Source organism: Pantoea sp. UBA4549, assembly GCF_002387285.1.
In the GTDB taxonomy this organism is placed as follows: domain Bacteria; phylum Pseudomonadota; class Gammaproteobacteria; order Enterobacterales; family Enterobacteriaceae; genus Pantoea; species Pantoea borealis.
In genome coordinates this window covers 290-56917 of record NZ_DGLH01000010.1, presented here as the reverse complement: position 1 = coordinate 56917, position 56628 = coordinate 290, and the positions used below count along the sequence as shown (strand labels likewise).

The following is a 56628-nucleotide window of genomic DNA, read 5'->3' as shown; positions in this document are numbered from 1 at the left end:
CGCGTCCTTCACCGCTGTTATAGGCTGCTACGGTCAGTAGCCAGTCGCCATCAAACATTTGGTTCAAACGCTGCATCATATCCAGTGCTACTTTGGTTGAGGCCACCACATCACGGCGTCCGTCATACCAGCGGTTCTGTTTCAGACCATAATTTTTGCCCGTTTGCGCAACAATCTGCCAGATGCCTGCGGCGTTGGCGGAGGAGGTTGCGTGAGGGTCAAAAGCGCTCTCCACTATGGGTAGCAGTACCAGTTCCATCGGCATTTTACGTTTCTGTATCTGCTCGACAATCCAGTACATGTACGGCTCTGCCCGTAATGTTACATCGTGGAGATAGCTCTTATTTTTTAAAAACTTTGTTTTCTGTTCGCGGATCCGGGCATTTTCCGGGATCCCCATCTTCAACTCGTCACTAATGAGATTCCAGAGATCGGTGTCTTCTGCGAGGCTGGTTCCATCATCTTGCCAGCGCGGCGACAACAAGCGATTTCCGTACTTTCCATTTTCACCTTGACCAGCTGAAGACAGGCTCTGTGCATGCTGAGCGGGGATATTGGCATCATTCCGTGAGGCCTGACATCCGACCAGCAAGACTGAGGCGAGTAATAATATCGCTTTAGCCTTCATGTGTGTGTCAGTAGTTCGCTTAAAAGACGAGCAACTATACGTGACGTACCGGCACAACACAACCCAAAAAATTAAAATTGGTCTTTCTTATTACGCAATTCAGCAAAAGTCTGCCATAACGGGGCAGATTCCACATTAATTGCTAAAGCTTTTTGTAAATCAGCATCTTGTGTACGTAAAAATAAATTTATCTCACGTTCCAGTGCCAGTTTTGTCGGTAAAGTAGTGCGATTTTCCGCCCGTAAATCCTTAATTTCCTGATATCTGGCCAGAATTTTCGGATCATGGGGTAAAATTGCAGCAGCAAACTTCATATTAGATAAAGTATATTCATGTGCGCAGCAGATAAGCGTATCGGCAGGTAATTCATTAAGCTTTTGAAAAGAATCAAACATCTGTTCAGCTGTGCCTTCGAAAAGGCGTCCGCAGCCACCTGAAAACATTGTGTCGCCACAGAAAAGATAAGGTTCGCTGTAATATGAGATATGTCCTAAAGTGTGACCTGGCGTGGCGATGACCTGAAAAGGCATGCCCAGAAGCGTCACTGACTCACCTTCCTGCACAATATGCTGTGCACCTTTGGCTGCCGTTTCCTGTGGTCCGTAAACCTCAAGCTGCGGATAGCGTTGCAGCAGTTCAGCAACTCCGCCGGTGTGGTCCTGATGATGATGCGTCAGCAGGACAGCAACCGGCGTCCAGCGGTTGGCTTCGATTTTTTCAATCAACGGCCGGGCTTCACCAGGGTCAACAATCAGGCAGTTGCCGGCGTCATCGGTCAGCGTCCAGATGTAGTTATCCGTTAATGCGGGAATACTGGTAAGATTCATAAACACCTCTCTGGTTGTCTTAAAGGAAGATGGTAGAGCATGAAGCCAGCGAAAACACGCCAGATCCTGACCGCGCCGCGCACCTGGAACGATATGCCCTGGGGAGAGTACTTTCGCGATGCGTTAACCCAGCAGCTGCAGCCCTGGCTGACGAGGCTTTATGGCTTCCATATGCTAAAAATTGGCAGCCTGAGCGCAGAAATCAATACCAGTCAGTGTGCCATATCTCATCAGGTCAATGTTGGCAGTGAGGGCGACGCACTGCAGGTGATCGCCAGCGTCTCTCAGCTGCCGTTTGAGTCTAAATCAATTGATGCCTGCCTGCTGGCGCACACGCTGGCATGGGAACAGGATCCGCACCGCGTTTTACGCGAAGTAGACAGAGTGCTGATTGATGATGGCTGGCTGATTATCAGCGGCTTCAATCCATTCAGCCTGCTGGGGATCGGCAAAGCGGTTCCGGGTCTGAGCCGGCGAGCGCCCTGGAACAGCAGGATGTTCAGTCAGGTGCGTCTGCTGGACTGGCTGAGTCTGCTGAATTATGAAGTGGTATACCGCACGCGTTTTCAGGTCGTGCCGTGGCACCGGCAGGGCGGCAGAATGATCAGTGCGCATCTCCCGGCTCTGGGGTGTCTGAACATTGTGGTTGCCCGCAAGCGCACGTTCCCGCTTACGCCTGCTAAAATGAAAACGGCGCGCAGCAGTGCGCAGCTGCGTCCGGTGGTGAATGCTACGCGCCAGTTTCGGGAAACACAGGATCAGGATGCAACCTGATAGCCAATGTCCTCCAGCGCCGGATGACCGGCAGCGCTGCGCGCCAGTTCGTCACAGCGTTCGTTCTCAGGATGGCCGGCATGTCCTTTCACCCACTCCCACTTAATGGTATGGGTGCTGAGTGCCGTATCGAGACGCTGCCACAGATCGACATTCTTAACCGGCTTTTTATCAGCGGTTTTCCAGCCGCGCTTTTTCCAGTTATGGATCCAGCTGGTAATGCCCTGGCGGACATACTGGCTGTCTGTGCTGATGACCACGTCGCACGGCTGCGTCAGCGCCTCTAATGCGACGATGGCCGCCATCAGCTCCATGCGATTATTGGTGGTGAGTCGGTAACCCGCGCTGAATAACTTTTCATGCTCGCGATAACGTACAATAGCCCCATAGCCGCCCGGTCCCGGATTGCCGAGGCAGGAACCGTCGGTGAAAATTTCTACCTGTTTGCGCATCTCTGGTAGACTTCCCTCTGAAAAAACGCCAAGTCTGACACAAAACGAGCCCTATGATCACTGCAAATAACCGCCAGATTGTCCTTGATACTGAAACCACCGGCATGAACATGATCGGGGTACATTATGAGGGGCATCGCATCATTGAAATCGGTGCGGTTGAAGTTATCAACCGTCGCCTGACCGGCAACAACTTCCATATGTATCTCAGGCCCGACCGGCTGGTGGACCCGGAAGCGTTTGGTGTTCACGGCATCGCCGATGAGTTTCTGGCCGACAAGCCCACCTTTGCGCAGATAGCCGATGAGTTTCTCGACTATATTCGCGGAGCGGAGCTGGTGATCCATAACGCCTCGTTTGATATCGGCTTTATGGACTATGAGTTTGGCATGCTGCAGCGTGATATCGGCAAAACTGAAAGCTTTTGCAAAATCACCGACAGCCTGGCGATGGCGCGTAAAATGTTTCCGGGCAAGCGTAATAGCCTGGATGCGTTGTGCAACCGTTATGAAATCGACAACAGCAAACGTACGCTACATGGCGCACTGCTGGATGCCGAAATTCTGGCGGAAGTCTTCCTGACTATGACCGGCGGCCAGACGTCGCTGGCATTTTCCATGGAGGGCGACCAGCGTAATCAGGCTGAAGGGGAGCATATTCAGCGTATCAGCCGTCCCGGTTCAGGCCTGCGCGTGATTAATGCCAGTGATGAAGAAGTCATGGCGCACGAAAGCCGCCTCGATCTGGTTACAAAAAAAGGTGGCAGCTGTCTGTGGCGCGTCTGATGCACTGATTTTGCTGCTAAAAACAGCGGCGAGCTGAAAAAAGCGGCAAACGTGTCATTTTGATATAAAAAGCGTTGACGGGGGAGGGGGCTGCCATTAATATGCGCCTCGTTCCCGACGGGGAACAAAGCGCGGAGCGGTAGTTCAGTTGGTTAGAATACCTGCCTGTCACGCAGGGGGTCGCGGGTTCGAGCCCCGTCCGTTCCGCCAATCTATTTAAAAAAGCCGATTCAGAAATGAATCGGCTTTTTGCTGTCTGCTATTCAGCCAGCACTATACACCCTCTTTTTGCAGCGTCGCTTCCGGACGATACGAGACCGGTACGACCCGTTCTGCCCGCGCCAGCCAGCGATAGCAGCCTGCCCCCAGCGCCACGCCAATAAACCAGCTGAAGTTAGCTACCGCATGCAGCGCCGGAATAAAACTTATCGTCAGGCAGATCCCGACCGCCGGCAGCAGCGCCGCGATCGCTTTGGGATTAAAGCCGTTGCGGTACCAGTAACGTCCCTGCGGCGTGGCGTTAAACAGGTCATCAACGCTCACGCTACCGCCTTTAATCAGATAAAAATCCGCAATCAGGATACCGAACAGCGGGCCCACAAACGAGCCCAGCACATCCAGCGTATAGTGGATAAGCTCAGGTGACTGAAACAGATTCCACGGCGTCAGCAGCACAGAGCCCACTGCGGCGATCATGCCGCCGGTGCGGAAACTGATCTTCTGTGGTGAGCAGTTAGAGAAATCAAAGGCGGGTGACACAAAATTCGCCACGATATTAATACCAATGGTGGCGGTGATCATCGTCAGCAGGCCGATAGCCACGGCCAGGTCATTGCCCACCATACTCACCGTCTCAATCGGGTCGGTGATCATTCTGCCAAACAGCGACTGGGTGCCGGAGACAATCACTACCGTAACCACGGAGAACAGCAGGAAATTAAACGGTAATCCCCAGCGGTTGCCGCGACGGACTTCGCCCATGTTTTTACCGTAACGGGAAAAGTCGCCAAAATTGAGCAGCGGCCCGGAAAAGTAGGAGACGACCAGAGCGGTGGCGGTGATCATCTGCCAGGTCTGTTCGCCGGCGCTCAGTGATTTACTGGCCAGCGTAAACGAAATACCCGACAGGCCGGTTTTGTATACAATCCAGCCCGCCAGCGCCACCATGACGACGTAAACCGCCGGACCCGCCACGTCGATAAAGCGCTTAATAGCATTCATACCGTGCCAGAACACCATCGCCTGCAGCAGCCACATGATGCCAAAGCAGCACCAGCCGAGCAGCGACAGCCCCAGCCAGCTGCTTTGCGTCATGCTATTGAGCGCCGGAAAAAACTTCAGCAGCACCAGCATCAGCGCATTCGCTGCCAGATAGGTCTGAATGCCATACCAGGCAAAGGCGATAAGCCCGCGGATCACGGCCGGGATATTGGCGCCGAATACGCCGAACGCCTGACGACAGATCACCGCATAGGGCACGCCCGCCATCTGGCTGGGTTTCGCTACCAGATTCGCACAGAGCTGCACGATCCCGATCCCGGCCAGCAGACACAGCAGCACCTGCCAGCTTGCCAGTCCCAGCGTAAAAAAGCTGGCGGCGACCACATAGCCGCCCATGCTGTGCACATCCGACATCCAGAAAGAAAAGATGTTGTACCACGTCCAGTTCTGCTGGCGCGTTGGTGCCAGATCTTCATTACACAGACGCGGGCTATAGGCCGCGCGGGCATCAGCCTGCGCCGGCGTCACTTCAGTATGAATTGGCATGAAACCTGCTCCTCTCACCATGATGGGGAAAATATTCACCGTTTAGAGAGGTACTGCAGGATCCAGGCCAGAAGTGATTTTTTGTATACAAAAAATGATAGCAATGTATACGATATCTGGCAGTCAGCTATTTTCCGGAGCAGGTAATGAAGCATGAATCCGGGGTGAAGCCCCGCGCTGTGCCCTTTGAAAAAGATGAAGCGATCTTCCAGGCATTACTGAATGCCATCGTTGAGCACCAGCTTCCGCCCGGCAGCAAGCTGCCTGAAGAGGCGCTGGCAGAGGTGTTTGGCGTCAGCCGTACCGGCATTCGCAAAGTGCTGCAGCGCCTCGCGGCGGTGCAGATGATCACGCTGTCGCCCGGACGTGGTGCACAGGTCAGTACGCCGGATGTGGCGGAGTCACGCGATATCTTTGCCACGCGCAGTATGCTGGAGTGTGCCAATCTGCCCGGGGTACTGGCGCATCTGCAATCGCCACACCTCGCGGCGCTGGAGGCAATTATTACGCAGGAGCAGCAGGCGCATGAGCAGAATGATGGCGCGGCCGCCATTCGCCTTTCCGCTGCATTTCACATCCAGCTGCAGGCGATATCCGGCAATCAGGTTCTGACCGATATCCTTACGCGCCTGACTCAGCGCTCATCGCTGGTCATCGCCGCCTGGGGGGCTCCGTGGCAGCACGGCTGTCGCTGCGATCATCACGACAGGCTGGTCAGTCTGCTGCGCCAGCGGGCGCTGCCGGCGCTGACTGAGGCGCTGTCACACCACTTCGACCATATTGTTTCCAGCCTGCACTTTGAGCGCAGCGGTGAAACGCTGCCCGATTTCAGCCGGTTATTTGCCGGTCATAAAGGAGCCGTATCATGAGCCTGATTCAGGTAATCAACCCCAATACCAGTCTGGCAATGACCGAAACCATGGGGGCCGCCGCCCGCGCTGTGGCGGCACCGGGCACGGACATTCTGGCGGTCTGTCCGCAGCAGGGCGTGCCCTCAATAGAGGGGCATTTTGATGAGGCGATAGCCGCGATCGGCGTGCTGGAGCAGATTAAGCGCGGCGAAGCGCAGGGGGCCAGCGGTCATGTCATTGCCTGCTTTGGCGATCCTGGCTTGCTGGCAGCGCGCGAGCTGGCCAGCGGCCCGGTGATCGGCATTGCCGAAGCCGCAATGCATACCGCCACGCTGGTGGCAACGCGCTTTACGATTGTCACCACGCTACCGCGCACGCTGGTGATCGCCCGCCATTTACTGCAGCAGTATGGCTTTACGCACCACTGTGCGGCGCTGCACGCGATTGATCTGCCGGTGCTGGCGCTGGAGGATGGCAGCGGCGTGGCCCAGGAGAAAGTCCGGGCGCGCTGCATTCAGGCAAAACGTGAAGATAACAGCGGTGCGATTGTGCTCGGTTGCGGCGGTATGGCGTCGCTGGCGCAGGATCTGACCCGCGAGCTGGGTATGCCGGTGATCGATGGCGTCAGCGCGGCGGTGAAAATGATAGAGGCGCTGGTGGCGCTTGGCTTAGGCACCAGCAAGCATGGCGATCTCGCTTATCCGCTGCAAAAACCCCTCAGCGGTGCTTTTCAGCACCTAAACTAAGGTCTGGCTGAGGTGTGACAACAGGAACTGACTGAATGAATGACGCATCTGAAAAGAAAGAGTACAGCTTCAACAAAAATTATCCGCGCGATCTGATCGGCTATGGCGGCCAGCCGCCGCATGCGCAGTGGCCCGATAACGCCCGGGTCGCGGTACAGTTTGTACTCAATTATGAAGAGGGCGCAGAGAACAACGTGCTGCACGGCGATGCCGGTTCGGAGCAGTTCCTGTCCGATATCATTGGCGCAGCCAGCTACGCCGATCGCCACATGTCGATGGATTCTCTGTATGAGTATGGATCGCGTGCCGGTTTCTGGCGCATTCATCATGAGTTTCAGAAGCGCGGTCTGCCGCTGACGGTATTTGGCGTGGCGATGGCGCTGGCGCGGCATCCGGAAATAGTCGCCGCGATCAAAGCAGCAGATTATGACGTGGTCAGCCACGGCTGGCGCTGGATCCACTATCAGGGAATGGATGCAAAAACTGAACGTCAGCATATGCAGCAGGCGGTTGACGTGCTGACAGAGCTGTTTGGCAAAACGCCGACGGGCTGGTACACCGGGCGGGATAGTCCGAACACCCGCCGGCTGGTGGTGGAGCAGGGCAGCTTCAGCTATGACAGCGACTATTACGGCGACGATCTGCCGTTCTGGACCCAGGTCACACGGCAGGATGGCACGGTCAAACCGCATCTGATCATCCCCTACACGCTGGAGTGCAACGACATGCGTTTCGCCACGGCGCAGGGGTTCAACACCGCGGAACACTTCTTCAGCTACCTGCGTGATACCTTTGATGTGCTGTATGAAGAGGGAGAGAGCGCCCCGAAAATGATGTCGGTCGGCATGCACTGCCGTCTGCTGGGGCGTCCGGGAAAATTCCGCGCGCTGCAGCGTTTTCTTGACCACATTCAGCAGCATGAGAGGGTGTGGATCTGTACCCGCCAGCAGATTGCCGATCACTGGATGGCGGTACATCCCGCGCCGTGATGACGCCCTCACCGCAGGGGGTAAGGGCGGAGGGGCTTACTCACTCATCAGGCTGACCTGCGCGGCCACAATGCGCCACCCCTGCGGCAGCCGCACCCACGTCTGCTGCTGCCGCCCGATACGCGCTGTACCTTCACGGGTAAATTCGGTGCTGCACACTGCGTAATCATCGCCAAAGGTGGTGATCACCGTATTGCGCAGCGTACGATCCAGTCCGGCCGCCGGACGGGCTGCGCGAAAAGCGCGTATGGCCTCAATACCATACAGATTCTCACCCGCACCCAGCCGGACGGTACGCGCGTCGTGCCAGAACAGCGCATCCAGCGTTGCGGTATCATTGCCCGTCAGCGCCAGCTCATAGCGATAAAACGCAGCGGTCACAGCGGCAACGGTATCCGGGTCATTAATCCTGTCCATTGTCATTATTAACTATCCATCAGAGTCGGTTGATCGTATGTCAGGCCCTGCTGCTGCAGCGCCCAGGCGGCGCGCAGCGCCAGGTGTTCATTGCCCGGCGCGGCAATCAGCTGCACACCAATTGGCAGGCCCCCGGCCGTCTCCATCGGCACGCTGCAGACCGGCAGACCGGCAAACGAGAGGGGCTGAGTCAGCATACCCATAGTGGCGCGGGCAGAGAGCGACTCACCGTTGAGCGTGATGTTTTGCTGGCCAATCAGCGTGGCGCTGCAGGGCGTGGCGGGTGCCAGCAGCACATCATAATGCGTAAACAGCGACAGCACCTGCTGCTGAAAGCCGCGGCGAAAGCGCTGGGCCTGCGTGTACCAGGCAGCAGGCAGCATTGCGCCGGCCAGCAGGCGCTCACGCGAGTGAGGTTCAAACTGCTCCGGCTGGCTGCGCAGGGCGGGCAGATAATGACTGCCGCCTTCCACTGCCGTGATGATAAATGCGGCGGCGCGCGCCAGCTCAGCATGCGGCATGACAACCTCTTCTTCTGCCTGCAGCGCCCGCGCCACGCGTGCCACCGCGCTGCGCGCCTCATCGTCACACCAGGTGGTAAAAAAACCGCCCAGCGCAGCGCAGCGCAGCCCGTCGCTGCCGGCCTGCAGGCGATCGCTGACCGGCTCCGGCGGCCGCGTCAGCTGAAACGCATCCCCGGCGTCGCGGCCCTGCAGCGCATCATACACCAGGCTGAGATCCTCAACCGAGCGGGCAAACGGGCCGATATGATCGAGACTGGCGACAAACGGCTGCGTACCGCTGCGCGACAGGCGACCAAAGGTGGGCTTGAGGCCGAAGATCCCGCACAGCGATGCCGGTACGCGGATAGAGCCGTTGGTATCGCTGCCGAGCGAAAAGTGCACCAGTCCTGCGGCCACCGCAGCGGCGGATCCACCGGATGAACCACCGGCGATGCGCGTAACATCGCGCGGGTTGCAGGTGGCGCCGTAGTGGCTGTTTTCAGTGGTAAAGCCATAGGCGTAGGCATCCATATTCAGCATACCGGAGAGCAGCGCGCCCGATTCGCGCATCCGGTTGACCGCCCAGGCGTCTGTACGCGCCGCCGCACGCGTGCTGAACAGGCTGGCGCCGGCCAGCGTGGTATGGCCGGCTACATCAAACAGATTTTTTACGGCATAAGGAATACCCGCCAGCGGCGGCAGCGTTTCGCCGCGCAGGCGCTGGCGGTCAAGCTCTTCAGCTTCGCGCAGCATGCGCTGCCCGGTGATCGCCGTCCAGGCGTTAAGCGCCGGATTATGCTGCTCAATCGCCGCCAGCGTATGGCGGGCAATCTCAGCGGCGGCGATCTCGCCCTGCTGCAGCGCACGCTGCAGCGCTGCGATCGATAAGGACGTCAGGCGCATGGCTGAAATACCCCGGCGACTTCCAGACGATCGTCCAGCGACAGCGCCATCAGCGGTGCGGCCATAGCAGCGATCCGGCTAAGCTGCAGCTGCAGCTCGCCACGACGTGCGTCATTCAGATCCAGTGCCAGGATCTGCTCCATCTGAGCAACATAATTCGCCCACTCTGCGGGTTCAGTCATCAGTATCTCCTGTTAAAAACCGGCTGCGCTGCCGTTGCTGCGCGGATCGAAAGCGCCTTCCAGCATGCCGCTGGTGTGGCGCACCACGGCGCCCGCATGACCCACTACTTCACTGAAGTCAGAGAGCAGCTCCACCTGATGGCCCAGCAGACGCAGCCGGGCCACCGTTTCCGGCGCCACGCGCGCTTCCAGTTTGAGTGAATCAGAGGCTTCGCCCCAGGTGCGGCCCAGCAGCCAGCGCGGCGCGCTGACCGCCTGCTGCAGCGGCATTCCCTGAATGACGTGACGGGTAAAAATGGCCGCCTGCGTCTGCGGCTGACCATCTCCCCCCATTGATCCATACACCATGACCCGGCCATCCTTCAGGCGGGCGGCGGCAGGATTAAGCGTGTGAAACGGCTGCTTGCCCGGCAGCAGGGCCAGCAGGTGATCGGGCTGCAGGCTGAACGCCGCGCCGCGATTCTGCCAGGTGATCCCGCTGCCAGGCAGCACCACGCCACTGCCAAATTCATGATAGATACTCTGAATAAACGAGACTGCCAGCCCGCTGCTGTCGATGGTGCCCATCCAGACGGTATCGCCCGGGCCACGGCCGGTGCCCCACGGCGCGGCGCGGTGGTCATCAATATTGGCCGCAAGGCTGGCAAGATGATCGGCATTGAGCAGCGCCTGCACGTCGGTATCGCTGTGGCGCGGATCGGTGATGTGCTGGTCACGCAGGCTGAACGCCTGTTTGGTGGCCTCCACAATCCGGTGCAGCGTCTGGGCTTCATCAGCCTGCGCCATGTTCAGGCGATCGGTAATCCCGAGGATCGCCAGCGACACCAGCCCCTGCGTCGGCGGCGTCATATTCCAGATATCGCCTTCGCTGTGCGCCAGGTGAAGCGGAGTACAGCGCCGGGCACGATGCTGCTGCAGATCGGTAAGCGTGACCGGCATACCCAGCGTGTGCATATCATCAGCCAGCGTCTGCGCCAGCCGGCCGCGATAAAAGCTCTCCAGCCCCTCTTCGCTCAGCTGGCTGAGCGTGGCCGCCAGTGCGGGCTGGGTAAAGCGGCTGCCCGGCTGTGGTGGCCGGCCCTCCGGCATAAACGTGGCGGCAAAGCCGGGCTGATGCTGCAGCTCAGGCGCTTTTGCAGCGGTGGCAGCGGCCTGCGAGGCGGTAACCGGTATGCCGTCGGCTGCATACCGGATGGCATCGCGCAGCAGGCGGTGCAGCGGCAGCGGCGCATTGCCCAGCTCCTGTGACACCGTCAGCGCCTCCTGCCAGCCGCTGACGGTGCCGGCCACGGTCAGCGCCGCTTCCGGTCCGCGATGCGGGATCGTCTGCCGGCCCTGATAAAAACTCACTGACGCCAGCGAGCCAGCTGCGCCGCTGGCATCAATCGCTATGGGTTCTCCCTCCGGCGGCACCACCAGCCAGAAGCCGTCGCCGCCCAGCCCGTTCATATGCGGATAGACCACCGCAATGGTTGCGGCAGCGGCCACCATCGCTTCGAGTGCGCTTCCGCCGTCGCGCAGCACGGCGAGAGCGCTTTCACTCGCCAGATGATGAGGGGTGACGACCATGCCCTGCGGGGCCATGTTGCTCTGAATCATAAGTGCTCTCAGCTGATATTCTGCTCACCTGAATCCGTCGCAGCAGCAAAACCCGCTGCGCGACAACATTCCCTGCTGAAACCTAAGCAAGAGCTGTTCCACTTTTTCTGTCGGCAGGCGCTGGATCGATTTATGCTAGAGCAGGGTGAAACGAAAGTTACAGGACAACGCATGAAACAACTCGATGAACGCTTGCGCAGCCAGTACGCTCAGCTGTCGCCTCAGGAGCAGCGCATTGCTGACTTTGTATTTGATCATTTTGATGATCTGATCAGCTACAACAGTGCCGAGCTGGCGCGGCTCAGCGGCGTCTCCAAGGCAACGGTAAGCCGGCTGTTCCGGCGTCTTGGCTATGAAAAATATAAAGATATGCGCGATGAGCTGCGTACCCTGCGGCAGAGCGGAATGCCACTCACTGATAACCGCGACGCGGTGCAGGGGAATACGCTGCTGGCGCGCCACTATAAGCAGGAGATGGCAAACCTGACGCAGTGGATCAACCGTATCGACAGTCAGCAGCTAAGTGACGTCATCGCCGCGCTGGGCAGCGCAAAACGCGTCTTTATCGTCGGTATGCGTAACGCGTATCCGGTGGCGCTGCACCTGCGCCAGCAGCTGCTGCAGGCGCGTGCTCATGTGGTACTGCTGCCGCAGCCGGGGCAGACGCTGGGCGAAGAGCTGGTGGATATTACCCCGGACGATATGGTGGTGGTTATGGCGTTCCGGCGACGTCCGCGCCTGCTGCGTCCGCTGATGCAGCAGCTGCAGCAGCGCGATATTCCGCTGCTGGCGCTCTCGGAGCCGCAGGCGCAGGGTATTCAGGGCGTGGCACGCTGGCAACTCTGCGCGCCGCTGGACAGCGTTTCTGCCTTTGACAGCTATGCTTCAGCCATGAGCCTGGTGAATCTGCTGGCGAATGCGCTGCTGCATGAGACCCTGGCGCAGGGACGGCAGCGTATTCATCAGATCGCCGATCTCTATCAGCATCTGGATGAGCTGGAACACCGATAACGGGCACTGAAACAGTGCGTCGCACCGTTTTGGTTCTCTGAAACGAATCGCGTTTTACCCGTTTTATCTCTGCTGTTAAGGGTTCAGCACCGGTTGTATAGCGGTTCCTTCGCGCCGCTGTGGTTGGCACATTAGTTGCACACACTGTTGATAAGAATCTTTTGTTTCATATTCAACACACCGGGGTGCACAATGAAAAATATTTTACTGGCGGTAGCGGGTGCGGCGCTTTTACTGGTTCAGGCGGGTAGTGCGCAGGCCGATCAGCTGCAGGATATTCAAAAGCGCGGAGTGCTCCGCGTCGCGGTGCCGCAGGATTTTCCGCCGTTTGGGTCAGTGGGCACCGATCTGCAGCCGCAGGGATATGATATCGATATGGCGCGCTACCTTGCTAAGCAGATGAAACTGAAGTTGCAGCTGGTGCCGGTCTCCAGTGCCAACCGCGTGCCTTATCTGCAGACGGATAAAGTCGATCTGGTGATCTCCAGCATGGGTAAAAATGCGGAACGGGAAAAAGTCATCGCTTTCAGTCGCGCCTATGCGCCCTTTTTCCTCGGGGTGTTCGGGCCGAAAGGTGAGGCGCTGAAGGATGCCGCCGCCCTGAGCGGCAAATCGATCGGCGTTACGCGCGGCGCCGTAGAAGATATGGTGCTGAGCGCAGCCGCGCCGAAAGATGCGCAGGTGAAGCGTTATGAAGATAACAACACCACGCTTTCTGCTTATCTCTCCGGCCAGGTGCAGTATGTGGCAACCGGCAATCTGGTGGTGGCGGCCATCACCCGACAGAACGCGGCAAAAGCGCCGGTGGCGCAGTTTATGCTCAAAGACTCTCCCTGCTTTATTGGCCTGAAGAAGAATGAGCCGGCGCTGAAAGCAGAAGTGGATACGCTGATTGAACAGGGGATTAAGGACGGTACGCTGAATAAGCTTTCGGAAGCGTGGCTGAAAGCGCCGCTGCCTGCCTCGCTCGGTGCCTGAATGATGGCGCAGCTTAATTTTGCTGAACTCTGGCCGTACTGGCCGGAACTGCTGGCCGGGCTGTGGGTTACCGTGCAGCTTACGGTGGTGGCTACGCTGGGTGGCGTCAGCCTCGGGATCGTCGGCGCAGCGCTGCGCAGCGGCAGGCCGGGCTGGGCCAGCCGCCTCTGGGGTGTCTATGTGGAACTGATCCGCAATACGCCGTTTGTGGTGCAGCTGTTTTTTATCGTGTTTGGCCTGCCGAACCTGGGGGTAAAACTCACCGCCGGAGAAGCGGCGCTGCTGGCGATGCTGATTAATCTCGGCGCCTACAGCACAGAGATCATCCGCGCCGGGATCCAGGTTACGCCGAAAGGACAGTGGGAGGCGGGGCGCGTGCTGGGTTTAAGCCGGATGCAGACTTTTGTGCGCGTGGTGCTGCCGCCCTCGCTGCAGCGCATCTATCCGGCCCTGGTCAGCCAGTGCATCATCGTTATGCTCGGCTCATCGGTGGTGTCGCAGGTCTCTTATGAGGAGCTGACCTTTGCGGCCAACCTGATTCAGTCACGCACGTTTCTGAGTTTTGAAGTCTACCTGGTGACCACGCTGCTCTATCTGGCGTTGTCAGTTGCGATGCGTCAGCTGCTGCTGGCGCTGGGGCGTAAGTGGTTTGGAGTAGAGCCGGCATGACGACATTTACCGACTGGGACATTCTGCGCAATTTGCTGCTGGCAGCCCGCTGGACGCTGCTGCTGTCGCTGGTGGCCTTCGCCGGCGGCACGCTGGTGACACTGCCGCTGCTGCTGCTGCGCCTGCTGAAAAAGCCATGGCTGACGCGGCTGATTCAGGGCTATACCGCGCTGTTTCAGGGTACACCGCTGCTGATGCAGCTGTTTCTCGCTTTTTTTGGCGTCGGGCTGTTTGGCGTGGATGTGGCGCCGTGGACCGCCGCCTCACTGGCGCTGACTTTTTATACCAGCGCCTTTCTGCTGGATATCTGGTACGGCAGCATACGCGCGCTGCCAAAAGGTCAGTGGGAGGCATCACGCTGTCTCGGCCTGAACTTCGGTCAGACGCTCTGCCGCGTCGTGGCGCCGCAGGCGATCCGCATCGGCATTGCGCCCACGGTGGGCTTTGCGGTGCAGGTGATCAAAGGCACCGCGCTGGCCTCCATTATCGGTTTTATCGAGCTGACGAAAGCCGGCACCATTTTAAACAACGTCACGTATCAGCCATTTAAAGTGTTTGGCCTGGTGGCGCTTGGCTACTTCCTGATGTGTTACCCGCTGTCGCGCTACAGCCAGTACCTGGAGAAAAAATTCCATGCCGCTCATCACCATTAATCAGGTTCAGAAATACTACGGCGAAAATCATGTCCTGAAAGGCGTTGATCTGGATATCGATAATGGCGAAGTGATCTCCATTATCGGCCGCAGCGGCTCTGGTAAGAGCACGCTGCTGCGCTGCATGAACGGGCTGGAGGGCTACCAGGAGGGCAGCATTAAACTGGGCGGCATGACCATTACGCATCGTGAGTCTCAGGCGCGTGAAATCAGCCGTTCGGTCGGCATGGTGTTTCAGAACTTCAATCTTTTTCCTCATATGACCGCGCTGGAGAATGTCATGCTGGCACCACGGCGCGTGCTGAAAAAAAGCGCCGCAGAGTGCCGGGTGCTGGCAACAAAGATGCTGGAAAAAGTGGGGCTGGGTGAGCGACTGGACTACTACCCGGCCAGCCTCTCCGGGGGACAGCAGCAGCGTGTGGCGATCGCCCGAGCGCTGGCGATGCAGCCAAAAGTGCTGCTCTGCGATGAGATCACCTCCGCACTCGATCCGGAGCTGGTGGGAGAGGTGCTGAAGGTACTGGAACAGCTGGCAGCAGAGGGGATGACGCTGATCCTCGTGACGCATGAAATGAATTTTGCCCGCGACGTGGGCGACCGGGTGGTATTTATGCATCAGGGGCGGGTATGGGAGCAGGGCAGCAGTAAAACGCTGTTTGCGCAGCCGCAGACCGCCGAACTGAAACAGTTTATCTCGACCGTACGCCTCTGAGCGTGGCCATTAAGGAATTCACTATGGATATTCATCAGTTTTCTCAGATCAATCCGCCGCAGCGTCTGCTGATGGGGCCGGGACCTATTAACGCTGACCCGCGCGTACTGCGCGCCATGTCGAGCCAGCTGCTCGGGCAGTACGATCCGGCGATGACGCACTACATGAATGAAGTCATGGCGCTTTATCGCGGCATTTTTTGCACCGAAAACCGCTGGACGCTGCTGATTGACGGCACCTCCCGCGCCGGCATTGAAGCGATTCTGCTCTCCGCTATCCGTCCCGGCGATCGGGTGCTGGTGCCGGTGTTTGGTCGGTTTGGTCATCTGCTGTGCGAGATCGCGCGGCGCTGCCGGGCGGAAGTGCACACCCTTGAAGTGCCCTGGGGCGAAGTGTTCTCGCCGGATCAGATCGAGGATGCGATCAAACGGGTGAAGCCGCGCCTGCTGCTGACGGTGCAGGGCGACACGTCAACCACCATGCTGCAGCCGCTGGCGGAACTGGGCGCTATCTGTCGCCGGTATGGCGTACTGTTCTACACCGATGCCACCGCCTCGCTGGCGGGCAATGCGCTGGAAACGGATGCCTGGGGGCTGGATGCGGTCTCGGCCGGCATGCAGAAATGCCTGGGCGGCCCGTCCGGTACCTCTCCCGTCACCCTGAGTCCGCAGATGGAGGAGATCATCCGCAAGCGCAAATGCGTGGAGGAGGGGATCCGCACCGCGGCGCATCAGGATGGCGATGACGAGATGATCTACTCCAACTATTTCGATCTCGGCATGATCATGGATTACTGGGGGCCGGAGCGGCTTAATCACCATACAGAAGCCACCAGCGCGCTGTTTGGCGCCCGCGAATGCGCGCGCATCATTCTGCAGGAGGGGCTGGATAACAGCATCGCCCGGCACAAACTGCACGGTGATGCGCTGCTGAAAGGTATTCAGGGCATGGGGCTGGAGACCTTTGGCGATCTGCAGCACAAGATGAACAACGTGCTGGGCGTCATCATTCCGCAGGGCGTGAACGGCGACCAGGTACGTAAACTGATGCTGGACGATTTTGGCATTGAGATTGGCACCTCATTTGGTCCGCTGCATGGCAAAGTGTGGCGCATTGGCACCATGGGCTATAACGCGCGCAAAGATTGCGTGATGCAGACCCTGAGCGCGCTCGAAGCGGTGCTGCAGCACTGCGGTTTCCGTACGCCGCAGGGCGCGGCGCTGCAGGCGGCCTGGGATCACTACGGGAGCCAGGCATGAGTGCACGCCAGATGAGCGCTGAAGAGGCGCAGTCGGCCGCCGCACGCATCATGGCGCGCTGTGATGCGCTGGCAACGATCAGTGAAGATGATGAGGCTCTGACGCGCGTTTATCTGTCGCCGGAACACCTGCGCGCTAACGCCTGCGTGGCGGAGTGGATGCAGGCGGCAGGTATGCGGACCTGGCAGGATGCGGTGGGTAACATCTGCGGCCGCTATGAGGCGGCCGAACCGGGCGCGGCGGCGCTGCTGCTCGGCTCTCACCTTGATACCGTGCGCAACGCCGGACGCTATGACGGTATGCTGGGCGTGCTGAGCGCGATTGAAACCGTGCAGTGGCTGCACGATCGCCGGCAGCGCCTGCCGCTGGCGGTAGAGGTAGCAGGCTTTGCGGATGAAGAGGGCACCCGCTTCGGCATTACGCTGCTGGGCAGCCGCGGGCTGACCGGCAGCTGGCCGGAGAGCTGGATCACGCATCCCGACGGCAACGGCATTACGGTTGCGGCGGCGATGCAGGATGCCGGACTGGATGCCGCACAGGTAAGCCTCGCGGCACGTCATGTCAGCGAGATCGCCGCCTATCTGGAGCTGCATATTGAGCAGGGCCCCTGTCTGGAGGAGGCGGATTTAGCTCTGGGCGTGGTCACCGCCATCAACGGCGCACGTCGTCTTAACTGCCGTTTCAGCGGTGAGGCGGGACACGCCGGCACGGTGCCGATGCTGTTGCGCAAAGATGCGCTGGCGGCTGCCGCCGAGTGGATATTGTTCATTGAGCAGGCCACGCAGGCGCCGCTGGTGGCGACGACCGGTACGCTCAGCTGTCAGCCCGGCGCGGTCAATGTCATTCCGGGAGAGGTGCAGCTGTCGCTCGATATCCGCGGTCCCCAGGATGAGCCGCTGGAGCGGCATCTGTCGCGACTGTTAACGCAGGCGCAGGCGATTGCGCTGCGGCGCGGCGTGAGTTTCAGCGCCAGCGAGTATTACCGTATTGCCGCCACGCCCTGCGATCAACGGCTGCAGCAGGCGCTGGGTGCGGCGGTAGAAACCGTACAGGGCCGCACGCTGGCCCTGCCAAGCGGGGCCGGTCATGATGCAATCGCCATGGCGGAGCGCTGGCCCGTTGGTATGCTGTTTGTACGTAACTACCGGGGTATCAGCCACCATCCGGCGGAGTCGGTGCAGGCGGATGATGTGGCGCTGGGCGTGCAGGCGTATCTGCAGGCCGTGACGCAGCTGGCGCAGGCATAAAGGAGCGGGCATGCAGCTGAATGAGTTTAACCAGGCGGATGAGGCTGATGCCCGTCAGGCGATCGCGCACTGCGTTGCCATTCCCGCCTGGCAGCAGGCGCTGGTGGCCGCGCGGCCCTATGCGACCCTGAGCGCGCTCGTCGGGCACGCGCAGCAGCTGGCGCAGCGGTGGCAACAGGCAGAGCTGGATCAGGCGCTTAGCGCGCATCCGCGTATTGGTGAAGCAGCACAGGGTACGGAACATGAAGCCACGCTGTCGCGCCGGGAGCAGGCTGCGATGCAGCAGGCAGATCGCGATCTGCAGCTGGCCATGCACGCGGGTAATCATGCCTATGAAGCCCGCTTTGGCCGGGTGTTTTTGATCCGGGCCAGCGGGCGCAGCGCCGCGCAGATGCTGGCAGAATTGCAGCGCAGGCTTAACAATAATAGAGAGTGCGAACAGCAGGAGACGCTGGCGCAGCTGCGGGAAATCACCCTGTTACGGCTTAAGGAGAGCATCATATGAGCACCATTACCACGCATATTCTTGATACCGCGCTGGGCACACCGGCCGCGGGTGTAGCCGTGTCACTGGAACAGAACAGTCCGGAAGGGTGGTTTCCGGTCAGCGAAGGAGAAACCGATCGTGACGGACGTATCTGCGATCTGACCCCGGACCCTCTGGCGCCCGGGCACTACCGGCTGACGGCAGAGATTGGCGACTATTTTGCCGCTGACGGGCGCGATGCACTCTATGTCAGTGCGCAGATCGACTTTGTTATCGGACGCGCGGGCAGCCACTATCATCTGCCGTTTCTGATCTCTCCCTGGTCCTGGTCCACCTATCGCGGCAGCTGATCGGCCGCGCTTCATTTTGTGCAGCCTGTCACAAAACTTCTTTTTAAAAGACAAAAGCTATCAAAGCTTTCGGTCCATCCAAATATATTCTGCTCCTGAGTGCCGCTATCTTAACCGCAAAACGTGAAGCCAATGGAGCCGAATAATGAGCACGCCAGACCATAACGATAATGCTGCAGCGTCCGGAAAATGTCCTTTTCATCATGGAGCGTCAGAAGAGAAGAGCGTGCTTGCACGCGGCGCCGGCAGCGGCACCTCTAACCGCGACTGGTGGCCTAATATGCTGCGGGTCGACCTGCTGAACCAGCACTCCAGCCGTTCTAATCCGCTGGATGAAAATTTCAGCTACCGCGAGGCGTTCAGCCAGCTTGACTACGCCGCGCTGAAAGCGGATATCCGTGCGCTGCTGACCGATTCACAATCCTGGTGGCCCGCCGACTGGGGCAGCTATATTGGCCTGTTTATTCGTATGGCGTGGCACAGTGCCGGCACCTACCGCACGATTGATGGCCGCGGCGGTTCCGGGCGCGGACAGCAGCGCTTTGCGCCGCTTAATGCCTGGCCCGATAACGTCAGCCTTGATAAAGCACGACGCCTGCTCTGGCCGGTAAAACAGAAGTATGGCCAGAAAATCTCCTGGGCCGATCTCTATATTCTGGCGGGTAACGTCTCCCTGGAGAACGCCGGTTTCCGTACCTTTGGTTTTGGTGCCGGTCGTGAGGATGTCTGGGAGCCGGATATGGATGTGGACTGGGGCCATGAAAAAGAGTGGCTGGCGCACCGTCATCCCGAGAGCCTCGCAAATGCGCCGCTGGGCGCAACCGAAATGGGCCTGATCTACGTCAACCCGGAAGGTCCGGAAGCGAGCGGCGATCCGCGCTCTGCAGCGCCGGCGATCCGCGCCACTTTCGGCAACATGGGCATGAACGACGAAGAGATCGTTGCGCTCATTGCCGGCGGCCATACGCTGGGCAAAACGCACGGGGCGGCGGCTGCCAGCCATCTGGATGTTGATCCTGAAGCCTCGCCAATTGAAGCGCAGGGCTTTGGCTGGCACAACAGCTACGGCAGCGGTGCCGGAGCGGATGCTATCACCTCCGGCCTGGAAGTGGTCTGGACGCAGACGCCAACCCAGTGGAGCAACTATTTCTTTGAGAACCTGTTCAAATATGAGTGGGTGCAGACGCACAGCCCGGCGGGTGCGATTCAGTTTGAAGCGGTGGACGCAGAAGCGATCATCCCCGATCCGTTTGATCCGGAGAAAAAGCGCAAGCCCACCATGCTGGTAACCGATCTGACGCTGCGCTTCGATCCGGAGTTTGAGAAGATCTCGCGTCGCTTCCTGAACGATCCGCAGGCGTTTAATGAAGCATTCGCCCGCGCCTGGTTTAAGCTGACTCACCGCGATATGGGACCCAAAGCGCGCTACCTCGGCCCGGAAGTGCCGAAAGAAGATCTGCTGTGGCAGGATCCGTTACCGCAGCCGGTGCATCAGCCCGGCGCTGATGATATTGCGCAGGCTAAAGCACAGATCGCCGCGTCGGGCCTGAGCGTCAGCCAGCTGGTTTCCGTGGCCTGGGCATCCGCTTCAACGTTCCGTGGCGGCGACAAGCGCGGGGGTGCTAACGGCGCGCGTCTGGCGCTGGCACCGCAGAACGGCTGGGCGGTCAATGCCGGTGTGGTAAGCGATGTGCTGCCGGTATTGCAGCAAATCCAGCAGGCATCCGGCAAACTCTCGCTGGCGGATACCCTTGTGCTGGCAGGCAGCGTCGGTATTGAACAGGCTGCTGCTGCTGCAGGCGTGGCGGTGCAGGTGCCGTTTATGCCGGGTCGCGTGGATGCGCGTCAGGATCAGACTGATAGTGAGTCGTTTAATGTGCTGCAGCCGCTGGCAGATGGCTTCCGTAACTATCGTCGCGTGCAGAGTGGCTCCTCAACGGAGACCCTGCTGCTGGATAAAGCGCAGCAGCTGACGCTGAGCGCACCGGAGCTGACGGCGCTGCTGGGCGGCCTGCGCGTGCTGGGCACCAATTATGACGGCAGCCAGCACGGTGTGTTTACCGATCGCCCGGGCGTGCTGAGCAACGACTTTTTTGTCAATCTGCTCGACATGCGCACCGCGTGGCGCGCCACCGATGAACGCGCTGAGCTGTTCGAAGGACGCGATCGCGAAAGCGGCGAAGTGAAGTATCACGCCACGCGCGCCGATCTGGTGTTCGGCTCTAACGCTATCCTGCGTGCGCTGGCTGAAGTGTATGCCAGCAGCGATGCGAAGCAGAAGTTTGTCCATGATTTCGTGGCGGCCTGGACAAAGGTGATGAACCTGGACCGTTTCGATCTCGCGTAATTACCCTGCGCTAAACCGCACCTGATAGATTTGAAAAAACAGAACCGGAAGCCTGGCGCTTCCGGTTTTTGCTTTTCTTCCCCGGCGTTACCGGTGCCGGCCCGCGGTTTATTCCAGCGTCCACGTATCTGCGTCGCGCCATGCCGGAAAGCGCTCGCGATACGTCTGCAGCGCGTCCAGCGACAGATCTGCATCCAGGCGTGCCGGGGTAAAGGGTTCAGCGGCTGCAAGGATCTCCCCCTGCGGTGAGATAATCTGGCTGTCGCCGCGGTAGCGGTGATGATTGCCGTCGCTGCCCACCCGGTTACAGCCGGCGACATACGCCTGATTTTCGATGGCACGTGCCATCAGCAGCGCCTGCCAGTGATGAGCGCGCGGTGCCGGCCAGTTGGCGACATAAAGCGCCAGATCGTAATCATTGCGGTTGCGGGAAAACACCGGAAAGCGCAGGTCGTAGCAAATCTGCGGCAGAATACGCCAGCCGCGCCAGTGAAAGAGTTCACGGCGTTCTCCCGGCAGATAGTGCTGATGCTCTTCCGCCATGCGAAACAGATGGCGCTTGTCATACTGATGCAGCGTACCGTCTGGCTCCACCAGCAGAAAGCGGTTTACCGCACCCGCTTCTGTCTGAATGGCCGCGCTGCCGCCGACCAGCGCATGGGTGGCCCGCGCGTGATGCTGCAGCCAGGTCACTACCTCCTGCTGCGGCAATGAAGCCTGCGCCGCTTCCATGGCAAAACCAGTGGTAAACATCTCTGGCAGCACAATCACATCGCGTCCGCTCAGGTTTTCCAGCAGCCGATCAAAATGACGCAGGTTAGCGGCGCCGTTCATCCAGCTCAGCGGCTGCTGCAGCAGGGTAATCTTTAAAGTTTGCACAGGCGCTCCGCGGCGGCGTCGAGCGTCGCCTCTTGTTTGGCAAAGCACAGGCGGATCAGCCGGTGCGGGAAAGGGTCAGCGCAGAACACCGACAGCGGGATAGCAGCGACGCCTGCTTCTTTGGTCAGCCACTCACAGAAGCTGACGTCATCCAGATCGGCGATCGCACTGTAGTCCAGCAGTAAAAAATAGGTGCCTTCACAGGGTAATACCTGAAAACGACTGGCCGCCAGCGCCTGTGTCAGACGATCGCGCCGGGCGCGGTAAAACGCAGAAAGCGTTCGGTAGTGTTCAGGCTGCTGACGCAGCATATCCGCCAGCGCCAGCTGGGCCGGGGTGTTGACGGAAAAAGTCAGGTACTGATGTACCTTGCGCAGCTCGGCGCTGATAGCGGGCGGCGCTACGGCGTAGCCCACTTTCCAGCCGGTCATATGATACGTCTTGCCAAATGAGGAGACGGTGACCGCGCGCTGGCGCAGCCCGGCATGTGCCAGCACGCTGGCGTGACCCGCCGCGCTGAAACAGATGTGCTCATACACCTCATCGCTCAGCACGTATATTTCCCGATCCGCAATCGCCTGCCACAGCGCCTCCAGATCGCTCTGCTGCCAGACGGTGGCAGAGGGATTGTGCGGCGTATTCAGGATCACCAGCCGGGTACGTGCGCTAAGCCGATCGCGAAACGCGGGCCACGCCACGCGAAACGCAGGCGGCTGCAGGGCGATACGCTGCATTACGCCGCCCGCCAGCGTCACCGCGGGCGCGTAGCTGTCGTAGCTGGGATCAAAGCAGATCACTTCGTCGCCCGGTCGCACCAGTGCGGTAATAGCCGCGTAGAGCGCTTCCGTCGCCCCGCTGGTCACGGTAATGTCGCTGCCGGCATCAGGCCGGTAGCCATATAGCTCTGCGGTTTTATCCGCTATCGCTTCGCGCAGTTCCGGCGTGCCGATCATCGGCGCATACTGATTGGCCCCCTGACTGACGTGATGCGCCAGCCGCGTCTGCAGCAGGGAGGGGCCGCTGAAATCAGGAAAGCCCTGGGAAAGATTGATGGCGCCGTGCCGGGCGGCAAGCGCGCTCATCTGCGTAAAGATCGTGGTGCCGGTCGCGGGAAGCTTGCTGTCAGGAATAAGATCAAGTGGCGTCATAGTAAGCTGGCCTTGCGCGTAAGCGGCGTGATAAGAAACCCTGTATTGCTGACACTATAATCAGGATGCTACTCTTTGGCAATCGAGACGCTTAGATGGCTAAACGCAGCTTTTACAGGAGCAGGTAATGGCACAACCTCATGACAACAGCGCTGCCGGCGAGGCGCTGGCGCAGACTTTGCTGGCGGCATCAACCGGGATAAATGACGGAGCGGCACGCCGCCTGACGGAACGGCTGTTCAACTGGCAGCCCGCGTCGGTGCCGGTTACACTGCAGGCGCTGGCGGCGGAACTGCAGCAGGATGAGGCGCTGCAGCAAATCCTCGGCGTACTGCGCTGGCGTTTTCTTACCCGCCCTGAAACACAGCTGCCTGAGCACGGCTGCGCTGCACCTGTCGGTTTCGCCGTCAGCGGGGCGTTAAGCGATCTGCTGATCCACTACTGCGCTGCCCCCGGCCAGCTGCCGCTGCGTGAAGCGGCCGATGCGCGTGAGCAGCACCTGCAGGCGGTGCAGCAGCTGTGGCGCGGTTTTACCACCGGCTTTCGTCGTCTGGCGGAGAGCGATGCGCTGTTCCGCTGGCCCGGATGCGACCAGCTGCTGCTGCAGTCAATCTGGCATGACGCCCTCGGCTACAGCGGTGCTGCGCTGATCCGGCGCAGCCTCAGCGCCACAACGCTCAGTGATTTCTCCGGTATCGATGATGAAGAGATGCGTAACGCCTGTCTGCACAGCGCGCTGGCGCTGGGGCGCACCCTGATGCTGGCCGCTGACCATATTGCGGATGAAGAGGCGCTGGTTGCCCGCATTCGCCAGGCCGCATAGGCGTCTGACAGAGGCAAAAAAAACGCCTCCGCAAGGAGGCGTCGGGCACCTGGTGTCGGGATTATGCCGCTTCGCTGGATCGCGCCTGCGGCCGGGGTTGTGGCTTCGGTGCGGCCAGCGCTTCCGGCACGAACTCATCCACATTAATGGCTTTCAGCCGGCTGGCTTCTGCGCGGATCAGCACCTGCGCTTCGCTCTCGTCGATCAGACCCTCCTTCAGCGCCCGCTGCGCCAGCGCATCAAGACGGGTAAAGGAGAGGTGCTTTTTCTGCTGCTGACAGAGGCGATCGTGGATCACTTCCGCCGCCATGACATCCTGCAGCGCCTGCTCCAGCTGACCTGCCGGGTTATGCTCAGCTGGCGTCAGATACTGACCGCGGCCAAGGCGGGAGCGGGTAGCAGAAGGCAGCTGCAGCAGCCTCGCCAGTTTATGGTCAAGTTTGTCTGACGGCGGCAGGCAGCGTTTGCCACCGGCGAAGATGGCCAGGCGCAGCGCTCCGGCAGTCAGCCGGTTCGGGAAGTTACGCAGCAGATCGTCCATCGCCACTTCGGCCTGGTGCAGCGCATCCTGCACGCCCCAGTGCACCAGCGGCAGATCGGCCTCATGGCGTCCCTCTTCGTCATAGCGTTTCAGCGTGGCGGACGCAAGGTACATCTGGCTCAGCACATCACCGAGGCGGGCAGAGATGCGTTCGCGTCGCTTCAGGCTGCCGCCGAGCACGGCCATGGAGATATCAGAGAGCAGCGCCAGGTTCGCGCTCAGACGATTAAGCTGCTGATAGTAGTGGCGCGTCGCGTCACGCGTCGGTGCGGCGCTGGTGCGGCCGTTGGTCAGGCCGAGCCAGAGGCTGCGTACTGCACTGCTGCCGACATGACCGATATGGCTGAACAGTGCATGGTCAAAACGGGAAAGATCGTTTTTCGCCGCTGCGTCCATCTCTTTCAGCACCCACGGATGGCAGCGGATAGCACCCTGACCAAAGATAATCATGCTGCGCGTCAGGATATTGGCGCCCTCAACCGTAATAGCGATAGGCGCTCCCTGATAGGCGCGGGCGAGGAAATTGTTATCCCCCAGCATGATGCCTTTGCCGCCCGCAATATCCATGGCGTCGATAATGGCGCGCTGACCGCGGTGGGTACAGTGATACTTCACAATCGCAGAGAGCACGGCCGGCTTTTCACCCTGCATAATGCCGGTGGTGATCAGCGTGGCGGCCGCGTCCATGACGTAAGCATTACCGGCAATGCGCGCCAGCGGCTCTTCAATACCTTCCATTTTGCCAATCGCCACTTTGAACTGACGGCGGATGTGCGCATAAGCGCCGGTGGCCAGCGCCACGCTTTTCAGGCTGCCGGTGGAGTTAGAAGGCAGCGTGATGCCGCGCCCGACCGAGAGGCACTCTACCAGCATGCGCCAGCCCTGGCCGGCCATCGCCGGACCGCCGATGATATAGTCAATCGGTACAAATATGTTGTTGCCGCGCGTCGGGCCATTCTGGAACGGCACGTTCAGCGGGAAGTGGCGATTACCAATCTCCACGCCCGGCGTATGGGTCGGGATCAGCGCACAGGTAATTCCCGGCTCCGGGTTATCGCCCAGCAGACCATCGGGATCGGAGAGTTTAAACGCCAGGCCCAGCACGGTAGCGACCGGGGCCAGCGTAATATAACGCTTGTTCCAGGTCAGACGCATACCCAGCACCTGCTGACCCTGCCACTCGCCCATACAGACCACACCGGTATCAGGAATGGCACCGGCATCGGAGCCCGCTTCCGGGCTGGTCAGGGCAAAGCAGGGGATCTCATCGCCGCGCGCCAGACGCGGCAGATAGTGATCTTTCTGCTCCTCAGTACCGTAGTGCTGCAGCAGCTCGCCCGGCCCCAGGGAGTTCGGGACGCCGACGGTAATCGCCAGAATACCGGAGACGCCAGCCAGTTTCTGCAATACGCGCGCCTGCGCATAAGCGGAAAACTCCAGTCCGCCATACTCTTTTTTAATGATCATGGCGAAAAAGCGGTGCTGCTTCAGATAGGCCCACAGCTCCGGTGGTAAATCGGCCAGCTCATGGGTAATCGCGAAGTCGTTTGCCATACGGCACGCTTCCTCAACCGGACCATCCAGAAACGCCTGCTCCTCTGCGGTGAGCTGCGGACGCGGGTAGTTGTGCAGCTTTTGCCAGTCCGGCTTGCCCTGAAACAGATCGCCTTCCCACCAGGTTGTGCCGGCATCGATCGCTTCCTGTTCGGTGCGCGACATCGGCGGCATAACCTTGCGAAAGCCCTGCAGAGCCGGTTTTGAAAACAGGCGCTGGCGCAGCGACGGCAGGTTAAATGGCAGCAGGATCAGCGCCAGCGGCAGCAGCAGCCAGCCGGTCCAGAGGCCGGTTAAGGCCATGGCAGCGGTCCAGAGCAGCAGGATGGCGCTGCTCAGACGCAGAGATATCTGATGATAAAAGAGGGCGCTAACCAGCAGTAGCGTCGCCACGATGGAAACCAGCAGCATAGTGAATCGCTCCGTAAGTAGTAAGAGGTCTGACCTGTTAGTGACAGGTTTAGAGCAGCCGGTCTTAATAAGCAATTCCTTTACATCACAATTACAACCAGGCTCACAAAATCATCGTAGCTGGCGCATTTATCGTCTGGTCGCGCAGTGAGAGAGGCGTTTTCCCTGCTGCCAGCGCTTTGCGCCCCTGTGGCATTCCGTTAAACTTGCCGGGTTAACCTCTCCTCTAAAGGACATCTCCTATGTATCAGGACATCATTCGCTCGGAACTCAACGAAGCTGCCGACACCCTGACCCGGTTTTTGAGTGACGACGCCAATATCCACGCCATTCAGCGTGCAGCGGTGCTGCTGGCGGACAGTTTCAAAGCGGGCGGAAAAGTGCTCTCTTGTGGTAACGGGGGATCACACTGTGACGCAATGCATTTTGCAGAAGAGCTGACCGGCCGCTATCGCGAAAACCGTCCCGGCTATCCGGCCATTGCAATTTCTGATGTCAGCCATCTCTCCTGCGTCAGCAACGATTTCGGCTATGACCATGTGTTTTCACGCTACGTGGAAGCGGTAGGGCGCGAAGGCGATGTGCTGCTGGGGCTCTCCACTTCCGGCAACTCCGCCAATATCATCAAAGCGATTGAGGCAGCGCGCGCGCAGGGAATGAAAGTCATTACCCTGACCGGCAAAGATGGCGGCAAAATGGCAGGCAGTGCGGATATTGAGATCCGGGTACCGCATTTCGGCTATGCCGATCGCATACAGGAGATCCATATCAAAGTGATCCACATCCTGATGCTGCTGATTGAAAAAGAGATGGTTAAGTAATTCACGCTGCCTTCCCGCATGCCGGGAGGGGTGAGAAGGGGGTAGCTATGTGCGAACTGCTCGGGATGAGCGCCAATGTCCCTACCGATATCTGCTTCAGTTTTACCGGGCTGGTACAGCGCGGCGGCGGTACCGGACCGCATAAAGATGGCTGGGGTATCGCCTTTTATGAAGGCAAAGGATGCCGCACATTCAAAGATCCGCTGCCGAGCGTAAACTCGCCGGTCGCCCGCCTGGTGCAGGAGTATCCGATCAAATCGCACTCGGTGGTTGCGCATATCCGCCAGGCAAACCGGGGCGAGGTCTCCCTGGAGAACACCCATCCTTTTACCCGTGAGCTGTGGGGCCGCAACTGGACTTACGCGCACAATGGACAGCTTAAAGGCTATCGCCAGCTCGACAGCGGCCACTTTCGCCCGGTGGGAGAGACTGACAGTGAAAAGGCGTTTTGCTGGATCCTCTCGCAGCTGCAGGCGCGCTATCCGCGGACGCCAGGAAACTGGCCCGCAGTGTTTCGCTACATTGCTGAACTTGCCGGTGAGCTGCGTGAAAAAGGCGTATTTAACATGCTGTTGTCAGATGGGCGCTATCTGATGGCGTTCTGCTCCACCAATCTTTACTGGATCACGCGGCGCGCGCCGTTTGGGAAAGCGCGTTTGCTGGATCAGGATGTGGAGATCGATTTCCAGCAGCAGACCACGCCACATGATGTGGTAACGGTTATCGCCACGCAGCCGCTGACCGGAAATGAAACCTGGCACCGGATAGCGCCAGGCGAGTGGGCGCTATTTTGCCTGGGTGAGCGCCAGGAATGATTTGGAGGCCGCGTCCGGTGTGGACAGTACCGGGGTGTTGTTCACCGCATACTGACCCGTAGCCGTGACGTTAACGCCGGGCGGCACGTGATATTTCGCAAAATAGGCGTAGCCCGGCTGCAGTTCGCGCCAGAAATCGATATAGCTTGAGTAGCGATGACGCTGCATATTGCTTTCCGTCATACGGAACGGATAGATATTCAGCTGCATCTCCTGCTGGCCGTTACGCAGGGCCGCATTAACATAGTTGAAAATCTCATCCATTGAACCGTTGGTCATGGCGTAGCAGCCCACGGAAACGCAGTCACCGTGAATCATCAGATAGTTGCCGTTATAGCCCTTGCTGCGATCGTACTGGTTAGGAAAACCGGTATTAATGGCGCGGTAAAAGCGGCTGTCGGGTTTCAGCTGATTAAGCTTAACGTTGTAAAAGCCTTCCGGACTTTTGAAGTCGCCCTGGCGGCGTTTGGGACCAAGTCCGCCGGAAAAATTACAGATGCGATAGCTGTCCAGCAGGCGATATTCATTGCCGATTTTGCCATAGAGTTCCAGCGTGCGCTCTTCTTTGAAAATCTGGATAAATACTGGCGTACCCAGCAGTTGTTTCTTTAACTCTTTGCTTACCGGAGCCAGCGGTTGTGCGGGTTCAGGTGTGATTGCCCAGCTAAGGACTGGCATAAGAATCATCGCGAACAGCAATGCGATTCTGCCCATTCTGTGTATACCTTGAAGTGAAGAAAAACTCAGACGCGCGGCGTCACTCAGTTGCATTATCGGAAATATCCGCTATCGCTGCGCAACATTAACATTGTCTGGCTTTTAATCAAGATAGCGGGCAAGAAAATGGCGCAAAGTTGTGATGTGCCGGGGAGTGAAACGCCTTTAAACGCGGCCGCGGTGCTGACGGAGATTGCTCAACGCCTTCGCTACTGTATACTTAGCCAGTGTCCGGAGGGGGTATGCGCAAAATCATTCATGTCGATATGGACTGCTTTTACGCAGCGGTTGAGATGCGTGACGATCCGTCGTTGCGGGATATCCCTATCGCCATTGGCGGCAACCGCGTTCAGCGCGGGGTCATCAGCACCGCTAACTATCCGGCGCGTAAATATGGCGTGCGCAGCGCCATGCCGACCTCGACTGCGCTGCGTCTCTGTCCGCACCTGCGTCTGCTGCCAGGGCGCTTTGACGCCTACAAAGAGGCCTCGCGGCAGATCCGCGAAATCTTCCTCCGCTACACGCCGCTGATTGAACCGCTTTCGCTGGATGAAGCCTATCTGGATGTTACCAGCAGTCCGCACTGTCAGGGATCGGCCACGCTGATGGCGCAGGCGATTCGCGCAGATATTCTGCGTGAAACCGGGCTGACCGCATCGGCAGGTATCGCGCCGATCAAATTTCTGGCAAAAATTGCCTCTGACCTCAATAAGCCTGACGGCCAGTATGTGATCACCCCGCAGGCGGTGCCGGCGTTTCTGCATGAGCTGCCGCTCAGTAAGATCCCGGGCGTGGGCAAAGTGGCGACCAAAAAGCTGGAGGAGATGGGGCTGCGTACCTGTGCTGACGTGCAGCAGGCCGACCTGTCGCTGCTGCTGAAACGCTTTGGTAAATTTGGTCGCTCGCTCTGGGAACGCAGCAACGGTGTTGATGACCGCGAAGTGATCGTCGAACGCGAACGGAAATCGCTGGGGGTTGAGCGCACGCTGCCGGAGGATATTCACCACTGGGAGCAGTGTTTGCCCATTATCGACTATCTCTATGCGGAGCTGGATCGCCGTCTGGGTACCATCCGGCCAGATAAACAGATCGCCCGGCAGGGGGTAAAATTCAAGTTCAGCGACTTCCAGCAAACCACGCAGGAGCACGTCTGGGCGGTGCTGAATAAAGAGGATATGGTAGCGGTGGCGCGTCAGGTCTGGGAGGCGCGTCGGGCAGAACGCGGGGTAAGGCTGGTGGGACTGCACGTTACGCTGGTGGACCCGCAGCTTGAGCGTCAGCTGCTGCTGGGGCTGTGAAATCTCCCCCGCCCGGTAGCGGGCAGGGGAGCGGCATAAATTACGCTTTTGCCGGGATCGCGTTCAGCAGCGCAGTGAGTAGCTTCCAGTAAAGGCCAACGCTTTCAATATGCACCTGCTCATCCGGCGAGTGCGGGCCGGTAATGGTGGGTCCGATAGAGACCATATCCATATGCGGATACGGTTTCTTGAACAGGCCACACTCCAGACCGGCATGGATCACCTGAATGTTTGGCGTTTTGCCAAACAGCGCTTCGTAGGTAGTGCGCGTCAGCGCCATTACCGGCGAATCAGCGTCGGGCTGCCAGCCCGGATAGCCGCCTTTCGGTGCGGTCTGCGCGCCCGCCAGCGCCCCCAGCGAGGTCAGCGTCTCTACTACCCACTCCCTGCCCGTATCGATCAGCGAGCGAATCAGGCAGATGATTTCAGCGTTAGCCTGATCCATGCTGACCACGCCAACGTTCAGCGAGGTTTCCACCACGCCTTTCGCCACGTCTGAATTACGGATCACGCCGTTAGGGGTACTGTTCAGCAGGTTGATAAAGCGATCGCGGCACTCAGCGCTCAGCGCCTCCGCCTGCTGCGCCACCGGCTCAGTCTGCAGCACGATATGCTTTTCCTTGCTGCCGAGTTCATTGAGCAGCACGGCCTGGAAGTGCAGCGCCGCAGATTTCAGCGCATCCACTTTGTGGCTTTCCACGGCCAGCGTGGCAAAGGCTTCACGCGGGATGGCGTTACGCAGCGTGCCGCCGGTAAAGTCGATCAGACGCAGATCCAGCTCGCGGGCATGGGCGGCGAGAAAACGCGCCAGCAGCTTGTTCGCGTTGCCGAGACCCAGATGGATATCCGCGCCGGAATGGCCGCCTTTCAATCCTTTGAGCGTCAGCTTCAGCGTTTCAAAGCCGGCCGGAACCGCTTCACGGCTCAGCGGCAGCGTGGTAATGAAGTCGATGCCACCCGCGCAGCCCATGTAGATCTCACCCTCTTCTTCAGAGTCGGTGTTGATCAGGATTTCCGCCTGCAGCCAGTCCGGCTGCAGGCCAAACGCGCCATCCATGCCCGACTCTTCGGTCATGGTCAGCAGCACTTCCAGCGGGCCGTGCGTCAGGCTGTTGTCAGCCAGTACCGCCAGCGCTGACGCCATGCCGATGCCGTTATCTGCACCCAGCGTGGTGCCGCGCGCTTTCACCCACTCACCGTCAACCCATGGCTGAATCGGATCTTTAGTGAAATCGTGAGCGGTATCGTTATTTTTTTGCGGCACCATATCCAGGTGCGCCTGCAGCGCAACCGGCGTGCGGTTTTCCATGCCTGGCGTGGCAGGTTTACGGATCAAAATATTGCCGACCCGATCGCGCTCGACCCAGAAATTCTGCTCTTTGGCCCAGCTGACCACATATTCAGCCAGCGCCTCTTCATGATAAGAAGGGTGTGGAATAGAGCAGATTTTGGCGAAGATATCCCACAGCGGCTGCGGGGAGAGTTGAGACAATTCAGACACAACGCGTCTCCTGTATCAGCGTGGCGGACAGGCCGCTCGCACGCAGTTTTCGGTTAAAGATCGCCGTCAGCTCATCTGACGTGATGAGTCAGAGAATATCACCCTTTATTCGCAGGCGCGTCATCAGGCGCGCTAAAAACCTGCAACCAGTCTCTCCGATGCTGGTTTTTAACGCGCCAGATCCTTATAATCTCGCGCAACCTTTTCCCCCTTGCATATTTTTAAGCCACTTTTGGTGGTTGGGATTCCTTTTATGAGCGAAAAATACGTCGTAACCTGGGACATGCTGCAGATTCATGCCCGTAAACTGGCCCAGCGCCTGCTTCCTGTGGAACAGTGGAAAGGTATCATCGCGGTAAGCCGCGGTGGTCTGGTTCCGGCATCACTGCTGGCGCGTGAGCTGGGTATTCGCTACGTCGATACCGTCTGCATCTCCAGTTACGATCACGATCACCAGCGCGAAATGAAAGTGCTGAAGCGCGCCGAAGGCGACGGTGAAGGCTTTATCGTTATTGACGACCTGGTCGACACCGGCGGCACCGCGCAGGCGATCCGTGATATGTATCCAAAAGCGCGTTTCTGCACTATCTTCGCCAAGCCTGCCGGCCGCGCGCTGGTGGATGACTATATTGTGGATATTCCGCAGAACACCTGGATTGAACAGCCGTGGGATATGGGCGTGGTCTATATTCCGCCCATCGTCAAAAGCTGATTGATGCAACGCAAACAACGCCCGGTTAAGCCGGGCGTTGTGCTATTCGCGCCTCGCGCAGCGGGGGCGGGTGAAGTAAACTCATAGCCATCTATGCGACTGCCGCAGGAGAAACCATCAGATGGCCGAAAAAAATCTTAGCGAAGAGCTGTTCAAGCCGCGTTTTAAACATCCCGAAACCTCCTCACTGGTACGCCGTCAGCATCACGCTACTGCCCAGGTGCATAACGCGCTGGAGGGGGATACTCAGCGCGGCTGGTATCGTATGCTGAACAAACTGCTCTGGACATGGCGCGGCCTCTCCCCGCAGGAGATCAGCGAAGTCCTGGCGCGCATCGCTGTCAGCCGCTTTGAACACACCGATGACGCGCTGCTGGACACGGTGATTGGCTATCGCGGCGGCAACTGGAATTTTGAGTGGTCAAAACAGGCGGCGCTCTGGCAGCAGCAGGCGATGCAGAGCGAGCAGCATGATGAGGCGGGCCAGCAGTGGCTGCACGCGGCAAACCTCTATAGCCTGGCGGCCTATCCCTATATTAAAGGCGACGAGCTGGCCGATCAGGCGCAGGTGCTGGCGAACCGTGCTTATGAAGAGGCGACCCGGCGGCTGCCGGGCGAGCTGAAATCACTGACGTTTCCCGTCAGTGGTGGCAGTCCGGTTACCGGGTTTCTGCATATGCCGGCGCAGGCCAGTGCACCCTATCCCACGGTGATGCTGTGCGGGGGGCTCGATTCGCTGCAAAGCGATCACTATCGTCTGTTTCATGACTATCTGGCCCCGCGCGGTATCGCTATGCTGACGCTGGACATGCCCTCTGTTGGCTACAGCAGTAAATGGACACTGAACCAGGACACCAGCCATCTGCATCAGCAGGTTCTGCGCGAGCTCAGTAACGTGCCGTGGATCGATCACACCCGCGTGGCGCTGTTCGGCTATCGCTTTGGTGCCAATATCGCGACCCGACTCGCCTGGCTTGAGGTACCGCGTATTCGTGCCGTGGCAACGCTGGGCGCGATGGTGCACGGCGTGTTTGTTGACGCGGCGCGTCAGCAGCAGCTGCCGGACATGTATATGGATATGCTGGCGAGCCGCCTGGGGATGGCCTCCACGTCCGACAGCAACCTGCGCATTGAGCTGAATCGCTATTCGCTGAAGGTGCAGGGGCTGCTGGGACGCCGTACGCCGGTGCCAATGCTGGCCGCTTACTGGCCGGACGATCTTTTCAGTCCGGAGGAGGATTCCCGCCTGATTGCCGGCTCATCCGCGCAGGGTAAAACGCTGGCTATTCCGGCATCACCGGTATTCCGCAGTTTTGAAAAAGCGCTGAATCAGATCTGTGACTGGCTCAGCAAACAGTTGCAGCGGTAACTGGCAAAATGCAAAACCTCTGCTAAAACTTAATGTCGGCATACTACGCGCTGCGCCTTTTGTGCAGCGCGCTGCTTTTTTTTACGGTTTATTTGAGGGAGAGAATTAGCATGACGTTACCGAGTGGTCACCCCCGCAGTCGCCTGCTTAAGCGCTTCACCGAATTGGGGCCGTACATCCGTGAAGGAAAATGCGAAGATACGCGTTTCTTTTTTGACTGCCTGGCCGCCTGCGTTAACGTAAAGCCTGCACCGGAGAGCCGCGAGTTCTGGGGCTGGTGGATGACACTGGATGCGCACAGCGATCACTTTACCTACGAATATCACTTCGGCCTGTTTGATAAAGAGGGCGACTGGAGTGTGACAACCATTAAAGGTAAAGAAAACAATGAGCGCGTAGAGAGTACGCTGCGTAATTTTCATGAGCGGCTGAAAGCGATGCTGCATGAGCAGAAGCTCGATCTGCGTCCTGCAGCTGGTTTTAAAGAAGAGCCGGTGAAGCTGAGCGCATAATATAAAAAAAGAGCCGGTCATGTGCCGGCTCTTGCGTAATGAGGATAGCGGTGCTGATACCGTAGCGGATAATCAGAACTGATAGGTCAGCGCCACGGCAACCACATCGTCATTGTTCAGCCCCAGCTTATTGTTGTCGTCCAGCTGATTAATTTTGTAATCCACCATGGCCGACATGTTCTTATTGAAATAGTACGTCAGGCCCAGATCAACATATTTCACCAGGTCTTCATCACCCACGCCTTCAATATCCTTGCCTTTAGTCTGTACATAGCCCAGTGACGGACGCAGGCCGGAATCGAACTGATACTGTGCCACCATTTCAATGTTCTGCGCTTTATTAGCAAAGCCGCGCGTGCCGATGGGCGTCATGTTGCGCGTCTCAGTGTAGATAGACGCCAGATAGACGCTGTTAGCATCATATTTAATACCGGCTCCCCAGGATTCTGCTTTGTCTCCGCGTCCGAGCAGCCCGGCCTGCTGCTGCTGGCTGGTGCGATCGGATGAGGTAATGGCCGACATCAGGCTGACGCCGCTGTCGCCGATGGTGTAGCCCAGGGATGCGCCGTAGCCGTCGCCGTTCTGGGTGCTGGTATCCGTTGCGCTGCCGCGGCTGTTCGCGCTGCCGGCGTCATTTTTGCCCTGATACTGCAGGGCGAAACGCAGGCCATCCACCAGACCAAAGAAATTACTGTTGCGGTAGGTCGCCACGCCAGACGTGCGCGCCGCCATAAAGTTATCGGTGCGCGCGGTGCCGTCACCGCCGAACTCAGGGAAGACGTCGGTCCAGGCTTCCACGTCATACAGCACGCCGTAGTTACGGCCATAGTCGATTGAGCCGTAGTCGCCAAATTTCAGGCCGGCAAAGCCGAGACGGGTTTTGTTGCCGTTATTTGCGTCACTGCCTTCAGAGCGGTTGCCCTGAAACTGATATTCCCACTGACCGTAACCCGTCATCAGGTCGTTAATCTGCGTCTGACCCTTAAAACCGAGACGCACATACGTTTTGTCACCGTCTGCGCCCGCATTGTCACTGAAATAGTGCATCCCTTTTACGCGACCATAGAGATCCAGTTTGTTACCGTCTTTATTATAAATTTCTGCGGCTTGTGCAGTGGTGGCCAGAGCCAGGGCGGAAACAACCAGTGCCAGTGTGCTTTTCTTCATGTGCTATCAATCCCGATGAGTAAAAAAAGTATGTACCCGCGAAAAGGGGTGTAAAACACGGGACGTTTTACCGATAGCTGATGAAAGTTTTATGACAGATTTGCGCAATCGGGGTGAATGGAGTGGTGCAGTCAGGCTGACAGGGCTGCGGAAATTCGCGCTTTTCCCGGCGTGGCTGTTGGCTTCCTTGCTGACTCCTGATAAAACGTCCGTTCGCGGATTTTTTCTCAGATGGCAGGAAAATATGAGTGGCAGTCAGACCCTGGTGGTCAAATTGGGTACCAGCGTGCTCACCGGCGGATCGCGCCGGCTGAATCGGGCGCACATGGTGGAGCTGGTTCGTCAGTGTGCGCACATGCACGCGGCGGGACATCGCATTGTCATTGTCACCTCAGGCGCCATTGCGGCCGGACGTGAACATCTTGGTTATCCCGAACTGCCACCGACCATCGCCTCAAAGCAGCTGCTGGCTGCGGTGGGGCAGAGCCGTCTGATCCAGCTGTGGGAACAGCTGTTCTCTATTTATGGCATCCATATTGGTCAGATGCTGCTGACGCGCGCGGATATGGAAGATCGCGAACGCTTCCTCTATGCGCGCGATATGCTGCGCGCGCTGCTGGATAACCACATCGTTCCGGTGATTAACGAAAACGACGCGGTCGCTACGGCGGAAATTAAAGTCGGCGATAACGACAATCTGTCGGCGCTGGCGGCGATGCTGGGCGGAGCGGACAAACTGCTGCTGCTGACCGATCAGCAGGGGCTGTTCACCGCCGATCCGCGCACCAATCCGGAGGCGCAGCTGATTGGTGACGTGCACCAGATTGATGATGCGCTGCGGACGCTGGCGGGCGGCAGCGTGTCAGGCTTAGGTACCGGCGGTATGGCAACCAAACTGCAGGCAGCAGATGTTGCCTGTCGTGCCGGTATTGATGTGATTATCGCCGCCGGCAGCCGTCCGGATGTCATCAGCGATGTACTGAACGGCAAACCGGTCGGGACGCGCTTTCACGCACAGCAGTCGCCGCTGGAGAACCGCAAGCGCTGGATCTTCGGCGCGCCCCCGGCTGGCGAAATCACCATTGATGATGGTGCGCTGTCGGCGGTGCTGGAGCGTGGCAGTTCGCTGCTGCCCAAAGGCATCCGTGAGGTGCAGGGGAATTTCTCACGCGGTGAGGTGATCCGCATCCGGAATCTGCAGGGACGCGATATCGCCCACGGCGTGACGCGTTACAACAGCGATGCGATGCGCATGATCGCCGGGCATCACAGTCAGGAGATCGGTGATATTCTCGGTTATGAATATGGTCCGGTTGCCGTGCATCGCGACGACATGGTTGTCAGCTAAGGAGCAGAAAATGTTAGAGGAAATGGGTAAGGCGGCGCGTGCGGCATCGTACGCGCTGGCAACGCTCTCCACCGCAGAAAAAAATCAGGTGTTGCTGACCCTGGCTGAAGGGCTGGAGGCGGATCACGCAGAGATTCTGGCGGCTAATGAACAGGATCTGGCCGACGCACGGCAGAGCGGCATGAGCGCGGCGCTGCTCGATCGCCTGACGCTGACGCCGCAGCGGCTGAAGAGCATCGCCGATGACGTGAGGCAGGTCTGCCAGCTGGCCGATCCGGTGGGACAGCTGATTGACGGGGGCCAGCTCGACAGCGGTCTGCGCATTGAACGGCGGCGTGTGCCGCTGGGCGTGGTCGGCGTCATTTACGAAGCGCGTCCCAACGTCACCGTTGATGTGGCGGCTCTCTGCCTGAAAACCGGCAACGCAGCCATTTTGCGCGGCGGTAAAGAGACGTGGCGTACCAACGCGGCTACGGTCCGGGTTATTCAGCGGGCGCTGATAAAACACAACCTGCCTGCCGGGGCCATACAGGCGATTGAAAATCCGGATCGCGAGCTGGTCAATCAGCTGCTCAGGCTTGATCGCTATGTCGATATGCTGATCCCGCGCGGCGGTGCCGGACTGCACAAGCTGTGCCGTGAACATTCGACTATACCGGTGATCACCGGCGGCATCGGCGTCTGCCATCTCTATCTTGATGAAAGCATGGAGTGTGAGGCGGCGCTGGAGATCATCGTTAACGCCAAGAAGCAGCGGCCGAGCGCCTGCAACTCACTGGAAACGCTGCTGATCCATCAGGATCAACGTGATCGTTTCCTGCCGGCTTTCCTGCAGCGTATGGCGCAGGAAAACATCACGCTGCACGGTGATGCCAATATTCTGGCGCAGCTGCAGGCGGGACCGGCCAGCGTGGTCGCAGTCAGCGACGCGCACTATCGCGATGAGTGGCTGTCGAACGATCTCAATGTTAAGCAGGTGGCAGACATGGATGAGGCGATTGCGCACATTCGTGAATATGGCACCCAGCACTCCGACGGCATTCTGACGCGCAGCATCCGGCATGCCAACGCGTTTGTGCAGCAGGTGGATTCTTCTGCGGTCTACGTCAACGCCAGTACCCGTTTTACCGACGGTGGCCAGTTTGGTCTGGGCGCTGAAGTTGCGGTCAGTACCCAAAAGTTGCACGCGCGCGGACCGATGGGGCTGGAAGCGCTGACCACCTACAAATGGATTGGCTGGGGCGACGATACGCTGCGTCGCTAGCCGTCTTGCCCGCCTCAGATGGGTACCTGTACAGGTACCCATTTTTTTTTGCTTTAGATCCACTCAATATCACAGCTTTCTGAAATTTATCTGTCATCTGTGGCGTGCCAGCCGCTTTTCACCCATTTTTTTGTGTAAGCGCTGGTCCGGGGTTAACAGAAGATTCCTGAAAACCCCTGTCAGAACAAGCTGTCACACATTCATTGCTGGTTTAGCTCAGGCGGGCGAGGATAATGATCCTCCAGCTTCATTGATAATATCGCGTGGGTAGTAAACTAACGGTAATATAAAATGAACTGGTAGCAAAAACCAAAATAACATTCAGTCTTTTACTGATGGCAGACAATTAACTGATGGTTAAAAAAGAGAGTACAAAACACGCTTTTACTGCCAGGCTGATTGCCGCATGCGAAAGTGCGGGAATTGTCGGACATGGACGAAATAAACAGGTTGCACAGGCGTTGCAGCAAAGAGGATGCAAAATTTCAACGCCGGGAGTATGGAAATGGTTCAACGGTCAGTCGATTCCGGATGACGGGAATTTATTAGCGCTCAGCGATCTGCTGGGCGTGCGCGTGGAGTGGCTGCAGTTCGGAATGGAGAAACCGGATGCCGCGCTCTCACAGCAGCGTCTGCTTTCAGCCGGACATATGTTCCGCGTGGAGAGTCTTGATATTGGCCAGCGCAGCGCGCAGGGTATCGCCGCACGTGATGAGCTGGTTGAGACTATTCAGGCGATAGAATATGGTCTGGACGAAGCGCGCGTGCTCTTTAATGGCCGCCCGGCAGAGAGTATCCGGCTTATTGCCCTGAACAGCGATTCGATGGCCGGTACCTTCGCACCGCGCGATCAATTGTTTGTCGATATCAGCGTGCATCGCTTTGATGGTGATGGCATCTATCTGTTCACGCTTGACGATCAGCTCTATCTCAAACGCCTGCAGCTGCAGCACAAAAAAGTGGCTGTGATCTCAGACAACAAGCGGTATGAGACCTGGTATCTGACGCTGGATGAAGCTGATTCCCTGCAGGTAATTGCCCGCGTCATTATGAGCCAGGCGCGTGATTATCAGATCCTGGGGTAAGGGGTTGCCCGCGCCGGCAGAAAAAATAACCCGGCTGAAATCATAAATTTAACTGTTGGTAAATAAAAAATTAACTGTTAGTGTTTGCGAAAGTATTAGAACATGTTAATAATTTGACCATAGATGGACGACATCGTTGCCCCGGACGGGCCCCGCTCTTAAACAATTGAGGCGCTGCACAAGCGCGAAACTGCCCACTCAAAATCAGTGTATTTTGGGATGGGGTGGATACGCACTCAGCAGCGTTGTCAGTTGTCTCCTGCCTTCACTTCTCTCTGCTTTTTCCTGGCCGTTTTTTAACGACCGGGAAAGCGGATTGTGGGTGATTCCGGTGGCACACCGGACGCACCGGCCTCTGCCGGAAGGCCGCGTTTGCCACCCCATCGCCAAAAACTCATTCACAGGAGGAGTTATGGCGATTATTCAATATGGCAAGTCAGCGTTTACCGGTAATGCACGAACCCGGCGTCATCGACGACGCCAGCCACTCGCACGTCTGAACCGCACCATCGATAACGCACTCGGATTCGAATGCGACGACGTCACGCTGCGCACCGCTGAACGTATCTGTCAGCGGGAAATTCGATCCAGAGTTGAGCGTGCCGTACTGGCGCCGGGACGCTCGCACAGTGAAAGCGCCAGTTTCGATAACTGCTGTTTACCCCACGTTCACCTCTACGCTACCCGCTAAGTTTCCACTGCTTTTCCAGTTCTGAACGGAACGTTTTTACATTGCTCACTGTTTAAACATGCTTGAGCGTTGCGCTTAATTCTGGCGTGCGTGACCGGCTGACCGATCAGTGATGTTTAAGTGTGCTGAGCCTGTGCGCAGCGTGCTCCGCGTTGCGCCTCAAAGAAGGAACGGATATGAGCCAGATTATTGCCATTTTGAATTTTGAAGAGGGTTATCGCGAAGCACCCTATCTGGATACGCAGGGCTTTCCCACCGTAGCGGGCGGCATCCGCATCGGTCCTAAAGGCGCCTCGCTGAGCAACTATATCTTTCAGGTGCCGCGTCGCGTCGGTGATGTCTGGAAGCAGTGCATCGTGGAGAAGAAAGTGCAGGAGATGCAGCAGCGCGAACTGATCCGCCTGGCGCTGCTGAAGTGTAATGACGCCCGCAGTGATGTGCTGATTAGCATGGCGTATCAGATGGGCGTGGAGGGGCTCGCGCTGTTCCGCGGCATGCTCACCTCAGTCACGCAGAGCGACTTTGACGCCGCGGCCAACGCCATGCTGGATAGCCTGTGGGCGCGGCAGACCGCAGGACGCGCCCGGCGACATGCGGAAGCGATGCGCAGCGGCACCTATGACATCTACCGGGGGCTGCTATGAACATGAAATGGCTGATTTTTATCATCGCGGTGCTGGCAGCGATCGTTCTGCTGCTGCTGCTGCAGCGCTTTACCACTCTGGAGTTTGTTAAGCACGCGCGCCTGCTGTTTAGAACCTGGTCAGTATGGCTCGCCTCACTCGGTTCCATGCTCAGTGCATGGGTGCAATCCTTTCCCGCCTCCGCGCTGGATGCCTGGAACGCACTGCCGCCAGACGTCAAAGAGATACTGCCGCATAACTACCTGGGCATGATCGGCGCCTTTATGGTGGCAATGGGCGTGCTGGCGCAGTTTGTACGGCAAAAAAATCTTGCGGAAAAACGCAACGCGCTGGAGGAAAAATCATGAGTTTTCTTCTTTCCCTGCTGGCAGGCAGCTGGCACTGGCTGGCGGCGCTGGCAGGCATTATCGCCGCGCTGGTCGCCAGCTACGCCGGCGGTAAAAAGATAGGCAAAGTGCAGCAGCAGGCCAAAGCAGACACCGAACGCGCCGATAAAGCAGCGGCGCAGGCGGTAGCGGTTAACCAGCAGCAGCAGCAGCTGCGTGAGGAGGCCCGAGGTGTGGAAATCAGCAACAATAATCTTGATGATGCTGCCGCTCGTGACAAGCTGCAGCAGTCGAAATACCACCAGCCCTGAGGCGCCGGTCGTTATCGACTCCGCCTGTTCCCTTTTTTCACCCATTTATACCCACGGCAGTGACGCCGACCGCATGGACATTCGTACCGTGCGCGCCATTAACAATCACAACGACCTCTGGGATCGGCACTGCCGCACGCCGGCACGCTAACGCCGCTCCTTCTGACGCAATTCCAATACCCTGTATAAGCCGAGGAGGCTGACATGATCGAAGTTAATTCATTTGCTGAACTGCGCACCACTGCACCTGCCAAAAACGGCGATTCTGCGTTTCTGCGTCGCTACAATGCGGACTCGAACTTTCGTGGCGGCGGTGACTTTACCGGTTTTATTGGCACCACTACGGCAGCCGATGATGGCGGCACGCTGGCGGTCGGCAACGGCTTCTACTGGAAGCGTGTGATCAACGACCCGGCAGACCTGAACGTCTACCACTTTGGTGCGAAAGGGGATGGCTACGCCAATGACACTGAACCCTTTAAACGCATGCTGGCGTGGACGCAGGGCTACAGCGGCAATATCCGCGATCTGCCGGTGCGCTTCCCGGGCGGGAAATTCCTGATCAGTCCAATGGATATCAGCGACACTGAAATCGCCTTCTTTGGCCTGCAGGGGGATGATGTGGAGCTGGGTTCGCTGCCGCGTACCACTATCATCTCCGACAAAAGCGCCAATACGGTGTTCAAAGTGAAGGCACGCCGCACCGCGATCAAGGGGATCACCTGGCACGGTCAGGCGTCCGCCGACACCACTGCCAACACAGGTACCATTACAGCCGATCTGTGTACCAACGTGCAGCCCTTCTTCGAAAACACCTGCATCGAAGGCTCTACGGTAAACATCTACTGTTTCCGCGCGCAGAATAGCGGCGGGACCGTGATCAAAGTGCTGGATACCCTCGACAGTAAATTTGACCAGATCTACACCCTGTGGACTTACGGGCGCGTATTCGACATCGGCTGGTCAAACTCGCCGAAGGGTAAGTGGGACCACTCTACCGCGATTGAGATCTGCAACTGTAACTTCCAGACCGGTTACGGCGACGCCACGCTCTATATGCCACGCGTGACGCAGGGCATTATGCGTAACGTCTGGATTGAGCATACGCGTAACCCCGGCGACCTCTCCGACGGCGGCTGGACCATTGATACGCTGAATATTGAGGATTGCGGCTCGCCGTTTAACCTCAATAACGCCCGCGTGATCATGCGCCAGATTGGCCTGCAGTCGGGTGCCACTATCTCCAACGATCTGTCGGGCACGCGCTGGCTTTCAACGTTTGAGTATGGCTACCGGCGCGAAGAGAACCACGGCACTATCATCACCGGTTCCCTGCGCACCGGCTACTACAGCGGCCATAAAGTTACCAACAACACCGACACCGATAACTGGTATCGCCTCGGGCAGCTCTTTTTCCCGGTGGCGAACCAGCAGTGGGTGATGGAGCTGATTGGTAAAGCGGATGCCACCCAGCCCACCGGCACGGCGGGGTCGCCGGTCAATATGGCCGGCACCGGGAAAACCTGGATCAACCTGCAGCGGCTGGATACCGTCTGGGCTGACGCCTGCCATATGGGGCAGCCTGCGGTGCTGGATATCCGCTATAACCGCGTCGGTACTACCTATGCGGTGGTATGGGTGAAGCTGCGCGCCAACAGCGGCGATACGCTGATTAACCTGAAAACCACCGGACCGACGCGCTTTGAGTCGGGCTCGTGCTCGCTGTTCCAGACTGACTTTTCGGTGGTGACCGATACCACCAAAATGGGCACGCTGAAGCCAGCGGCACGCTTTGGTTTTCATAACGGCGTAGCAGGCATTGGTGCCAATGAGAAAGGGGTGCTCACTGTCGCGACGGCAGCGGGTAATCCCACAAATAAAACAGCCCCTTCGGGCTTTGTGCTGGTCAATATCAACGGTGTTGATCGTAAGTTACCTTATTACGATTAAAACCAGCACGTTTTGGCGAGGCTTCGGCCTCGCCTTTTTTTATTTGTGGCGGAAAATACGCCAGTTCTGCCTGAAAAACAGACGGTTGAACCACCGCACCTTGACGCCTTGCGTCACATTTTTTATTTTATTCCCCGTAGTTCCCGCCTTATGCCGGTGTAGCTCAGTTGGTAGAGCAGCGCATTCGTAATGCGAAGGTCGCAGGTTCGACTCCTGTTTCCGGCACCAATCAAATCAATGCATTATCCACCACCCGGTCCTTCTTCCTTCAGCATGTGGGACAGATTTGGGACACAAATATCCGATACTGCGCCAGTATGCCTGGTGCGTCACGCTGCCTCCGGCAGACGCCGGCTGGACGTATTCCCATCCGTTGACCAGACTTAGCGTTCCACCCGAAAAGGAGAATGCGCAATGAGTACCCGATACAAAGTGACGTATGAACATCAGGATGGCGACGCCAAAAAACGCGAAGAGGTCATACTGGAGAGCGAAAATGAGCCTTCAGATGAAGAAGCGCATGAAGCGGTGCTGCAGGATCTTGCGATGATGAAAACCCCCGGCACCGGAGTGGATGGCGTGGCGAAGTTTGACATTATCAGTATCGCTCCGGCTGACGAGTAAAAGGGGGCGGTTGCCCCTTATCCCTGCAGCAGCTTAAGCACCTGCTGCGGTTCCTGCTGCGCTTTTGCCAGCACTGAATTTCCGGCCTGCTGCAGAATCTGCTGACGTGCCATCACTGATACTTCCTGCGCATAATCAGCGTCTTCGATGCGCGAGCGCGCCGCCGCATAATCCGTTGTACTCTGGCTCTGCAGCCGCTGCGCCGACTCGAGCCGGTTGGCAAGCGCACCCAGCTGGCTGCGACGGCTGTCAATCAGTGCCAGGGCGCGATCCAGCGTTGCCAGCGGATCATCCGGATGCTTCAGGCGGATCTCATCTCCCATCTCAGAGACGCGCATGGTTGTCAGGTTGGTTGAGGCATCGGTGGTCGAAGAGATGCCCGCCTGGAAATAGATCTGAATATCGCCAGTACCCTGCAGCGTTTTCAGCATGATGCTGCCGTTACTGTCGTGAGTAACAAAGGTGGCGGTTTTATCGATCCCGATATCCGGCGCATCCATATAGTAGTTGCCGTCAGCATCCAGTCGCAGTACGTCGCTGGCGCTCTCGCCTGAGACATCGGTATAGCGCAACTCAACGTTTGCCGGATCCAGCGTCACGTAAGCGGTACCGGTTACGCGGTTTACGCTGCTAAAGCTATTGATAGCGCTGCTGCTGATGGCGCTGATAGCCAGCGAGCTGCTGCCGGTGTCGTCAGTATGCGCAGCCAGCGCGGCGTTGAAGTACTGATAATTACCGCTGCCGTTATCCACCTCCATCACATATTGCGATCCGCTTTGCAGCAGCCGCGCACTACTCACGCTATTTCCGCTGGCATCCGTAAAGCTGAGCGTGGCGCTGCCGGTATTGATCGCCGGCGTCTGCGTCACAGCGGCTGGCAGGGTAGCAAAATCGGCACTGGTTTTTGTCGGGGCGCTGGTTGCCTGCGCGATCACATTCCCGCTGCTGCCGAAGTCCAGCGTCGCCGCATGATAGAGACCACCCTGCTCAATATAATAGCTGCCGTTATCAACGGTCAGGTGCGCCGGAGGCGTAGCGGTAAGCGCATTGCCATCCGATTGCTGAAAATTAACGGCCGGAATAGCGCGTGGCGCTATGTTGCTTACGCTGTTGTAGAGCGGAGCAGAGGTGGCGCGGCTGATGGCTACCGTTCCGGCAGCGTTAGCCGTGTCCCAGCGCGCGCTTACCGCTGCCAGATAGTATACCGGCTTGCCGTCAGCGCCCGTGCTCTGCACATACTGGCGATTATCCGCACTGCTGCGCATCAGCTGCGGCGCGCCTGACGGGGGCATATACGTCACCGTGATGGCCGGATTAGTAAAGTCCATATTGGTGGCAAGGCCGGTGATGCGGTTAACGGGCGTCACTTTGCCGCTGATACCGCCAATCACCAGATCTTTCAGCCCCAGCGCGCCAACGCTAAAGCCGGGCGCAGAAAGATCCAGCATAATTTTTTCCCGATCGTTCGCGCCGACCTGAAAACCGATTTTTCCGGCGCTGCCGTCGAGCGTTTTAATGCCATTAAACGCAGCCGTGCTGTTGAGGCGATCGATCTCTTTCAGGTTCAGGTTAATCTCTCCCTGAATGGCATCGGCGTCACCCTGCGAAAGGGTTCCGTTAAGGCCCTGTACCGCCAGCTGCCGGATACGCTGAACGCGATTGTTAATCTCATCCAGGGCGCCTGCAGTGGTATTGACCAGCGATAACCCATCGCCTGCGTTACGCTGCGCCTGCTGCAAACCGCGCTGCTGACTCTGCATCCGGTTAGCAATCGCCTGTCCTGCGGCATCATCACTCGCGCTATTGATACGCATCCCGGAAGAGAGATTGCGTATCGCTGTTCCCAGCGCTGACTGGTTTTTGTTTGTGTTCTGCACCGCATTCAGGGCAGAAAGGTTGGTTTGCAGGGAGATCATTTACAGGCTCACCGATTGTTCTGTTGATAGCGTTATCGGCAGAAAGTGATTTTCTTTTAACCGTTATTTGGCCTAAGTCACGGTGGCGCTCTGGTGCTGTGATTTACAGCGGAACCGCGATCGTTTTTCACTGATATTAATCCTGGTGACCTTTACGCATTTATCTTATCAGTCAGCCTGATATTCCTTTCCCGGGGCTAATCAATCTGCGTTTTTATTAATTACGGACTTACTGCGTAAATTCTGTTTTCCTGACCGCCCCATTGACCCTGACGGGTTCAGCAGAGAGAATGCCGTTTAAAGTTTTGAAACAGATCGCATTTTTAGGGCCTGAAGCCCATTGCAGTATGGCTGCGATAGCCGTACTGGATTAACGCCTCCTGCTTTTCACGTGGCGCAACAGACGCAGCGGAATAATAAAAGAGCAGGGCGCACAGCACATATCATTAATGTTGCCGCTCGTTACGTTAAGGCCGCTGAAAACTCGGCAAAACGAATTACGTGCTGCCGGGCCGCACAGCGCGGCAGGTTTGTTACTTATAACATATTGATAAAAAACCATATATTTCTGGTGTCGATGTGAAATCAGCCGTTTTTTTCCTGCCATTCAGATGGAATGAGAGGCAAATCGCAGGCAAATATACATCGTCATCGATGTGCATTTATAAATGAATAATAAATAGTCTGGCCATAGATTTATGGCGAAATTCTTATTATTACTTTGGCGGTTCATTTATTTAATTAGCGGAATTCCTTACTGAGGAAACTCCGAAAAAAATCCGGAATACAGTTAAGCCGGGCGCAGGAATAAGCCATAAAGTGCGTGGTTTATCTGAACAGCAATGTTTAACGCCGCTGCGTTCGCCTTATTAATACTGACAAACCGCGTTCTGAGGTCTCATGCAAAATCCCGTAAACGACGTGTTACTGAGCGTCATTGTGCCGGTGTATAACGCGGCTGCCTATCTGGAAAGAAGCATTAATAGTCTGCTGCAGCAGACGGAAGTGCGCTTTGAAGCAATTTTTATCAATGATGGATCCACGGATATGTCGCAGGCCATTCTTCAGCGATTTGCGCACCACCCGCAATTCCACATCATTGAACAGCCCAATATGGGGGTCTCTGCGGCACGTAATCAGGGGCTGCGCAGCGCGCGCGGTAAATTTATCTGTTTTTTAGACGCTGATGATTTTCTGCCGCACGACGCCTTTGCCACCTGGGTGGCCTTGATGCAGGAGAATATCGGCATGTGTATCGGCGAGTCGCAGCATTTTACGCCTGCCGGTGAGCCGCTGGACCAGCCTGCTAACCGTGACGCATCGCGGCAGATGAGCGCGGCGGCAGCGGTCAACGACGTACTCTATTTTCATCCCCGTCACGGCATCTGCGACAAGGTCTTCCGCGCAGACGTTATCCGGCAGCATCAGCTGCGCTTTAACGAAGAGATCTTCAACTTCGAAGATCTGCTGTTTGTGATGAACTACCTCTATTTGCTGCAGAACCAGCAGGTGATTGTCACCGAGCGCGTGGTCTACCACTACGTGAAGTCAGACAACTCTGCCACCCGGTCGGCGCTGCGGGAAAAGCACTTCTCCTTTGCGCGTTCGTTTGGCCGGATGAAGGCGTTTATGACCCGGCAGCACCACCGCTATTACTACCATCTCGTGCTTAAGGTCACCTCTTCCTATATCAGCAAAGGGCTGAACAGCCGTGAATTCAGCGGCGCCTTTATTGAAGATTACATCGCGCTTTATCGCCGCAGTTTCCGCGCGTACCTCTCTTCAGGCCCGATGCTGAATCCCTGGAGCCTCTATTTCACTCTCTTTTTTGTCAGCCCGCGCGGCGTTTCACAACTGCGCCGCCTGGCGCGTAAAGCGTAGGGGGAGCAGGAATGAAAGAAAAACTCAGAAACTCAATGTGGATGATCGCGGAAAAGCTGATCGCCGTTTTTGGCCTGATTTTTGTGACCTCTTACGTCGCCAAATATGTCGGCCCGACCACCTTTGGCATTATCTCGCTCTCCATGCTGATTTTTCAGTTTTTGCAGAGCATCGCGGTCATGGGTAGCGATGTCATATTGCTGAAGCGCATTGCGCAGAATCATCGTTCGGGGATCCGTCTGATGATGGCGGCGGGCCTGCTGGTACTGGGCGTCTACAGCGTCCTGGCGATTAGCGGCATGCTGATCATGAAAGCGGAATGGAGCCCGGACGCGGTGGTGTTTATCTGTGCCGCTGCGCTGGCCTGCCTTTTCTCAGCGCTCGATCTGGTTAACATCTACAACGAGGCGATGCTGAATGCCCGTCTCAACGTGATCGCTAACGTTATCGGGCTGGCGATCAGTCTCTCGGTGCGATTCCTCATCTCCTGGCTGGAGCTGGACCCGCACTACCTGGCGATCCCGATTGTGCTCGCCACTTTTATTCCCTTTTTCATCAAGCTCGCGCTGTTTACGCGCCAGCAACGCCATCAACCGCTGCCGGCGCTGCGTCAGCTTAAACAGTATTCGCGCTACATGGTGGCATCGGGCATGTCGCTGGTGATCTCGGCCATTGCGGTCGGCATCTATACGCGCGTCAATCAGGTAAGCGTCTCTTACTTCCTCGGGGTAAAAGAGGCGGGCATTTTCTCTGTAGCGCTGACGCTCTCCACAGCATGGGTGTTTTTACCGGCTGCGCTGCTGGCGTCGTTTTATCCCGCTTTCTTTGCCGAGCGCAACCGCGAACGGGCAATCGTCAAAGCGCAGCAGCTGCATCTGCTGGTGATTGGCGTTTCCGCGCTGGTGATTCTGGGGATCTGGCTGCTGTCAGGCTGGTTTATTGGCCACTTCTATGGCAACGCCTATCTGGATGCGGTCGCTCCTACGCTGCTGCTGAGCGTGGGTGCGATGTGCGGCGTGCTGAGCAGCGTAATGGACCGTTTCATTGTGAAATATAACGGTTACCGCTTCCTGATCAAAAAGACCTTCGCGGTTCTGGTTATTTGTCTGATCTCGTCGCTGCTGCTGGTGCCGCATTACGGCCTGACCGGTGCCGCGCTGAGCGTGGTCATTACCGAATTCGTCTCTTTCTCCCTGCTTAATTATTTCTTCACCGCGCAGCCCGTGGCGCGGATCCATCAGGTTTTTTTCAACCCCAGAAAGCTATGGCAGTTGTTTAGCAATTACAAAACCTCAGACAGCAAAGAGAGTTTATCATGAATGACAATCCGCTCTTCAGTATCATCATTCCCGTTTATAACTCACAAAATACTATCCGGCGCACGCTGCTGAGCGTTTTGAACCAGACGTTCAGCAGTTATGAAGTGGTCGTGGTTAACGATGGCAGCCGCGATGACAGCGCGCAGATTCTGGCTGAGTTTGCCAGCTATCCGCAGATAACCGTACTGGAGCAGATCAATGCCGGCGTCAGCGCGGCGCGCAATACCGGGCTTTTGAAGGCGCGCGGCGACTACGTGCTGTTCCTGGACGCCGACGACTGGGTCGATGACAATTTTCTGATGAGCTTCAAACTGAATCTCAACGCCTGGCCAGCTGAAACCGTAGACCTGATGGTCGGCCACCTGAATGACGATCGCATTGGTAAGGTGTCGCAGGCGGGCTTTTTCAGTCAGCATGACATTCCTTATGTACTGGGCGAGCTGGAGATCAGCGACAACATCGGCTATCTGCATAACAAATGCTATCGCCGGGAGATTATTGACTCGCTGAATCTGCGCTTCCTTGAGGGGATCTCCATGAGTGAAGATCTGCTGTTTAACCTCAAATATTTCAGCTGCATCAGTAACTTCCTGATCACGCCTAACGCGGCTTATCACTACGAAGATACCAGTGGCTCGCTCTCTAAACAGAAGGTGCAGTACAGTGAATTAAAGGTGCGCAAGCAGTCGCTGACCGCGCTGTATGACACTATCGTGGATAAATATCAGGCCAGCGAACTGGACCATTTTCTGAAAGGGATCTCAAAACGCGTGCTGGCGCTGGATATGCAGATTGTCACCGCGATGTATCACGCGTCCTTTTCGCCAGCAGATATCGCAACAGAAATAGAACAGATAAAGCGCGGGAAATACTCAAAAGGTATTTTCACACTGCTGAATAAGAATGAAAAACTGAAGTACATGATTATGAATCTGAACTCACTCACAGCGTACTATTTCCTCTATGCGTTATACAGAATGCGTGCATTCTGATTTACCCCTCCCGGCGTTGCCTTCTGATCTCTGCCACTGGCAGAAGAGGGCAGCAGCCGGGAGAGTCCGCTGCGTTACCCGCGCTCTTTCTTACTTCCCCTTGCACTATTTCTGTGACTCAGGTCAAATAATGTCAGGCAATCGATTGCGTGCTGATTTTGTGCGTTTTTGCAGCAGAAAATTATCAGCCTGCGCATTTTTGCTGCTTTTGTGACACGTATCTTGCGTTGTGCCCCCCGCGCGGCGAAAAAAACGTATAGCATGAGCGCGTTTGAACGGCTGCCGGCAGCGGCTGGCCGTGAACAGAGAGCCGGAAACCGGCTGCAATGATGATGATTCTGGAGAGAGTGATGAATAACTCACAAACCAGCACGCTGGCAACCGCCAGAGCGGCCAGGGGCTGGAGCAAGAGTGATACGGTGTGGATGCTGGGTCTGTATGGTACGGCGATTGGTGCCGGGGTACTGTTTCTGCCCATCAATGCGGGCGCAGGCGGACTGCTGCCGCTGCTGATCATGGCCGTGCTGGCATTCCCGATGACCTTCTATGCGCACCGCGCGCTGACGCGTTTCGTCCTCTCGGGTAAAAATCCGGGTGAAGATATCACTGACGTGGTGGAAGAGCACTTCGGCAGCGGGGCAGGTAAGATCATTACGCTGCTCTACTTTTTTGCGATCTATCCCATCCTGCTGATGTACAGCGTGGCCATAACCAATACCGTTGACAGTTTTATCGTGCATCAGCTTGGTATGGTGTCGCCGCCGCGCGCGCTGCTGTCACTGCTGCTGATCAGCGGAATGATGGTTATCGTGCGCTTTGGCGAACAGATGATCGTTAAGGCAATGAGTATTCTGGTCTTTCCCTTTGTTGCTGTACTGATGCTGCTGGCAGCCTGGCTGGTTCCGCACTGGCACGGCGCGGCGCTGCAAACGCTGTCGTTCAGCGAGGCAACGGGCAGCGGCAATCTGTGGATGACGCTATGGCTGGCGATTCCGGTCATGGTGTTTTCATTTAATCATTCGCCGATTATCTCCTCGTTTGCCGTGGCAAAACGCGACGAATATGGTGCCGGTGCGGAAAAACGCTGTTCGCGCATTCTGGCCAGTGCGCACCTGATGATGGTGGTCACGGTGATGTTTTTTGTTTTCAGCTGTGTGCTGAGCCTGTCGCCCGCCGATTTGCAGGCAGCCAAAGCGCAGAACATCACGATTCTTTCTTATCTGGCTAATCATTTTCAGGTGCCGATGATCGCCTGGCTGGGACCCATTGTCGCGATGGTGGCGATCACGAAATCGTTTCTGGGTCACTATCTGGGCGCGCGTGAAGGGTTTAACGGTATCGTCACTAAATCGCTGCGCAGCCGGGGCAAAGCGCTCGCGCCGCAGAAGCTGAACCGTCTGACCACGCTGTTTATGCTGCTGACCACCTGGCTGGTGGCGACGCTGAACCCCAGTATTCTTGGCATGATTGAAACGCTGGGTGGCCCGGTTATCGCGGCGATCCTGTTCCTGATGCCGATGTATGCGATTCAGAAAGTCCCGGCAATGCGCCAGTACAGCGGAAAAATCAGCAACCTCTTTGTTGTGATTATCGGGCTGCTGGCTATCTCTTCTGTGGCCTGGTCGCTGTTCAACTGACCCCAGCCGGGTCGCCGTAACAGGCGGCCCGGCCGTATGGCATTAAGCCAGCGCGGTTTTAAACACGCTCATCGACTGTGCCAGCCGATCGGCCTGCTCCTGCAGCGCCTGTGAGGCAGCGGATGCCTCCTGCACCAGCGAAGCATTCTGCTGCGTCACCGCTTCCATCTGTGTAATCGCCTGATTGATCTCACCAATGCCACTGCTCTGTTCGCTGCTGGCAATCGTAATTTCACTCATGATTTCAGCCACGCTCTGCACGCTGCTGACAACTTCACCGATAGTGGAGCCGGCGTGCGTAACCAGGCGGCTGCCTTCATCAACTTTGGTCACGGAATCTTCGATCAGCACTTTGATCTCTTTGGCGGCGGAGGCAGAGCGCTGGGCCAGGTTACGGACTTCCGAAGCGACCACGGCAAAGCCGCGACCCTGTTCACCGGCACGTGCGGCCTCAACGGCGGCATTGAGCGACAGAATATTGGTCTGGAAAGCGATAGAGTCGATGACGCTGATAATATCGACAATCTTTTTAGAGGAGTAAGCAATCGCCTCCATTTTGTCGATCACCTGCTCCATGACCACGCCGCCCTCTTTGGCCACCTCAGAGGTTTTCGATACCAGCGAGTTTGCCTCGCGCGCGTTGTCGGCATTGTGCTTCACGGTAGCGGTCATCTGTTCCATTGCGGAGGCGGTCTCTTCCAGTGAGCTGGCCTGCTGCTCGGTGCGTGAAGAGAGATCGATATTACCGCTGGAGATCTGATTAGAGGCGACGGCGATAGTATCGGAGCCGGCGCGTACGTTAGAGACGATGGTCATCAGATTGTCGTTCATGGTCTGCAGCGCCTGCATCAGCACACCGGTTTCATCTTTACTGCGGACCGTTATGCGCGAGCTGAGATCGCCGGCGGCAACTTTGCTGGCGACGGCGACAGCTTCATTAAGCGGACGCACGATGGAACGGGTCAGCAGCAGGCCCAGCAGCACGGCAGCCGCGATGGCGATAGCCGTAAAAATAACGGAAACCTGAATCGCCGTGGTGCCATCTTTGATGATGCCTACTCCCTCCTGATGGAGCTGGCTCGCCTGAGAGTCGGCAAAGGCGGCCGCACTGAGTAAAAAGGTGTTTTGCGTCTGAGTAATTTTCTTCAGCACATAGTTGCTGGCTTCATCTGCCTTGCCATCACGCACCAGCGCCAGCACGTCATTTTTTTGCTGTTCAAACAGTTTGCTGGCAGCAAGTAACCCGGCAATTTTCTTTTTACCCACCGGCGTGACCTGAATCGCCTCAATCTTTTTCATCGCGCTGTTGGTCTGCGCCGTGGCATCCGCGAGCTGAGCAAAGCGTTTAACGTTGTTTTCCGGCCGTGTGGTATCAATTACGATACCGCGCAGATATTTAATCTGGTCATTCACGCCATCGCGCACGTCGAAGCCGAGGCGAACTTTAACAAAACGATCCTCTACAATGGAGGTGATGCCGGTTTTGATATTGCTGATTTTCAGCCATGACGTCACGCCCACGACCACTAACAGAGCCACCACCAGGCCAAAGGCGATGCCCAGGCGTACCCCGACTTTCATATTCTTGATGCTCAACATTGGTTCTCCCCGTTTGCCAGAAATCAGACAGTAATAGGATGCATCAGCAGATTGGCAATCTGCCGTGACAGGCTGTTTTTAAAAGGAAAATAAGAACCTTCCTGCGCGAGTGCTCTCCATAATCGCCAGCGAAGGCGCAACAGTTATCGGTAACTAATGTATTTACTTTAATTTTTGCGCGTGGCAGCGCAGATCCGTTAGAGGGGCTACTTATTGATGAATAAGCGGTACTGTTTCGCGGCGGAAGGAATAGCAGCAATAAAAAAGGCGCGATAATCGCGCCTTAAAGGAAAGAGGTAAAAACAGGGCTTAGCGCTGTTTTTCCAGCACGCTATGAATGGCGCTGGAGAGCTCGTTGATCTCAAACTTTGCCACATACCCATCTGCACCGACCTTACGCACATGATCTTCATTGGCGCTGCCGGACAGCGAAGAGTGGATGACAACCGGAATATGGCGCAGCGTCTCATCACGCTTGATATTACGCGTCAGCGTGAAGCCATCCATCTCCGGCATCTCCAGATCGGTGAGAACCAGGGCAATTTTATCGTGAATTGATTCGCCGCTGGCCTGCGCCTCTTTCTTCATTTCGTTGATTTTTATCCACGCTTCCAGGCCGGTGTTGTGCATCAGGGCCGGAATACCCATGCTTTTCAGCCCCTGTTCAAGCAGCTGACGGGCAACTTTGGAATCTTCTGCCACGATAGCGACCGCACCCGGCTTGAGATTGAAGTTTTTCACTGTCTCTGCGCCAGGCTCAACGCCACGTACCGAAGGAATGATGTCATAGAGGATCTGCTCTACGTCGAGCACCAGTGCAAGGTTGTTGCTTTCGCCGTTGCTGTCCAGGCAGGCGATACTGGTGATATTGCGGCTGCTGATCCCCGCTTCTGCTGTATGCACCTGATTCCAGTCAAGACGCACAATGTTTTCTACCGACTCCACTGCAAACGCCTGGGTACTGCGCGCATATTCGGTCACCAGCAGCAGATTCAGGCCGGTTTCCGGTTTACAGCCGGTCACGGCTGGCAGGTCGATTACCGGAATAAACTGCCCCCGGATGCTGGCCATGCCGAGCAGCGGCGAGTTCATCCCGGCCGCGCGCGTGATCGCGGGCATGGGCACAATTTCGCGCAGCTTGAACACGTTGATGCCATACAGCTCAGATTTGCCTTTCAGCCGATCGGAACCCAGCCGAAACAGCAGCAGTTCAAATTTGTTGGACAGCGCCAGGTTTGCGCGTTCGTCGATCTCTTTCTGAAAATTATCCATCATGGCCTCGGGGCAGAATCTGGGCGGAGCAGGGAGAGGGCGGAAGTGCCATGATTAACTTATCGGCAGAGCGCGATAAAAATGAAGGGAGAAGAAGAAAATTTAGCGCAAGGGCGCGATCGCCCTCACGCTACAGCCGCTCTATTTCAGGAGAATAGCGCGTACGCTTTTGCCTTTGATCTTACCCTCTTTGAGCTTGATCAGCGCTTTTTTTGCCTGTGAGGCCGCAATGGCAACGTAGGCGTGTGAAGGCGTCAGATCAATTTTACCGATCTGATCGCCGCTGAAGCCCGCTTCACCGGTCAGTGCGCCGAGGATGTCACCCGGACGGATTTTTGCTTTGCGCCCGCCATCAATACAGAGCGTCATCATGGCTGCAGGCAGCGCCTGTGCCGCTCTGCCTTTTAAGGTGCCCGCGGCCACCCAGTTAAGCTTCTGCTGCAGATAATCCTCCAGCGCATGGGCACGTGCCATTCCGTCAGGTGCCACAAAGCTTACGGCAAGTCCTTTTTCGCCCGCGCGCCCGGTACGGCCAATGCGGTGCAGATGTACTTCCGGGTCCCACGCCAGCTCAAGGTTCACGACCAGCGCCAGCGATTTGATATCCAGACCGCGCGCGGCGACGTCGGTGGCGATCAGCACGCGGCTGCTGCCGTTAGCAAAGCGGATCAGCACGCGTTCACGATCGCGCTGCTCCAGATCGCCGTGCAGCGCCAGCGCGCTAATATCGCGATCGTTCAGTGCGGCGGCAATATCATCGCATTCACGTTTGGTATTACAGAACACCACGCAGGAAGCGGGCTGCTGCTGGCTGAGCAGGGCGCATAGCAGGTTAACGCGCTCGCCGGCACTCGCCTCAATAAACTGCTGCTCAATCGCGGGCAGTTCCGCTTCGGTTTCAGTGGCAACCGCCAGCGCGTCGCGCTGAAAGCGCTGGCTCAGGCTGGCAATGGTGTCAGGCCAGGTCGCGGAGAAAAGCAGCGTCTGCCGTGCGGCGGGCGTGAAGCCGATAATTGCTTCCATGTCATCCCGGAAACCCATTTCCAGCATGCGGTCAGCTTCGTCAAGCACCAGCGTCTGCAGCTGGCTGAGATCGAGATTATCACGCTTAAGGTGATCCAGCAGGCGGCCTGGCGTGCCGACGACGATGTGCGGGGCATGCACCAGCGAATCGCGCTGTGCGCTCATCGGCTGACCGCCGCACAGCGTCAGGATTTTAATATTACGCGTAAAGCGTGCCAGCTGACGCAGTACATTGCTGACCTGCTCAGCCAGTTCACGCGTCGGGCAGAGCACCAGCGCCTGAGTATGAAACTGGCTGTTGTCGATACGGTTAAGCAGGCCGATACCAAATGCAGCAGTTTTGCCGCTGCCGGTTTTCGCCTGCGCACGCACATCGTGGCCGGCAAGGATGGCGGGAAGCGACGCCGCCTGAATAGGCGTCATCGCATCAAAGCCCATGTCGCGCAGATTGTCGAGCTGGCTGGCGGGCAGTTGCGTCAGGGTTGAAAAAGCAGTCACAAAGATGTCTCAGATAGGAGGGAAGATAACGCGGCCAGTCTGGCAGAAAGCCACGCGGGCAGCAACGGTAATTCGCCTGGCGCATGCGGCTGGTCAGAGAGCAGAGTGCCGTCACGCCGCAGGGAGACTATTGTTGCAAAGTTTTAATAAATTGTTATCCGGAACGATCTTCTGGTGCATAAAAATCATCCGGCAAATAAGGAGATTAACGCTTTTACGTCGTTTTTCAGCGACAACTCAGGGTAATTTTTACCGGGGTCAGGCTTATATATTACGCAGCATAAGGAAATTCTGATTAAAGATCCTTGTTGTTTTGATCTATATTGAGCGCGCCATTTGGCGTGCGAATTTACTTCAGAGGTCAATTTCATTGAGTCACAGTCTCCAGGGACATAGCGAAGACATTCTGAAAATCGTCGGCCGCGCCGTATTAACGCTGCATCTTCATGGAGAAGCTTTATCCTCTGATAAAGTCAGCTCAATGATTGCCTGTTATGCGGAAGAAGAGCCAGTCAGTGACGATGAGCACCAGCGCCTTTATGCGCTGGCCATTCAGATGTTGTCATAAAACGCTATGCAGCGGCGGGTGTCGCCGGCAAGTAAGACAAAAGCCTCCATACGGAGGCTTTTTTGTTTTCAGCCGGGGGAGGGCAGCGCGGGGGCTGTGCGCTCAGCAGCGCTCAGCAGCGCTCAGCAGCGCGGGGACTGTGCGCTCAGCAGCGCGGAGCTGTGCGCTTAGCAGCGCGGGACTCTGAGGGGGTTCCGCCCGCCAGGCTTCTGGCAGTTTCAGCGGCGCTTGCGCATGCGGATTGCTAAGGGGCGGGTGGGCGCGCCCCTTAGCAAT

At 57.5% G+C, this 56628-nt stretch carries 54 protein-coding genes and 2 tRNA genes (1 of these 56 running past the window's edge); 38 read left to right on the top strand and 18 right to left on the bottom strand.

Annotation, left to right across the window (positions count from 1 at the left end):
- Positions 1-628: the 5' end (the start) of a murein transglycosylase D gene (gene mltD, locus B3041_RS11300; protein ID WP_065650064.1), read on the bottom strand. The gene continues 752 nt to the left of window position 1, outside the view; the window shows 628 of its 1380 coding nt (coding positions 1-628); the start codon lies at positions 626-628; its stop codon lies beyond the left edge, outside the window.
- A gap of 71 nt (positions 629-699) precedes the next feature.
- Positions 700-1455, bottom strand: a complete 756-nt coding sequence (gene gloB / locus B3041_RS11295; RefSeq protein WP_065650063.1) for a hydroxyacylglutathione hydrolase — start codon at positions 1453-1455, stop codon at positions 700-702.
- A gap of 39 nt (positions 1456-1494) precedes the next feature.
- Here gloB and B3041_RS11290 point away from each other — a divergent pair, with 39 nt between their 5' ends.
- On the top strand, positions 1495-2229 hold the full coding sequence (locus tag B3041_RS11290; RefSeq protein ID WP_292972655.1) for a class I SAM-dependent methyltransferase: 735 nt from the start codon (positions 1495-1497) through the stop codon (positions 2227-2229).
- Here B3041_RS11290 and rnhA read toward each other — a convergent pair.
- Positions 2214-2681, bottom strand: coding sequence for a ribonuclease HI (rnhA, locus tag B3041_RS11285; protein ID WP_065650061.1), 468 nt, complete (start codon positions 2679-2681; stop codon positions 2214-2216). The two genes, B3041_RS11290 and rnhA, sit on opposite strands and share 16 nt — an antisense overlap.
- 53 nt (positions 2682-2734) lie before the next feature.
- Between rnhA and dnaQ the strand changes: the two genes are divergently transcribed.
- Complete coding sequence (gene dnaQ, locus B3041_RS11280) at positions 2735-3466, top strand: DNA polymerase III subunit epsilon (RefSeq protein ID WP_065650060.1); 732 nt, start codon at positions 2735-2737, stop codon at positions 3464-3466.
- Positions 3467-3599: 133 nt separating this feature from the next.
- A tRNA-Asp gene (locus B3041_RS11275) sits at positions 3600-3676 on the top strand.
- 63 nt (positions 3677-3739) lie between these two features.
- Here B3041_RS11275 and B3041_RS11270 read toward each other — a convergent pair.
- Positions 3740-5233: an NCS1 family nucleobase:cation symporter-1 gene (locus tag B3041_RS11270; protein ID WP_292972648.1), complete on the bottom strand. Its 1494-nt coding sequence runs from the start codon at positions 5231-5233 to the stop codon at positions 3740-3742.
- Between the two features lie 146 nt (positions 5234-5379).
- Between B3041_RS11270 and B3041_RS11265 the strand changes: the two genes are divergently transcribed.
- Genes B3041_RS11265 through puuE form a run of 3 tightly spaced genes read left to right on the top strand, consistent with a single transcriptional unit; the run spans position 5380 to position 7819 of the window.
- On the top strand, positions 5380-6102 hold the full coding sequence (locus B3041_RS11265; RefSeq protein WP_292972645.1) for a GntR family transcriptional regulator: 723 nt from the start codon (positions 5380-5382) through the stop codon (positions 6100-6102).
- Positions 6099-6830, top strand: a complete 732-nt coding sequence (hpxA, locus tag B3041_RS11260) for an allantoin racemase (protein ID WP_065650057.1) — start codon at positions 6099-6101, stop codon at positions 6828-6830. Before B3041_RS11265 ends, hpxA begins: the two co-directional genes overlap by 4 nt.
- 35 nt (positions 6831-6865) lie before the next feature.
- Positions 6866-7819: an allantoinase PuuE gene (gene puuE / locus B3041_RS11255; RefSeq protein ID WP_065650056.1), complete on the top strand. Its 954-nt coding sequence runs from the start codon at positions 6866-6868 to the stop codon at positions 7817-7819.
- Between the two features lie 36 nt (positions 7820-7855).
- On the opposite strand, the gene hpxZ is transcribed toward puuE, so the two are convergent.
- From hpxZ to B3041_RS11235, 4 genes are read right to left on the bottom strand one after another with little or no spacing between them, the layout of a single operon-like run.
- Complete coding sequence (hpxZ, locus tag B3041_RS11250; protein WP_292972641.1) at positions 7856-8242, bottom strand: oxalurate catabolism protein HpxZ; 387 nt, start codon at positions 8240-8242, stop codon at positions 7856-7858.
- A gap of 2 nt (positions 8243-8244) precedes the next feature.
- On the bottom strand, positions 8245-9642 hold the full coding sequence (locus B3041_RS11245) for an AtzE family amidohydrolase (protein WP_292972638.1): 1398 nt from the start codon (positions 9640-9642) through the stop codon (positions 8245-8247).
- The gene (hpxX, locus tag B3041_RS11240) at positions 9633-9824 is read right to left on the bottom strand and encodes an oxalurate catabolism protein HpxX (RefSeq protein WP_065650053.1); all 192 of its coding nucleotides are present in this window, start codon (positions 9822-9824) and stop codon (positions 9633-9635) included. Before hpxX ends, B3041_RS11245 begins: the two co-directional genes overlap by 10 nt.
- Positions 9825-9836: 12 nt before the next feature.
- A complete protein-coding gene (locus B3041_RS11235; RefSeq protein ID WP_292972632.1) occupies positions 9837-11423 on the bottom strand; it encodes a gamma-glutamyltransferase family protein in 1587 nt (528 codons plus the stop codon).
- 171 nt (positions 11424-11594) lie between these two features.
- On the opposite strand from B3041_RS11235, the gene hpxU reads away from it, so the two are divergent.
- The 10 genes from hpxU (at position 11595) to katG (ending at position 21136) form a co-directional block, all read left to right on the top strand.
- Positions 11595-12434, top strand: a complete 840-nt coding sequence (hpxU, locus tag B3041_RS11230) for a MurR/RpiR family transcriptional regulator HpxU (RefSeq protein ID WP_065650051.1) — start codon at positions 11595-11597, stop codon at positions 12432-12434.
- Between the two features lie 192 nt (positions 12435-12626).
- Positions 12627-13412, top strand: a complete 786-nt coding sequence (locus tag B3041_RS11225) for a transporter substrate-binding domain-containing protein (protein WP_065650050.1) — start codon at positions 12627-12629, stop codon at positions 13410-13412.
- Positions 13413-14081, top strand: coding sequence for an amino acid ABC transporter permease (locus tag B3041_RS11220; protein WP_065650049.1), 669 nt, complete (start codon positions 13413-13415; stop codon positions 14079-14081). It abuts the gene before it with no gap.
- Entirely contained in the window at positions 14078-14734 is a 657-nt protein-coding gene (locus B3041_RS11215) for an amino acid ABC transporter permease (RefSeq protein ID WP_065650048.1), read from the top strand. Before B3041_RS11220 ends, B3041_RS11215 begins: the two co-directional genes overlap by 4 nt.
- Positions 14715-15446, top strand: coding sequence for an amino acid ABC transporter ATP-binding protein (locus tag B3041_RS11210; RefSeq protein ID WP_065650047.1), 732 nt, complete (start codon positions 14715-14717; stop codon positions 15444-15446). Before B3041_RS11215 ends, B3041_RS11210 begins: the two co-directional genes overlap by 20 nt.
- 23 nt (positions 15447-15469) lie before the next feature.
- A complete protein-coding gene (locus tag B3041_RS11205; protein ID WP_065650046.1) occupies positions 15470-16705 on the top strand; it encodes a pyridoxal-phosphate-dependent aminotransferase family protein in 1236 nt (411 codons plus the stop codon).
- The gene (gene hpxK / locus B3041_RS11200; protein ID WP_065650045.1) at positions 16702-17952 is read left to right on the top strand and encodes an allantoate amidohydrolase; all 1251 of its coding nucleotides are present in this window, start codon (positions 16702-16704) and stop codon (positions 17950-17952) included. Before B3041_RS11205 ends, hpxK begins: the two co-directional genes overlap by 4 nt.
- A gap of 10 nt (positions 17953-17962) precedes the next feature.
- On the top strand, positions 17963-18457 hold the full coding sequence (gene uraD, locus B3041_RS11195; protein ID WP_065650044.1) for a 2-oxo-4-hydroxy-4-carboxy-5-ureidoimidazoline decarboxylase: 495 nt from the start codon (positions 17963-17965) through the stop codon (positions 18455-18457).
- The gene (gene uraH, locus B3041_RS11190; protein ID WP_065650043.1) at positions 18454-18789 is read left to right on the top strand and encodes a hydroxyisourate hydrolase; all 336 of its coding nucleotides are present in this window, start codon (positions 18454-18456) and stop codon (positions 18787-18789) included. Before uraD ends, uraH begins: the two co-directional genes overlap by 4 nt.
- A gap of 145 nt (positions 18790-18934) precedes the next feature.
- Positions 18935-21136 (top strand): catalase/peroxidase HPI, encoded by a 2202-nt coding sequence (gene katG, locus B3041_RS11185; protein WP_065650042.1) that lies wholly within the window; start codon positions 18935-18937, stop codon positions 21134-21136.
- Between the two features lie 108 nt (positions 21137-21244).
- Here katG and B3041_RS11180 read toward each other — a convergent pair whose 3' ends face one another.
- The gene (locus B3041_RS11180) at positions 21245-22015 is read right to left on the bottom strand and encodes an amidohydrolase (RefSeq protein WP_292972621.1); all 771 of its coding nucleotides are present in this window, start codon (positions 22013-22015) and stop codon (positions 21245-21247) included.
- A complete protein-coding gene (locus B3041_RS11175; protein ID WP_292972618.1) occupies positions 22003-23163 on the bottom strand; it encodes a pyridoxal phosphate-dependent aminotransferase in 1161 nt (386 codons plus the stop codon). Before B3041_RS11175 ends, B3041_RS11180 begins: the two co-directional genes overlap by 13 nt.
- A gap of 127 nt (positions 23164-23290) precedes the next feature.
- Between B3041_RS11175 and B3041_RS11170 the strand changes: the two genes are divergently transcribed.
- Positions 23291-23986, top strand: coding sequence for a hypothetical protein (locus B3041_RS11170; RefSeq protein WP_292972615.1), 696 nt, complete (start codon positions 23291-23293; stop codon positions 23984-23986).
- Positions 23987-24047: 61 nt separating this feature from the next.
- Here B3041_RS11170 and fadE read toward each other — a convergent pair whose 3' ends face one another.
- Positions 24048-26492: an acyl-CoA dehydrogenase FadE gene (gene fadE, locus B3041_RS11165; RefSeq protein WP_292972612.1), complete on the bottom strand. Its 2445-nt coding sequence runs from the start codon at positions 26490-26492 to the stop codon at positions 24048-24050.
- A gap of 242 nt (positions 26493-26734) precedes the next feature.
- On the opposite strand from fadE, the gene lpcA reads away from it, so the two are divergent.
- On the top strand, positions 26735-27313 hold the full coding sequence (gene lpcA / locus B3041_RS11160) for a D-sedoheptulose 7-phosphate isomerase (RefSeq protein ID WP_065650032.1): 579 nt from the start codon (positions 26735-26737) through the stop codon (positions 27311-27313).
- Between the two features lie 47 nt (positions 27314-27360).
- Complete coding sequence (locus B3041_RS11155; protein ID WP_150018573.1) at positions 27361-28128, top strand: class II glutamine amidotransferase; 768 nt, start codon at positions 27361-27363, stop codon at positions 28126-28128.
- Here the strand turns inward: B3041_RS11155 and dpaA are convergent.
- The gene (gene dpaA / locus B3041_RS11150) at positions 28099-28842 is read right to left on the bottom strand and encodes a peptidoglycan meso-diaminopimelic acid protein amidase (protein WP_065650030.1); all 744 of its coding nucleotides are present in this window, start codon (positions 28840-28842) and stop codon (positions 28099-28101) included. The two genes, B3041_RS11155 and dpaA, sit on opposite strands and share 30 nt — an antisense overlap.
- Before the next feature lie 245 nt (positions 28843-29087).
- Between dpaA and dinB the strand changes: the two genes are divergently transcribed.
- On the top strand, positions 29088-30143 hold the full coding sequence (gene dinB, locus B3041_RS11145) for a DNA polymerase IV (RefSeq protein ID WP_292972600.1): 1056 nt from the start codon (positions 29088-29090) through the stop codon (positions 30141-30143).
- A 40-nt stretch (positions 30144-30183) separates the two neighbouring features.
- Here dinB and pepD read toward each other — a convergent pair whose 3' ends face one another.
- Positions 30184-31644, bottom strand: a complete 1461-nt coding sequence (gene pepD, locus B3041_RS11140; protein WP_065650028.1) for a beta-Ala-His dipeptidase — start codon at positions 31642-31644, stop codon at positions 30184-30186.
- 253 nt (positions 31645-31897) lie between these two features.
- Between pepD and gpt the strand changes: the two genes are divergently transcribed.
- The 3 genes from gpt (at position 31898) to crl (ending at position 34237) form a co-directional block, all read left to right on the top strand.
- Entirely contained in the window at positions 31898-32356 is a 459-nt protein-coding gene (gpt, locus tag B3041_RS11135) for a xanthine phosphoribosyltransferase (RefSeq protein ID WP_007887137.1), read from the top strand.
- Between the two features lie 121 nt (positions 32357-32477).
- On the top strand, positions 32478-33725 hold the full coding sequence (gene frsA, locus B3041_RS11130) for an esterase FrsA (protein ID WP_065650027.1): 1248 nt from the start codon (positions 32478-32480) through the stop codon (positions 33723-33725).
- Positions 33726-33835: 110 nt separating this feature from the next.
- Positions 33836-34237 (top strand): sigma factor-binding protein Crl, encoded by a 402-nt coding sequence (crl, locus tag B3041_RS11125; protein ID WP_039382877.1) that lies wholly within the window; start codon positions 33836-33838, stop codon positions 34235-34237.
- A gap of 72 nt (positions 34238-34309) precedes the next feature.
- Here crl and ompC read toward each other — a convergent pair whose 3' ends face one another.
- The gene (gene ompC, locus B3041_RS11120) at positions 34310-35404 is read right to left on the bottom strand and encodes a porin OmpC (RefSeq protein WP_065650026.1); all 1095 of its coding nucleotides are present in this window, start codon (positions 35402-35404) and stop codon (positions 34310-34312) included.
- 244 nt (positions 35405-35648) lie between these two features.
- Between ompC and proB the strand changes: the two genes are divergently transcribed.
- From proB to B3041_RS11070, 10 genes are all read left to right on the top strand, one after another.
- Complete coding sequence (gene proB / locus B3041_RS11115) at positions 35649-36752, top strand: glutamate 5-kinase (RefSeq protein WP_065650025.1); 1104 nt, start codon at positions 35649-35651, stop codon at positions 36750-36752.
- Between the two features lie 10 nt (positions 36753-36762).
- Complete coding sequence (gene proA, locus B3041_RS11110; protein WP_065650024.1) at positions 36763-38016, top strand: glutamate-5-semialdehyde dehydrogenase; 1254 nt, start codon at positions 36763-36765, stop codon at positions 38014-38016.
- A 353-nt stretch (positions 38017-38369) separates the two neighbouring features.
- On the top strand, positions 38370-39101 hold the full coding sequence (locus tag B3041_RS11105) for a LexA family transcriptional regulator (RefSeq protein WP_065650023.1): 732 nt from the start codon (positions 38370-38372) through the stop codon (positions 39099-39101).
- Between the two features lie 412 nt (positions 39102-39513).
- Positions 39514-39792 (top strand): hypothetical protein, encoded by a 279-nt coding sequence (locus B3041_RS11100; RefSeq protein ID WP_065650022.1) that lies wholly within the window; start codon positions 39514-39516, stop codon positions 39790-39792.
- 176 nt (positions 39793-39968) lie between these two features.
- Positions 39969-40436, top strand: coding sequence for a glycoside hydrolase family protein (locus B3041_RS11095; RefSeq protein ID WP_292972560.1), 468 nt, complete (start codon positions 39969-39971; stop codon positions 40434-40436).
- Positions 40437-40438: 2 nt separating this feature from the next.
- A complete protein-coding gene (locus B3041_RS11090; RefSeq protein ID WP_206099916.1) occupies positions 40439-40783 on the top strand; it encodes a hypothetical protein in 345 nt (114 codons plus the stop codon).
- Complete coding sequence (locus tag B3041_RS11085) at positions 40780-41073, top strand: hypothetical protein (RefSeq protein WP_292972557.1); 294 nt, start codon at positions 40780-40782, stop codon at positions 41071-41073. The genes B3041_RS11090 and B3041_RS11085 overlap by 4 nt, the downstream gene beginning before the upstream one ends.
- A 204-nt stretch (positions 41074-41277) precedes the next feature.
- Positions 41278-43023 carry an amylovoran biosynthesis protein AmsF gene (locus tag B3041_RS11080; RefSeq protein ID WP_065650018.1) on the top strand — a complete coding sequence of 582 codons (1746 nt, stop codon included), beginning with the start codon at positions 41278-41280 and terminating at the stop codon, positions 43021-43023.
- 152 nt (positions 43024-43175) lie between these two features.
- Positions 43176-43251, top strand: a tRNA-Thr gene (locus B3041_RS11075).
- 186 nt (positions 43252-43437) lie between these two features.
- Positions 43438-43647 carry a hypothetical protein gene (locus B3041_RS11070; protein ID WP_292972552.1) on the top strand — a complete coding sequence of 70 codons (210 nt, stop codon included), beginning with the start codon at positions 43438-43440 and terminating at the stop codon, positions 43645-43647.
- Positions 43648-43664: 17 nt separating this feature from the next.
- Here the strand turns inward: B3041_RS11070 and B3041_RS11065 are convergent, their stop codons facing one another.
- Positions 43665-45563, bottom strand: coding sequence for a flagellin (locus tag B3041_RS11065; RefSeq protein WP_292972549.1), 1899 nt, complete (start codon positions 45561-45563; stop codon positions 43665-43667).
- A gap of 900 nt (positions 45564-46463) precedes the next feature.
- Here B3041_RS11065 and B3041_RS11060 point away from each other — a divergent pair.
- The 4 genes from B3041_RS11060 to B3041_RS11045 all read left to right on the top strand — a co-directional run bounded on the left by B3041_RS11060 (position 46464) and on the right by B3041_RS11045 (position 51392).
- Entirely contained in the window at positions 46464-47444 is a 981-nt protein-coding gene (locus B3041_RS11060; RefSeq protein ID WP_065650015.1) for a glycosyltransferase family 2 protein, read from the top strand.
- Between the two features lie 11 nt (positions 47445-47455).
- A complete protein-coding gene (locus B3041_RS11055; RefSeq protein WP_292972546.1) occupies positions 47456-48763 on the top strand; it encodes a flippase in 1308 nt (435 codons plus the stop codon).
- Positions 48760-49755 carry a glycosyltransferase family 2 protein gene (locus B3041_RS11050; RefSeq protein ID WP_065650013.1) on the top strand — a complete coding sequence of 332 codons (996 nt, stop codon included), beginning with the start codon at positions 48760-48762 and terminating at the stop codon, positions 49753-49755. The genes B3041_RS11055 and B3041_RS11050 overlap by 4 nt, the downstream gene beginning before the upstream one ends.
- 350 nt (positions 49756-50105) lie before the next feature.
- On the top strand, positions 50106-51392 hold the full coding sequence (locus B3041_RS11045; protein ID WP_065650504.1) for an HAAAP family serine/threonine permease: 1287 nt from the start codon (positions 50106-50108) through the stop codon (positions 51390-51392).
- A 42-nt stretch (positions 51393-51434) separates the two neighbouring features.
- Here B3041_RS11045 and B3041_RS11040 read toward each other — a convergent pair whose 3' ends face one another.
- The 3 genes from B3041_RS11040 to dbpA all read right to left on the bottom strand — a co-directional run bounded on the left by B3041_RS11040 (position 51435) and on the right by dbpA (position 55784).
- Positions 51435-52991, bottom strand: a complete 1557-nt coding sequence (locus tag B3041_RS11040) for a methyl-accepting chemotaxis protein (protein WP_065650011.1) — start codon at positions 52989-52991, stop codon at positions 51435-51437.
- A 309-nt stretch (positions 52992-53300) separates the two neighbouring features.
- Positions 53301-54263, bottom strand: coding sequence for a chemotaxis protein (locus B3041_RS11035; RefSeq protein ID WP_065650503.1), 963 nt, complete (start codon positions 54261-54263; stop codon positions 53301-53303).
- A gap of 141 nt (positions 54264-54404) precedes the next feature.
- Complete coding sequence (dbpA, locus tag B3041_RS11030; protein ID WP_292972541.1) at positions 54405-55784, bottom strand: ATP-dependent RNA helicase DbpA; 1380 nt, start codon at positions 55782-55784, stop codon at positions 54405-54407.
- Between the two features lie 370 nt (positions 55785-56154).
- On the opposite strand from dbpA, the gene B3041_RS11025 reads away from it, so the two are divergent.
- Entirely contained in the window at positions 56155-56352 is a 198-nt protein-coding gene (locus B3041_RS11025) for a hypothetical protein (RefSeq protein WP_065650009.1), read from the top strand.
- Positions 56353-56628: the final 276 nt, after the last annotated feature.

What these genes read in the sequence shown, in the direction of transcription:
- B3041_RS11055 (WP_292972546.1), top strand. Translation starts at nt 47,456, where the DNA reads ATGAAAGAAAAACTCAGAAACTCAATGTGGATGATCGCGGAAAAGCTG.
- B3041_RS11270 (WP_292972648.1), bottom strand. Translation starts at nt 5,233, where the DNA reads ATGCCAATTCATACTGAAGTGACGCCGGCGCAGGCTGATGCCCGCGCG.
- puuE (WP_065650056.1), top strand. Translation starts at nt 6,866, where the DNA reads ATGAATGACGCATCTGAAAAGAAAGAGTACAGCTTCAACAAAAATTAT.
- B3041_RS11080 (WP_065650018.1), top strand. Translation starts at nt 41,278, where the DNA reads ATGATCGAAGTTAATTCATTTGCTGAACTGCGCACCACTGCACCTGCC.
- fadE (WP_292972612.1), bottom strand. Translation starts at nt 26,492, where the DNA reads ATGCTGCTGGTTTCCATCGTGGCGACGCTACTGCTGGTTAGCGCCCTC.
- dpaA (WP_065650030.1), bottom strand. Translation starts at nt 28,842, where the DNA reads ATGGGCAGAATCGCATTGCTGTTCGCGATGATTCTTATGCCAGTCCTT.
- katG (WP_065650042.1), top strand. Translation starts at nt 18,935, where the DNA reads ATGAGCACGCCAGACCATAACGATAATGCTGCAGCGTCCGGAAAATGT.
- B3041_RS11210 (WP_065650047.1), top strand. Translation starts at nt 14,715, where the DNA reads ATGCCGCTCATCACCATTAATCAGGTTCAGAAATACTACGGCGAAAAT.
- B3041_RS11225 (WP_065650050.1), top strand. Translation starts at nt 12,627, where the DNA reads ATGAAAAATATTTTACTGGCGGTAGCGGGTGCGGCGCTTTTACTGGTT.
- B3041_RS11045 (WP_065650504.1), top strand. Translation starts at nt 50,106, where the DNA reads ATGAATAACTCACAAACCAGCACGCTGGCAACCGCCAGAGCGGCCAGG.
- B3041_RS11065 (WP_292972549.1), bottom strand. Translation starts at nt 45,563, where the DNA reads ATGATCTCCCTGCAAACCAACCTTTCTGCCCTGAATGCGGTGCAGAAC.
- dnaQ (WP_065650060.1), top strand. Translation starts at nt 2,735, where the DNA reads ATGATCACTGCAAATAACCGCCAGATTGTCCTTGATACTGAAACCACC.
- B3041_RS11070 (WP_292972552.1), top strand. Translation starts at nt 43,438, where the DNA reads ATGAGTACCCGATACAAAGTGACGTATGAACATCAGGATGGCGACGCC.
- B3041_RS11040 (WP_065650011.1), bottom strand. Translation starts at nt 52,991, where the DNA reads ATGTTGAGCATCAAGAATATGAAAGTCGGGGTACGCCTGGGCATCGCC.
- B3041_RS11090 (WP_206099916.1), top strand. Translation starts at nt 40,439, where the DNA reads ATGAAATGGCTGATTTTTATCATCGCGGTGCTGGCAGCGATCGTTCTG.
- hpxU (WP_065650051.1), top strand. Translation starts at nt 11,595, where the DNA reads ATGAAACAACTCGATGAACGCTTGCGCAGCCAGTACGCTCAGCTGTCG.
- gpt (WP_007887137.1), top strand. Translation starts at nt 31,898, where the DNA reads ATGAGCGAAAAATACGTCGTAACCTGGGACATGCTGCAGATTCATGCC.
- B3041_RS11170 (WP_292972615.1), top strand. Translation starts at nt 23,291, where the DNA reads ATGGCACAACCTCATGACAACAGCGCTGCCGGCGAGGCGCTGGCGCAG.
- dinB (WP_292972600.1), top strand. Translation starts at nt 29,088, where the DNA reads ATGCGCAAAATCATTCATGTCGATATGGACTGCTTTTACGCAGCGGTT.
- rnhA (WP_065650061.1), bottom strand. Translation starts at nt 2,681, where the DNA reads ATGCGCAAACAGGTAGAAATTTTCACCGACGGTTCCTGCCTCGGCAAT.
- hpxK (WP_065650045.1), top strand. Translation starts at nt 16,702, where the DNA reads ATGAGTGCACGCCAGATGAGCGCTGAAGAGGCGCAGTCGGCCGCCGCA.
- lpcA (WP_065650032.1), top strand. Translation starts at nt 26,735, where the DNA reads ATGTATCAGGACATCATTCGCTCGGAACTCAACGAAGCTGCCGACACC.
- hpxA (WP_065650057.1), top strand. Translation starts at nt 6,099, where the DNA reads ATGAGCCTGATTCAGGTAATCAACCCCAATACCAGTCTGGCAATGACC.
- crl (WP_039382877.1), top strand. Translation starts at nt 33,836, where the DNA reads ATGACGTTACCGAGTGGTCACCCCCGCAGTCGCCTGCTTAAGCGCTTC.
- B3041_RS11220 (WP_065650049.1), top strand. Translation starts at nt 13,413, where the DNA reads ATGATGGCGCAGCTTAATTTTGCTGAACTCTGGCCGTACTGGCCGGAA.
- uraH (WP_065650043.1), top strand. Translation starts at nt 18,454, where the DNA reads ATGAGCACCATTACCACGCATATTCTTGATACCGCGCTGGGCACACCG.
- B3041_RS11060 (WP_065650015.1), top strand. Translation starts at nt 46,464, where the DNA reads ATGCAAAATCCCGTAAACGACGTGTTACTGAGCGTCATTGTGCCGGTG.
- B3041_RS11205 (WP_065650046.1), top strand. Translation starts at nt 15,470, where the DNA reads ATGGATATTCATCAGTTTTCTCAGATCAATCCGCCGCAGCGTCTGCTG.
- B3041_RS11085 (WP_292972557.1), top strand. Translation starts at nt 40,780, where the DNA reads ATGAGTTTTCTTCTTTCCCTGCTGGCAGGCAGCTGGCACTGGCTGGCG.
- ompC (WP_065650026.1), bottom strand. Translation starts at nt 35,404, where the DNA reads ATGAAGAAAAGCACACTGGCACTGGTTGTTTCCGCCCTGGCTCTGGCC.
- frsA (WP_065650027.1), top strand. Translation starts at nt 32,478, where the DNA reads ATGGCCGAAAAAAATCTTAGCGAAGAGCTGTTCAAGCCGCGTTTTAAA.
- B3041_RS11235 (WP_292972632.1), bottom strand. Translation starts at nt 11,423, where the DNA reads ATGATTCAGAGCAACATGGCCCCGCAGGGCATGGTCGTCACCCCTCAT.
- hpxZ (WP_292972641.1), bottom strand. Translation starts at nt 8,242, where the DNA reads ATGACAATGGACAGGATTAATGACCCGGATACCGTTGCCGCTGTGACC.
- gloB (WP_065650063.1), bottom strand. Translation starts at nt 1,455, where the DNA reads ATGAATCTTACCAGTATTCCCGCATTAACGGATAACTACATCTGGACG.
- B3041_RS11100 (WP_065650022.1), top strand. Translation starts at nt 39,514, where the DNA reads ATGGCGATTATTCAATATGGCAAGTCAGCGTTTACCGGTAATGCACGA.
- uraD (WP_065650044.1), top strand. Translation starts at nt 17,963, where the DNA reads ATGCAGCTGAATGAGTTTAACCAGGCGGATGAGGCTGATGCCCGTCAG.
- hpxX (WP_065650053.1), bottom strand. Translation starts at nt 9,824, where the DNA reads ATGACTGAACCCGCAGAGTGGGCGAATTATGTTGCTCAGATGGAGCAG.
- B3041_RS11095 (WP_292972560.1), top strand. Translation starts at nt 39,969, where the DNA reads ATGAGCCAGATTATTGCCATTTTGAATTTTGAAGAGGGTTATCGCGAA.
- B3041_RS11215 (WP_065650048.1), top strand. Translation starts at nt 14,078, where the DNA reads ATGACGACATTTACCGACTGGGACATTCTGCGCAATTTGCTGCTGGCA.
- B3041_RS11265 (WP_292972645.1), top strand. Translation starts at nt 5,380, where the DNA reads ATGAAGCATGAATCCGGGGTGAAGCCCCGCGCTGTGCCCTTTGAAAAA.
- B3041_RS11050 (WP_065650013.1), top strand. Translation starts at nt 48,760, where the DNA reads ATGAATGACAATCCGCTCTTCAGTATCATCATTCCCGTTTATAACTCA.
- B3041_RS11035 (WP_065650503.1), bottom strand. Translation starts at nt 54,263, where the DNA reads ATGGATAATTTTCAGAAAGAGATCGACGAACGCGCAAACCTGGCGCTG.
- proB (WP_065650025.1), top strand. Translation starts at nt 35,649, where the DNA reads ATGAGTGGCAGTCAGACCCTGGTGGTCAAATTGGGTACCAGCGTGCTC.
- proA (WP_065650024.1), top strand. Translation starts at nt 36,763, where the DNA reads ATGTTAGAGGAAATGGGTAAGGCGGCGCGTGCGGCATCGTACGCGCTG.
- B3041_RS11175 (WP_292972618.1), bottom strand. Translation starts at nt 23,163, where the DNA reads ATGACGCCACTTGATCTTATTCCTGACAGCAAGCTTCCCGCGACCGGC.
- B3041_RS11105 (WP_065650023.1), top strand. Translation starts at nt 38,370, where the DNA reads ATGGTTAAAAAAGAGAGTACAAAACACGCTTTTACTGCCAGGCTGATT.
- B3041_RS11290 (WP_292972655.1), top strand. Translation starts at nt 1,495, where the DNA reads ATGAAGCCAGCGAAAACACGCCAGATCCTGACCGCGCCGCGCACCTGG.
- B3041_RS11155 (WP_150018573.1), top strand. Translation starts at nt 27,361, where the DNA reads ATGTGCGAACTGCTCGGGATGAGCGCCAATGTCCCTACCGATATCTGC.
- B3041_RS11245 (WP_292972638.1), bottom strand. Translation starts at nt 9,642, where the DNA reads ATGCGCCTGACGTCCTTATCGATCGCAGCGCTGCAGCGTGCGCTGCAG.